Raw genomic sequence first — 54,168 nt, 5'->3', positions numbered from 1 at the left:
GCCAGCACCTCCCGCTTGTCGGGGAAGTACCGGAAGAAGGTGCTCTTGGTCAGGCCGACGTGTTGCGCGGCGATCTCGACGACCGCGAGAGCCTCAGCAAGGGGGCCGTGGACTGCGATGGCGTGATCCATCTCGCCTTCCTGCACTTCGACGACTTCGAGAAGGCGGTCGCCCAGGAGGCCCGCGCCGTCCACGCTTTCGGCGCCGCCCTCGCCGGGAGCGGCAAGCCGTTTGTCATGGCCTCGGGGACGCCGGTCATCCCGGGACGCCCCGCCACCGAACGCGATGCGGCGCCGACCGAGGGGCCCATCGGCGGACGTGGCCGCAATGCGCACACCGCCCTACGGCTGGCCGCCGAGGACGTCCGCTCGGCGGTGGTCCGCCTCCCGCGATCCGTGCACCGGGCCGCCGGCCCGTGCGGATTCGCGTCCCTGCTGGTCGAGGCCGCTCGGCGCGCGGGGGTCTCCGGTTACGTCGGCGACGGCAGTCAGCGCTGGCCGGCCGTGCACGTCCTCGACGCCGCCCGGCTGTTCCGCCTGGCCCTCGAGGGGGCGGAGCCCGGCACGGTGGCGCACGCCGTCGCCGACGAGGGTGATCCGATGCGTGCGCTCGCCGAGGTCATCGGCCGCCGGCTCGATCTCCCCACCGCATCGGTCCCCGCGGAGGATTTCGGTTTTCTCGGGGCAGTATTCGCCCTGGACCAGCCGGCCACCAGCGAGCTGACCCGGCAGCGGTTCGGCTGGCAGCCCACCCATCCGAGCCTGTTGGAGGACCTGGAGGCCGGCGGCTACCCGGGTTGACGCCGGTGTCCTTGCGACGCCCGGCGACGGTTACTAGGATATCCAAGTATCCGCCCCTCACGCGCGTAGGAACCCGAGGACACCATGACCACACAGATCCCCCACTTCATCGACGGGCAGCGCACCGCCGGCCGGTCCACCCGCACCGCCGACGTCTTCAACCCCAGCACCGGCGAGGTGCAGTCGCGGGTGCCGATGGCGGGCAAGGCCGACATCGACGCCGCGGTGGCCTCGGCCGCCGAGGCCCAAAAGGGTTGGGCGGCATGGAATCCGCAGCGCCGCGCCCGGGTGATGATGCGCTTCATCGAGCTGGTCAACGAGCACATGGACGAGCTCGCCGAGCTGCTGTCGCTCGAGCACGGCAAGACGGTGGCCGACTCGCGCGGCGACGTCCAACGCGGCATCGAGGTCATCGAGTTCGCCATCGGGATTCCCCACCTGCTCAAGGGCGAATACACCGAGGGCGCCGGGCCGGGGATCGACGTCTACTCGCTGCGCCAGCCGCTGGGCGTGGTAGCGGGCATCACCCCGTTCAACTTCCCGGCCATGATCCCGCTGTGGAAGGCCGGGCCCGCCCTGGCGTGCGGCAACGCGTTCGTCCTCAAGCCCAGCGAGCGCGACCCGTCGGTTCCGGTGCGGCTGGCCGAGCTCTTCGTGGAGGCCGGCCTGCCGCCCGGCGTGTTCCAGGTGGTGCACGGCGACAAGGAGGCCGTCGACACGATCCTGCATCACCCCGACATCCAGGCGGTCGGCTTCGTCGGCAGCTCCGACATCGCCCAGTACATCTACGCGACGGCCGCGGCCACCGGCAAGCGGTCGCAGTGCTTCGGCGGCGCCAAGAACCACATGATCGTGATGCCCGACGCGGACCTCGACCAGGCCGTCGACGCCTTGATCGGCGCCGGGTACGGCAGCGCCGGCGAACGCTGCATGGCGATCAGCGTCGCAGTGCCGGTCGGCGAGCAGACCGCAAATCGGCTGCGCGCCAGGCTCATCGACCGGATCAACAACCTGCGCGTGGGCCACAGCCTCGACCCGAAGGCCGACTACGGCCCGCTGGTCACCGAGGCCGCCCTGGCGCGGGTGCGCAACTACATCGGCCAGGGCGTCGAGGCCGGCGCCGAACTGGTGATCGACGGCCGCGAGCGCGCCAGCGACGACCTCACCTTCGGCGACGCCAACCTCGAAGGCGGATTCTTCATCGGCCCGACGCTGTTCGACCACGTCACCCCGGACATGTCGATCTACACCGACGAGATCTTCGGTCCGGTGCTGTGCATCGTGCGCGCCCACGATTACGAAGAGGCCCTGTCCCTGCCGTCGGAGCACGAGTACGGCAACGGCGTGGCGATCTTCACCCGCGACGGCGACGCCGCCCGCGACTTCGTCTCCCGGGTGCAGGTGGGCATGGTCGGCGTCAACGTTCCGATCCCGGTCCCGGTGTCCTACCACACGTTCGGCGGCTGGAAGCGCTCCGGCTTCGGCGACCTCAACCAGCACGGGCCGCACTCGATCCTGTTCTACACCAAGACCAAGACCGTCACGTCGCGGTGGCCCTCCGGCATCAAGGACGGTGCCGAATTCGTGATTCCCACAATGGATTAGGTAAATGTTCACCCTCAACGACGACGAGCGGGTCATCACCGAGACGGCGGCCGCCTTCGCGGCCAAGCGAATCGCCCCGCACAGCCTGGAATGGGACGCGGCCAAGCACTTCCCGACGGATGTGCTGCGCGAGTCCGCCGAGCTCGGCATGGCGGCGATCTACTGCCGGGAGGACGTCGGCGGCAGCGGGCTGCGCCGCCTCGACGGGGTCCGCATCTTCGAGCAGCTTGCCACCGCGTGCCCGACCATCGCGGCGTTTCTGTCCATCCACAACATGTGCGCGTGGATGATCGACACGTTCGGCACCGCCGAACAGCGCAAGGAGTGGGTGCCACGGCTGGCCGGGATGGACGTCATCGCCAGCTACTGCCTCACCGAGCCGGGTGCCGGTTCGGACGCCAGCGCCCTGAGCACCCGCGCCGTCCGGGAGGGCCCGGGAAAAAATGCAGACTACGTGCTCACCGGCGTCAAGCAGTTCATCTCCGGCGCCGGGGCCTCGGACGCGTACGTGGTGATGGCCCGGACCGGCGGCGACGGGCCGCGCGGCATCTCGGCCTTCGTCGTCGAAAAGGGTTCTGCCGGGCTCAGTTTCGGCGCGCCGGAGGAGAAGATGGGCTGGCACGCCCAGCCCACCGCGCAGGTCATCCTCGACGGCGTGCGGGTGCCCGCCGAGGCGATGCTGGGCGGCGCGGACGGCGAGGGCGCCGGTTTCGGCATCGCGATGAACGGCCTCAACGGCGGCCGGCTCAACATCGCGGCGTGCTCACTCGGCGGCGCCCAGTCCGCGTTCGACAAGGCGGGCGCCTACGTGCGGGAGCGCGAGGCCTTCGGCAAGCCCCTGCTCGACGAGCCCACCGTCCGGTTCACCCTCGCCGACATGGCGACCGGGCTGGAAACGTCGCGAATGATGTTGTGGCGGGCCGCGGATGCGCTGGACAACGACGACCCGGACAAGGTCGAGTTGTGCGCGATGGGCAAGCGCTACGTCACCGACACCTGCTTCGACGTCGCCGACAAGGCCCTGCAGTTGCACGGCGGTTACGGCTACCTGCGCGAGTATGGTCTCGAGAAGATCGTTCGCGATCTGCGGGTGCATCGCATCCTGGAAGGGACCAACGAGATCATGCGGGTGGTCATCGGGCGGGCCGAGGCCTCGCGGGCGCGCGCGAGCGCGTAGAAAGGCGACCATGACCGAGCACCTGACGGTGGCCTTCCTTGGGCTGGGCCACATGGGCGGGCCCATGGCAACGAATCTCGTCGCGGCGAAGCATGCTGTGCGCGGATTCGATCCCGTTCCGGCGGCGTTGTCCGCGGCGGTCGAGACCGGTGTCACCGGATTCGGCAGCGCCGCCGACGCGGTGGCCGGCGCCGACGTGGTGATCACCATGCTGCCCAACGGCGAGCTGGTGAAGCGCTGCTACGCCGACATCCTGCCGGCCGCCACGGCGGGCACGCTGTTCATCGACAGCTCGACGATCTCGGTCAACGACGCCCGCGAGGTGCACGCGCTGGCCAGCGGACACGGCATGGCCCAGCTGGACGCGCCGGTGTCCGGCGGGGTCAAGGGCGCCGTCGCCGGCACGCTGGCGTTCATGGTGGGCGGCGACGGCGACGCCCTGGAGCGCGCCCGCCCGGTGCTGGAACCCATGGCGGGCAAGGTGATTCACTGCGGCGCGGCCGGTGCCGGGCAGGCCGCCAAGGTGTGCAACAACATGGTGCTGGCCGTGCAGCAGATCGCGATCGGCGAGGCGTTCGTGCTGGCCGAGAAGCTCGGGCTGTCGGCGCAATCCCTCTTCGACGTCATCACCGGCGCGACCGGCAACTGCTGGGCGGTGCACACCAACTGCCCGGTGCCGGGCCCCGTGCCGACATCGCCGGCCAACAACGACTTCAAACCCGGTTTCGCGACCGCGCTGATGAACAAGGACCTGGGCCTGGCCATGGACGCGGTGGCCGCCACCGGTTCGGCGGCGCCGCTGGGCCGCCACGCCGCGGAGATCTACGCCGAGTTCGCCGAGGACCACGGCGCCCTGGACTTCAGCGCGGTCATCCAGATGCTGCGGGAAGGCTAAGCCTCAGAAATCGCCCGCGTCGCGGCGCAGCGTCTCGATCGACGAAACCAGTGCCCCCGCTTCGGCTTCCGACATCCCGATGTCGGCGAACACCTGCTCGTTGAGCGTGACCGTGGCGTCCTCGACCGTCGAGCGGCCCAGGTCGGTGATCTGCACCAGCGTGGTGCGCCCGTCGGTGGGGTGCGGCACCCGCTGCACCAGTCCGTCGGCCTCCAGCCGCCGGATCGCGTGGGTCACGCTGGTGACGTGGACCTGCAACCGGTCGGACGCCTTGGTGATGGGTAGCGCGCCCGTCCGGCTGAACGCCAGCAGCCGCAGCAACTCGTACCGCGAGAAACTCAGGTCGTAGGGGCGTAGCGCCGTCTCGACGCGGGCCAGCAGGATCTGATGCGCGCGCATCACCGACGTCACCGCGACCATGCCCTGCGCCACGTCGGACCAGCCGGAGCGCTCCCAGTTGGCGCGCGCCGCGGCGATCGGGTCACGCTTAGGCGGTCGTGAGGCGGGCACGCCCCTTCATACCGCACTCGGGACCCGGGGGCGAACCCCCTACATCGAGTGCTGCAGCAGAACCTGGCCGCTCTCGGCGGCGACCACCTGCACGGCGGCGATCTGGTCGACGGGTGTCGAGATGCTGCCCGCGGGCGTCGCGGTGCGGCCGGGTTCGGCGACCCAGGTCGCCAGCCGGGTCTGGCTGCCGTCGCGACCCACCACCACCATCGCCAACGTGTCGTGGTGCGCATTCAAGGGCGCCAGGCACACGCACCGCAGGTTGATGGAGGTCCCCCAGTGCTGGCTGGACAGCTGCACCGTCGACGTCAGCAGCGTGGTGCCCACCTGTGCCATCGGCGCCGCGGACGCGGTCACCTGCTGCGAGGAGGACGAGGACGAATACCCCTGCACCCCGACGAACACGCCGATCGCCAGCACCACCGCCGCGGCCGCCGACGCCACCCACGTGACGATCCGCGTGCGGCGCCGGCGCCAGCTCACCTTCGCCAGCAACGACGTCAGCAGCTCGGGCGAGAGCTCCGGCGTCACCGACCGGGGACCGGCGTCGTTGATCGCCGCCACTTCGTCCGGGCCGAGCTGGGACAGCAGGGCTGGCACGCCACTGAGGTCGGCGACCGCCTCGCGGCAGGCCGGGCAGTGCGCCAGGTGCGCCTCGAATTCGCGCCGCTCGGCGGCGGACAACGAGCCGAGCACATATGCGGCGTCCCACATCACGTAGGGATCGTCCGGGGGGCCGAGCCCCCGTAGCGGCGTCTTCATCTCATCCATTTCTCTGACCCTTCAAGCATTCGGAGGCCCTCAGCGGGTGACCCCGAGTTCCTGCAGAGTGAGCCGCAACGCCCGCACGGCGTAGTGTAATCGCGACTTCACCGTCCCCTCGGCGATCCCGAGGTCCGCGGCGATCTGCGCGGTGGTCCATCCGCGGTAGTAGGACCGCTCGATCACGGCCCGATGCTCCGCGGACAGTTGCACCATCGCGTCGGCGATCAGCAGCTTGTCCAGCGCCGCGTTGACCTCGTCCGGCGTCGACCGTTCGGGCGCGCCCGCCTCGTCCGTCGAACCGACGACGTTGCGGAACCGCGCGCTGCGCCGGTCGTCGATGATCATGTTGCGGGCAACGGTGAACAGCCACGCCCGCGCCGAGCGCTCCGTGTCCCCGACGACCTCGGGGTGTTGCCAGGCCCGTAGCAACGTCTCCTGCACGACGTCCTCGGACTGGCTCGCGTCCCCGGTCAACCGGAGCGCGTACCGCCACAACACCGCCGCGTGCTCGTCGTAGAGCGCCTTCATCAGAGCGGCTTCGGCAGCCGCGTTGCCAGCCACACGCGCCACTCGATCACCTCCGACTACTGAAACGAGGCGAACCGCGGCTCGGTTCAATTGCCAGTTCAGCTAGGCCAGCGTCAGGATGCGCGGCCCCGCGTCGGTGACCGCCACGGTGTGTTCCCAGTGTGCCGCGCGGGACCCGTCGGAGGTGGTCACGGTCCATTCGTCGTCGAGCACCACGGTCTTGCCCGTCCCCAGCGTCAGCATCGGTTCGATGGCCAGCACCGACCCGGGCGCCAGCAGCGGGCCGCGCCCGGGTGAGCCCTCGTTCGGCAGGAAGGGGTCCATGTGCATGTGCCGCCCGATGCCGTGGCCGCCGTAGCCCTCCACGATCCCGAACGCCCGCCCGTGCCGTTCCCCGGCCGCCCGCGTGCCCGTTTCGATGGCGTGCGAGACGTCGGTCAGCCGGTTGCCCGGCACCATCGCCGCGATCCCGGCCTCCAGCGATTCCCTGGTGGCGTCGCACAGCGCCTGATCGGCCGCGCCGAGGGTGCCGACGCCGAACGTGACGGCGGCGTCACCGTGCCAACCGTCCAGCACCGCCCCGCAGTCGATGGAGACCAGGTCGCCGGGCGCCAGGATCTCGGCGGCCGAAGGGATCCCGTGCACGACCCGCTCGTTGACCGACGCGCAGATCGACGCGGGATAGCCGTGGTAGCCGAGGAACGACGGTATCGCGCCCGCCTCCCGGATCACCGACTCGGCGATGTGGTCGAGGCCCAGGGTCGACACCCCGGCAACCGCGGCCGCCCGCACCGCCTGCAGCGCGGCCGCGACCACCGCCCCCGCCGCGGCCATCGCGTCGAGTTCGTCGCGGGTGCGCTGCGGCACGACCTTGCGACTCCGCAGCCGCGCCAGCGGTCTCACGGTTACTTGCCCAGCGCTTGCAGGGCGCGGGCGAACACCTCGTCCATCGTGCCGATGGCGTCGACCGTCTTGAGTTCGTCGCGGTAATACTCCAGCAGCGGCGCGGTCTCGTCCCGGTAGACCTTCATCCGGTTCAGGATGACGTCGTCGGTGTCGTCGGCGCGGCCACGGGACTTCAACCGTTGCAGCAACTCCTCCTGCGAGACGCGGAACTCCAGCACCGCGTCGATGTCGGTGCCGCGGCGTTCGAGCATGGCGTGCAGCGCCTTGGCCTGTTCGGTGGACCGCGGAAACCCGTCCAGGATGAAGCCGTTGGCCGCATCGGCATCGCTCAGCCGGTCGTCGACGAGCTGGTTGGTCAGCTCGGAGGGCACCAGGTCGCCGGCGTCCAGGTAGCGCTTGGCCTCCAGGCCGAGTTTGGTGCCGTTCTCGATATTGCTGCGGAACAGCTCTCCGGTGGAGATGTGCGGGATCCCGAGCTTTTCGGAGAGCTTCTGGGCCTGCGTCCCCTTGCCCGCCCCCGGCGGCCCCAGCAAAACGACTCTCACTTGAGGAACCCTTCATAGTTGCGCTGCATGAGCTGGCTCTCGATCTGCTTGACCGTATCCAAGCCGACGCCAATCATGATCAAAACCGCGGTACCGCCGAACGGCAAATTCTGGACCGCTCCGCCATTGCCGATTTGCAGGAACAGATTCGGCAGCACCGAAATGGCGCCGAGGTAGATCGAGCCCGGCAGGGTAATCCGGCTCAGCACATAACGCAGATAGTCGGCGGTGGGCTTGCCCGGCCGGATGCCGGGGATGAACCCGCCGAACTTCTTCATCTCGTCGGCACGCTCGTCGGGGTTGAACGTGATGGACACATAGAAGTACGTGAAGAAGATGATCAGCCCGAAGTAGATGCCGATGTAGATCGGGTCGCTGGGGTCGGACAGGTAACTGCCGACGAACTTGTCCCACCAGCTGTTGCCCACCCCGCCACTGCCGCTGCGGATCAGCTGCGTGATCAGGTGCGGGATGTAGATGAGCGACGACGCGAAGATGACCGGGATGACGCCGGCCTGGTTGACCTTGAGCGGTAGGTAGGTCGACGTTCCGCCGTACATGCGCCGGCCCACCATGCGCTTGGCGTACTGCACCGGGATGCGGCGCTGCCCCTGCTCGACGAACACCACGCCGACGATGATGACCAGGGCGGCGACGCAGACGGCGGCGAAGATGGCCCCGCCGCGGCTGTCCAGGATGGTCTTGCCCTCGGACGGGATTCGGGCCGCGATGCCGACGAAGATCAGCAGCGACATGCCGTTGCCGATGCCCCGCTCGGTGATCAGCTCACCCATCCACATCACCAGCGCCGCACCGGCCGTCATCACCATCACGATGACGACCAGCGTGAAGATGCTCTGGTCGGCGATGATGTCCAGCGAGCAGCCCTGCAGCAGCCCGCCGTTGGCCGCCAGCGCCACGATGCTGGTCGCCTGCAGGATCGCCAGCGCGATCGCCAGGTAGCGGGTGTACTGCGTCATCTTGGCCTGGCCGGACTGGCCCTCCTTGCGCAGTTCCTCGAACCGAGGGATGACCACGGTGAGCAGCTGCACGATGATGCTGGCGGTGATGTAGGGCATCACCCCGACCGCGAACACCGTCAGTTTCAGCAGGGCACCGCCGGAGAACAGGTTGATCAGCGAATAGATCTGCCCCGCGGCGCCGCCGCTGGCCTCCTTGATGCATTGCTGGACGTTGGGGAAATTGACGCCGGGGGACGGCAGAGCCGCGCCCAGCCGATAGAGAACGACGATGCCCAGCGTGAAGAGGATCTTCCGTCTCAGGTCGACTGTCCGCAGCGATGAGATGAAAGCCGAAAGCACTCTTCCTCCTGCGCAGCCCGGGGGGTCTCTTGCATCACGCGCCCAACACCCGCAGGCCAGGACGTACGGCCGACCCAATCTAAGCGCGTCAAACCGTGTACGAGACTAACAGCTGATCTGGGCAAGTCCGTCCACGGCCGTCGGCCCCAGCCCATTTGAGACCCGGGAAAGCACAGGAAGCGGCAAGCCGTGGAGCGTAGAGTGCTCTTGATTCGTTGCATTTGCTAAGTAAATGGGAGCACCATGACACGCACGGACCAAGACAGCTGGGACCTGGCCTCCAGCGTCGGCGCCACGGCAACGATGGTCGCCGCGGCGCGCGCCCTGGCCAGCGAGGGCGCCGACCCGATCATCGACGACCCGTTCGCGGCGCCGCTGGTGCGCGCCGTGGGGCTGGAATTCTTCCGCCGCCTGGTCGACGGCGAACTGGATCGAGCCGACGCCCAGGACGGCGAACGGGACCTACAGCTCGAGACCGATTCGATCGCGGTGCGCACCCGCTTCTTCGACGACTTCTTCCTCAACGCCGCCCGCGACGGCGTCCGCCAGTCGGTGATCCTCGCCGCCGGCCTGGACGCCCGCGCGTACCGGTTGAGCTGGCCGCCCGGCAGCGTCGTCTACGAGGTCGACCAGCCCAAGGTGGTCGACTTCAAGTCCGCCGCCATGGCGGGGCTCGGCGCCACGCCCACCGCGGACCGGCGGACGGTCAGCGTCGACCTGCGCGATGACTGGCCGGAAGCCTTGCGGCGCAGCGGCTTTGACCCCCGGCGGCCGACGTCCTGGAGCGCCGAGGGCCTGTTGATGTACCTGCCGCCGCAGGCCCAGGACCGGCTGTTCGACAACATCACCGAGCTCAGCGCGCCCGGGAGCAAGCTGGCCACCGAATTCCACGGTGACGCCGGCCGGACGATGAGCGAACGCGCGAAGCAGTTCAACCAGCGATGGGCCAACCTGGGTTGCGACATCGACCTGTCCGGACTGTTCTTCGACGGCGAGCGCAGCAATGTCGTGGACTACCTGACCGGCCGGGGCTGGCAGGTGACCACCCGGGAACGGCGGGAGTACTTCGCCGACTACGGCCTGGTCTTCCCGGACGACGAGACGTCCCAGTTGCGCAACATCGTCGCCGTGACCGCGACGCTGAGCTAGGCGTCCTCGTCGCGTTCGTCGCGATCCGTCGCCCGCACGGCGGGGCGGCGCCCCGTCATCATCGACATCAGCCCGCGCTCGAACCCGCGCGCCGAGGGCACGGCGAAGCTGGGGCCGGTGGCGACGCCGTCAGCCGGAGTCGGTTCGGGCTCACGAGGCCCCGACCAGTTGCGCGGAACCGACAACGACCCGAGCGAAGCCGCCTCGCCCAACCCGGCGGACGCCACCCGAACACTGGAAAAGTCGTGCAGCGATCGCGGCACCGGGGCGTTCGCCCCGCCCGCCGCCGCACCGCCCATCACGTTCGCTCCGTTCTCAGGGAGCCGCGACCAGGTCCGTAGCGAGTTCACCGCCGGACAAGGTGCGCGCCCATTCCGCCAGCGCCTCGGCGTTGAGTTGGGGTTGGATCCCCGCGTTGCCCGCCAGGCCCGGTGCGCTCGCCGCGGGCGCCGCCGCCAACGGGGTCGACGAGGTGGGCGTGACGGGGGTGACGACGGTTGGGCCGGTGGTGAAAAATGTCTGACTCCCGGAGGACAGGTTCAGGTCGGTGACGAGGCCGGCGGCGTTTTCGGTCACGTAGCCGCCGACGGTGCCGGGGGTGCCGGTGACAGAGCCGCCCGGGATGGACAGGTGGCCTCCCACGCCCGCGCCGGTGTATTGAAAAGTGCCACTGAGGATGCTGCCCGAGGTGTTCAGCGGAAGGGCATCGTGGCCCGCCTGGAGGGTGCCCACGGTGCCGTCGCTCAGCACGTACGTGGCGGTCCCGCTGGGGATGTAAACGGTGGTCTGGTTGGTGGCGCTGGTGCCGCTCACGAAGTCGACAGGATAGCCGTTGCTGACGGTGACGGTGACGCCCACGTGGACGGTGGCGCCGCCGGGTGCGATGTTGGCGCTGGTGCCGGGCGGCAGGGGCGGGTCGACCCCACCGGTGGTCGCCGCAGCGTGCTGGGTGGTGTTGGTCGAGGCCAGCTGAACCAAAGACTGGGTGCGGGCGCTGGTGGCGTTGCCGGCGGCCTGGGTCAGCGCGCGGGCCTGATCGGCCTGCGCGGAGGAGTTGGTGGTCTGCGGCGGTTCGGTGAAGGGGGCCAGTGCGCTCGCGGCCGAGGATGCGGCCGCGTAGCCGTACATCGCGGTGGCGTCTTGTGTCCACATCTCCGCGTACTGCGCCTCGGTCGCCATGATCGCCGGCGTGTTCTGCCCGAAGAAGTTGGTCGCGACCAACGCCATCAACTGTGCGCGGTTGGCCGCGATCACCGGCGGCGGCACCGTCATCGCGAACGCCGCCTCGTAAGCGGCCGCCGCGACATAGGCCTGTTCGGCGGTCTGCGCGGCCTGAGCGGCACCCGCCTGCAACCAGGCCACGTACGGGGTCACCGCGGCCGTCATCAGCATCGACGACGGGCCTGACCACACGAGGCCGCTCAGCCCCGCGACCGCCGACGAATAGCCCCCGGCGGCGGATTCCAGGCTGGCGGCCACCGCGTCCCATCCGGCTGCGGCGGCCAGCATCGGAGCGGCTCCGGGACCCGCATACATCAGAGCGGAATTGACCTCCGGCGGTAATAACGCAAAGTCCATGGAATCCTCGTTTTCCAGGTCAACGGACGCGTTCGCTCTCGGCCAGAGAGTACTGAGTATTCAACACGCGAGTAACGCGGATTTTATGAATGGATCGTTACAGTCAGCTTGAGATTTGCTGTGAAGCGCCGCGGCGCGGTTCGGGAGGCAGCCGCGGAAGATTCGTGCCGGTGGCCACCGGCCTTTTCCGGCTAGGCGGGCCTGGCGGCCGGCGCGCGCACCACCATCGGCACGGCGGGGAAGCACCAGGCCATCTCGGTGCGCGACTTGCGCAGCGCGGCCGTGCCGTAGCCCTTCTTGCGGTGCTCGGGGTGAATCCAGATCCGCACGTTCACCTCGCCGCCGAGCAGCTCACCGAACACCATGCCGACCTTCTCGCCCGAGTCGACGGCCACGAACCAGGCGGCCTCCTCGTCGTCGAGGCGCCCCAGCGCCGCGCCGATCTCGTCGTCGAGGTTGCCGGCCGGCCCGCCGGAGCCGTCGCCGGCGGCACCCATGTCCTCGGTGCGGGCGGCGAAGATGTCGCGGTCCCTCTCGGCGGAGAAGGGCCGCAGCTCCAGGGTCTCCCCCGAACTGGCCGGGCGCTCGCCCAGGGTGAAGCTGAGCTGCTTGTTGAGGTCCTCGAGTTCGGCGAGGATCTTGCGGCGCGAGTCGATGGTGAGCTGATCGAACGACATCCCCATCACGGCCTCGGCCGCCACGTGGGAGGTGTCGAGCAGGCGGACGATCGCCTCGACCGCGGCCGCCTTGTTCTCGGATTCCACCACGACATCGGCGATCTCGTGCCGCCGTTCAAGGGCTTTCAGCAGGGCATCGGCGATCTCGCGACGGGCGGCTTTGCGGTCGTGGTCGGTCATTGCACCAGCCTAGAACGCCGCCGGTGGTAGCGCGCCACATCGGCGGGTTCCCAATTCGAGGAACCGCCGGTAGCGGTCGTCGACCGCGGCGGCCCAGGCGGGGTCGGGTTCGACGACGCGTGCGGTGCGGGCCCAGCGGGCGGCGTCGGCGATCGACGTTTCCAGGCCGGCCGCCATGCGCGCGAGGAAGGCCGCGCCGAGCGCCGCGCCCTCGGGTACCGCGGACACCTCGACCGGCCGCCCGGTGGCATCGGCGATGGCCTGCATCCACGGCTCGACCCGGGTGCCGCCGCCGGTGGCGACGACGCGCGCGACCGGCGCCCCGCTCAGCTCGATGAGCTGGCGGACGACGAAGCCGGACGCCTCGTAGGCGGCCCGGCGCAGCGCGGCCGCGTCGTGGGTCAGGTCCAGGGCGTCGAGCACGGCCCGGCGACCCGGGTCGTGGAACGGGGTGCGCTCGCCACGGATGTAGGGCGACCAGACCGGCACCCCACCGGGCCGCGCGTCCGCGGGATCGCCGGGTGCGAGCACCCGGTCCACCCAGCCGAGGAACAGCCCGCCGGCGTTGCTGGCCCCGCCGATCTGGCTCTTGCCCGCGGCCGTGTGGGGGATGGTCCACAGGCCGGGCACCTGCCGGGCCTCGGGGATGGTCGTCCACACGATCAACGTGGTGCCGCACAGCACCAGCACGTCGCCGTCGCGGTCGGCACCGGCCACCATCTGCTCGCACAGCGCGTCGATCGCGCCGATCCCCAGCGCGGCGCCGCCGCCGTGCACCTGCCCCACCGCGGCCCCCATGCTCTCCACGCGCGGCATCTGATCGGGCCGCGCGCCGCGTTCGGCGCACGCCTCGGGGTCCCAGCCCGTCCCGTCGAACAGCGGGTACGCGGTCGCGGCGGTGGCGAAGTCGATCACCGCCTCGCCCGCCAGCGCGTGGTTGGCCACGGCCGGCGCCGGCCAGTACCCGGCCGCGTCCGGCGCCTGCGCCGCGGTCCAGCGCAGGAACTCGGCGGCCTCGCCGAGCGCCGGCAGCGGCTGGGCCTGCTGTTGGGGCGCGCGGCCACGTTCGTCGCCGTACAGCAACCCCGCCGTCATCGGCTCACCCGCGGCGTCGACGGCGGTCAGGGAGGGCACCATCGCCGAGACGGCCACCGCTTTCGCGTCTGGACGATCCAGCTCGTTCAGGGCCGCGACCGGCCCGCGCCGCCACGCCTCGCCGGCGTCGTGCTCGAGCCGGTTCGGGGCCGGCACCAGCAACCGGTGCGGGATGCGCGCCCGTGCGGTCACCCGGCCGTCGGCGTCCGCGGCCACCGCCTTGACCGCGGTGCTCCCGACGTCGATGCCGATTGTGACGTCATCACGTGACACGGGCGTCACCGTACGCCAGCATTGGGGTTCGTGACGTCAAGACCGCGCGCCTTGGTGACCGCCCCCTTGCGGGGGGCGGGCTTCGCCAAGCTCCGGGAACTGGTCGACGTGGTCTACGACCCATGGATCGAGCAGACCCCGCTGCGGATCTACAGCGCCGAACAACTGGCCGAGCGCATCTCGGCGGAGTCCGCCGATGTCGTTGTGGTGGAAAGCGATTCGGTGGCCGGGCCGGTGTTCGAGCGGGGGCTGCGGGTGGTCGCTTCCACCCGCGGGGACCCCAACAACGTCGACATCGCGGGGGCCACCGCGGCGGGTGTCCCGGTGCTCAACACCCCGGGCCGCAACGCCGACGCGGTCGCCGAGATGACGGTGGCGCTGCTGCTGGTGACCACCCGTCAACTGCTGCCCGCCGACGCGGATGTCCGCAGCGGCAACATCTTTCGCGACGGCAGCATCCCCTACCAACGGTTCCGCGGCTGGGAGGTCGCCGGGCTCACCGCCGGGCTGGTGGGCCTGGGCGCCGTCGGCCGCGCCACCCGCTGGCGGCTGGCCGGGCTGGGCCTGCGCGTCATCGCGCACGACCCCTACAACGACGACGCGCGGCATGGCCTGGACGAGCTGCTGGACGAGGCCGACGTCGTCTCCATGCATGCCCCCGTCACCGAGGACACCGTCGGCATGATCGGCGCCGAGCAGTTCGCCGCGATGCGCGACGGCGTGGTGTTCCTCAACACCGCCCGCGCGCAGCTGCACGACACCGACGCGCTCGTCGGCGCGCTGCGCGACGGCAAGGTGGCCGCCGCCGGCCTGGACCACTTCGTCGGCGAATGGCTGCCCACCGACCACCCCCTGGTCGGCATGCCCAACGTCGTCTTGACGCCCCACATCGGCGGCGCCACGTGGAACACTGAGGCACGGCAGGCGCAGATGGTGGCCGACGACCTGGAGGCGCTGCTGGCCGGCAACGCGCCCGCCCACATCGTCAACCCGGAGGTGCTGGGCCCATGAAATCGGTAGCCAACGCCGAGACCGCCGTGCTGGACTCGGCCAAGGACATGCTGCGCCGGGGGCTCGTCGAGGGGACCGCGGGCAACATCTCCGCGCGGCGCGACGACGGCAACATCGTGATCACGCCGTCGTCGGTCGACTACCGCGACATGCAGCTCGACGACCTGGTGCTGGTGGACCCGCAGGGCGCGGTGCTGCAGGCCGCCGACGGCCGCTCCCCGTCCTCGGAGATGCAGCTGCACCTGGCCTGCTACCGCGCCTTCGACGACATCGGCAGCGTCATCCACAGCCATCCGGTGTGGGCGACCATGTTCGCCATTGCGCACCAACCGATTCCGGCCTGCATCGACGAGTTCGCGGTGTACTGCGGCGGCGACGTCCGGTGCACCGACTACGCCGCGTCCGGCACGCCCGACGTCGGCGCCAACGCCGTCAAGGCGCTCGACGGCCGCGGCGCCGCGCTGATCGCCAACCACGGCCTGGTGGCCGTGGGCCCCCGGCCGGACAAGGCGCTGCACATCACCGCCCTGGTGGAGCGCACCGCCCAAATCGTCTGGGGGGCCAGGGCTCTCGGCGGTCCGGTGCCCATCCCCGAGGACGTGAACCGCAACTTCGCCAGCGTCTACGGCTACCTGCGCGCCAACGCCTGATGCGCCCGGTCCGGTTCGGCCACGCCCGCGTGGTGCGCGTACTCGAGCTTCAATTCGACCTGGGCACAAGGTTCTTCCCGCACACGCCGCCGGCCGGCTGGCGCGACAATGCCGACCTGCTGGTACCCGACTTCTTCGACCCCTCGACCGACCAGTGGCACATCGCGATCCAGAGCTGGGTCATCGAGGTCGACGGGTTGACGGTCGTGGTCGACACCGGCGTCGGCAACGACCGCCCCCGCCCCCACATGCCGCCCCTGGACCACCTGGACACCGCGTTCCCGGCCGCGCTGCGCTCCGCGGGCGTCGACCCCGACACCGTGGACGTCGTGGTCAATACCCACGTCCACTCCGACCACGTGGGGTGGAACACCACCCTCGCCGACGGCTCGTGGGTGCCGACGTTCCCCAACGCACGCTACCTGGTGCCCGCCGCCGACTACCGCCATTTCGCGCCCGACGGGCCAGCCGCGCGGCGCACGCCACGCAGCGACGAGGAGGCGGCGCAGCAGCGGGGCGACGAATTGGTGTTCGCCGACAGCGTTGCGCCCATCGATGCGGCGGGCCAGCTCGTCCAGTGGTCCGACGATTACCGGATCAGCGCCTCGCTGCGGCTGCGCCCCGCGCCCGGGCACACCCCGGGCTCCTCGGTGCTGTGGCTGGACGCGGGTCGGCCCGCGGTCTTCGTCGGCGACCTCACGCACAGCCCGCTGCAACTCCGCCGGCCCGCCGACGCCTGTGCCTTCGACGTCGACGCGCCCGCCGCCGCGGCGACCCGCCGCCGGATATTCACCGAGGCCGTCGGGGCGAAGGCCGCGGTGATCCCGGCGCACTACCCCGGTTGCGGCGGTGCGACGATCCGCGCCGTCGAGGACGCATTCGACGTCGACCGCTGGCTGGACTTCGAATCCCTCTGACGCCACTCGCGCGGCGAGGTGCCGTGCACGCGGGCGAACTGCCGGCTGAAATAACCGGGATCGGACACCCCGACGACCTCGAAGGGCTCCGGCCGCACGCCGTACACCAGCGCCCTCATTGCGGCGCCACCCGATCAGCCATCAGTCAAGGTTGCCGCGAACTGCGGGAGGCGTACAGTGGGAGAAGCTTGTTAAATCGGCTAAATATTAGCTTAACTACTTCTAAAACAGGGGCAAACATGACTTCCACCAGGTATGAGGGCGACACCTGGGACCTGGCGTCCAGCGTCGGGGTCACCGCGACGATGGTCGCCGCCGCCCGCGCCGTGGCCACCCGCGCCGACCGTCCGCTGATCAACGACCCGTTCGCCGAGCCGCTCGTCCGCGCCGTCGGCGTCGACCTGCTCACCAAGCTGGCGACCGGCGAGGTCAACCCGGACGAACTGAACGACGCGCACGACGGCGCGACCGGGTCCACCGGCGCCATGTCCCGCATGGCCGACAACATGGCGGTGCGCACCAAGTTCTTCGACGAGTTCTTCCTCAACGCGACGCGCGCGGGGATCAAGCAGGCGGTGATCCTGGCCTCGGGATTGGACGCCCGCGCCTACCGGCTGGCATGGCCCGCCGGGACCGTGGTCTACGAGGTCGACCAGCCGCAGGTCATCGACTTCAAGTCGCGCACCCTCGCCGCGCTCGACGCCGCCCCGACCGCCGAGCGGCGCGTGGTCGCCGTAGACCTACGCGACGACTGGCCCGCCGCGCTGCGGGCCGCCGGCTTCGACCCGGCCCAGCCGACCGCGTGGAGCGCCGAGGGGCTGCTCGGCTACCTGCCGCCGGAGGCGCAGGACCGCCTGCTGGACACGATCACCGAACTCAGCGCGCCGGGCAGCCAGGTGGCCGTCGAAAGCGCGCCCAACCCCGAACCCGGGGACGAGGACACGATGAAGGAACGCATGCGGCACATTTCGGAGCGCTGGCGTGCCCACGGTTTCGACCTGGACATGGCGGGGCTCGTCTACTTCGGGGACCGCAACGAGGCGGCGCCCTATCTGCGCGAGCGCGGTTGGGCGCTGGACGGCGCGACCATCCGGGAGTTGTTCTCGGCCAACGGGCTTCCGCCGCTCGAGGACGACGACATGCGCATGGGCGAAATGCTCTACGTCAGCGGCACTTTGGACAAGAAATAGGAGCCATTGCATGACCGTGGAATCGGGACGTACGGAAGGCGACAGCTGGGGACCCGGGCACAGCGTGGGTGCCACGGCCACCATGGTCGCGGCATCCCGCGCGGTGGCGTCGCAGGGGCCCGACGCGCTCCTCGACGATCCCCTCGCCGACCCGCTGGTGCGCGCGGTCGGCCTGGATCCCTTCATCCGCATCGTGGACGGGCAGGTCGATTTCGAGGATGACCCACTGTTCAATCGCAAGGCCCGGGCCGAGCAGATCACCGTTCGGACCCGGTTCTTCGACGACTTCTTCACCGGCGCAACCGAAGACGGTGTGCGGCAGGCGGTGATACTGGCTTCGGGCCTGGACACCCGCGCGTACCGCCTGCGGTGGCCGGCGGGCACCGTCGTCTACGAGATCGACCAGCCGCAGGTCATCGCGTTCAAGACCGACACGCTGGCGGGGCTCGGCGCCGCCCCCACCGCCGAGCGCCGCGCGATCGCCATCGACCTGCGCGACGACTGGCCGGCGGCCTTGCGCGAAGGCGGATTCGACGTGACCCGGCCGACCGCGTGGAGCGCCGAGGGTCTGCTGCCCTACCTGCCGCCCGAGGCGCAGGACCGGCTCTTCGACAACATCACGGCGCTCAGCGCGCCGGGCAGCCGGCTGGCCACCGAGCACGTGCCCGACCCGAACGCCTTCTCCGACGAGCGGCTGCAGCGCATCAGCGAACGCTGGCAGCGGTTCGGTTTCAACCTCAACGCTGCCGACCTGTTCTACCGGGGCGAGCGCAACGTCATCGTGGACTACCTGACCGCCCGGGGCTGGCGGGTGGCGGCCCACCCGGCCCGGGAGTTGTACGCGCAGAACGGGTTCGAATTTCCCGAGGACGAGATGTCGGCCACCTTCGGTGAGTTGAGCTACGTCGCCGCGACGCTCGCCCAGCGGATTGGCTAGGGTTTCGGCTATGTCACGCGCTCACGACGACGAGTGGGATCTGGCGTCCAGTGTGGGCGCGACCGCGACAATGGTGGCCGCCGGGCGCGCCATGGCGACCAAGGATCCCCGCGGCCTGATCCACGACCCGTTCGCCGAACCGCTGGTGCGCGCGGTGGGCGTGGACTTCTTCACCAAGATGATGGACGGCGACCTCGACCTCGACGCGATCGAGAACGCCTCGCAGGTGCGCATGCAGGCGATGGTCGACGGAATGGCGGTGCGGACCAAGTATTTCGACGACTACTTCGCCCAGAACATGGGAGCCACCGGCGGTGGGATCCGGCAGGCGGTGATCCTCGCCTCCGGCTTGGACTCGCGCGCCTACCGCCTGCCGTGGCCCGACGGCACGGTGGTCTACGAGATCGACCAGCCCCGCGTGATCGAGTTCAAGACGAGCACGCTGACGGGCATCGGCGCCGAGCCGACGGCGACGCGGCGTACCGTGCCGATCGACCTGCGCGCGGACTGGCCGGCCGCCCTGCGCGCGGCCGGGTTCGATCCGGCGGCACCGACCGCGTGGCTGGCCGAGGGGCTGCTGATCTACCTGCCGCCGGAGGCCCAGGACCGGCTGTTCGACAACATCACCGCCCTCAGCGCGCCCGGCAGCACCATCGCGACCGAATTCGTACCCGGCATCGTCGATTTCGATGCCGACAAGGTGCGGGAGATGTCCGGTTCCTTCCGCGAGCACGGCGTGGACATCGACATGGCGTCGCTGGTCTATGCCGGCGAGCGCAACCATGTCCTGGACTACCTGCGGTCCAAGAAGTGGGACGTCGACGGCACCACCCGAACGGAGCTCTTCCGCCGCCAGGGCATCGAGGTGCCGCCCCCGCAAAACGACGACCCGCTCGGCGAGATCATCTTCATCAGCGGCCGGCTCACCGGTTAGCCCTTAGAAGCGCGACGGCCCCGGCCACAGCACGCTGACACCGCTCATCGTCCGCTCGACGTTGTCCAGGAAACTGGTGACCGTGCGGCCGAGCAGGGCGCCCAGCGCATCCGGCAGCGACGCGGCGGCCGGTTGCGACGAGGCCCGGGGCCGCACCATGTCCAGCAGCGAGGAGCTCGGATAGGCGACGATGCGGACATCGCTGTCCTCGTCCAGGCCGGCGAGCACCTTGGCCCGGCGCACCGCGGCGCGGAAGCCGCCGAGCTCGTCGACCAGCCCGCGGTCCAGGGCGTCGGCGCCCGTCCAAATCCGACCCTGCGCAACGCTTTCGGCGGCTTCCGTGGTCAGGTTGCGCGCCTCGGCGACCCGCTGCACGAAGTCCGCGTAGAACAGGTCCGCCTCGGCCTCCCGGTGGGCCCGCTGTTCCGGCGTGAACGGGGCGTCGATCGACCACGCGTCGGCATTCGCGTTGGTGCGCACCGTATCCGAGCCGACCCCCAGCCGTTCCAGCAGATCGCGGATCACCAGCTTGCCGGTGATCACGCCGATCGAACCGGTGACCGTCGCCGGGTTGGCGACGATCGCGTCGGCCCCCATGGATACGTAGTAACCGCCGGACGCGGCGACCGCACCCATCGAGGCCACCACCGGCTTGCCGCGCTTGCGGGCCCTGGTCACCTCGCGCCAGATGCTCTCCGACGCCGTGATCGTGCCGCCGGGGCTGTTGACCCGCAGCACGATTGCCGACACCGAGTCGTCGGCGGCGGCCTCCCTCAGCGCCGCCCCGATGGTGTCACCGCCGGCCGTGGCCGCGCCGAACGGCAGGAACTGGGGCCCGCCGCGGCCGTCGACGATCATGCCGTCGAGCGTGATCACGGCCAGGGTGGGCTTGGGCTTGCGACCAGGAACCGGTGGTTTGGGTGCGGCCAGCCGAGGGCGCGAAGCACCGGCGTAGCGCGACAGGTATAGCCGCGGCGGGGCGGTGTCGTCCGAATCGTCCGCTGAATCAGCTGGGGCGCCAGCCATTTCCGCGATCCGGGCATACGCTTCGTCGCGGAATCCGATCCGGTCGAGCAGGCCCGCGGCCACCGCGTCGTCACGCAACAGCGGGGCCCGGTCGGCGAGCGTATCGAGCGCGCCGGGGTCGAGCTTGCGCGATTGCGCGATCGCCCGCCACGTCTGCTCCTGCAGACTTTCCAGCATCCGGGTGACGGCCTCGCGGTGCGCCGTGGTGAAGCCGTGCTCGGTGAAACGGTTTGCCCACGACTTGTATTGGCCGCGGGCGACGAACTGCGGCTCGATGCCCGCCTTGTCGAACGCGTCGCGCAGGAAGGTTTCGTTGCTGGCGAAGCCGATCAGCCCGACGCTGCCCGACGGCTGCATCCACACCTCGCGAAACGCCGAGGCCAGGTAGTAGGACAGCGTGCCCGGGTAGGTCTCGGCCCAGGCCAGCGACGGCTTGGCGGCGCTGAACGCGGCGATGGCCTCGCGCAGCTCCTGCACGGCCGCGGGCGGCGAGGCCGCCAGTTGCACGCGGGCGATCAGCCCGGCGACCCGCGGGTCCTCGGCCGCGCGGTGGACGGCGGCGACCGCGTCGCGCAGCGCCATCGGCCTGCCGCCGGTGAGGATTGCCAACGGATCGAACCCGGTCGTCTCCGGCGGCGCCGAACGCAGGTCCAGTTCGAGCACACACCCGTTGGGTACGCCGTGGTGGCGGGCGGTGTCGACGCGTTCGGCCAGCGCGCGGACATCGTCGACCCCGGGAATCGAGGGCAGGAAGGCGAACATGTTTGCAGCGTACCGACACCGCCGCCGTACGGTGGTGGGGTGAGGTTCTCCATCGCCATCCCCCAATTCGACTACGACCGGTTCGACGGCGACGGGCTGCGCGACTACCTGGTCCGGGCCGAGCAGCTCGGGTTCGAGGGCGGGTGGGTGCTCGAGCAGATCATCGGGGACGCACCGCTGCTGGCGCCGCTGGAACTGCTGGCCTACTGCGCGGCCTGCACGCAGCGACTGCGCCTGGGGGTCGCCGTCCTGGTGACGTCGCTGCACGATCCGCTGCAGCTGGCCTCGTCCGTCACCGCCGTCGACCGGCTCAGCCACGGGCGGCTGGACGTCGGCGTGGGGACCGGCGGCGGCTTTCGCCGGTTCGCGGCGTTCGGCGTCGAAAAGGACACGTACATCTCGTATTTCACCGAGGGCCTCCAGCTGATGAAGGCCGCCTGGTCCGACGACCCGCGGGTCACCTTCCACGGCCGGTTCCGCGACGTCGACGACGTGCCGATTGCGCCCAAGCCCGTGCAGCGGCCGCACCCGCCCATCTGGTTCGGCGGGCTGGCCCCCAAGGCCCTGGCCCGGGCGGTGCGCCTCGGCGACTCGTTTATGGGCGCCGGTTCGTCGACCACCGAGGCGTTCGCCGGGGCCGTCACCGTGGTGCGCCGCGAACTCGACGAACAGCGAAAGGACCCGGCGCACTTCACCATCGGCAAGCGTGTCTACCTGATGGTCGACGACGACGCGGCGCGCGCCCGCGAGCGTGTGCTCGCGGGGCTGCGGCGGATCTACGGCAAGATGCCGGGAGTCGACGACGTTCCGGTGTCCGGCACACCAGGCGACGTCGCGCGCGGGCTGCGCGAGGTGATCGACGCCGGCGCCGAGTACCTGCTGCTCAATCCCGTCGGCGTCGACGTGCCGGAGAACCGTGAGCAGATGGAACGCCTTGCCGCGGAAGTGATTCCGCGGCTGGGCTGATCAGAGCTCGGTGGCCGAGCCGCCCGCGGCGGTGATCTTCTCGCGGGCGCTGCCGCTGAACTTGTGCGCCGTCACGTCCACCTTGACGGTCAGCTTGCCGTCGCCGAGGACCTTGACCAGCGCGTTCTTGCGGACCGCGCCCTTGGCCACCAGGTCGTCGACGCCGATGGAACCGCCCTGCGGGAACAGCCGGCCGATGTCGCCGACGTTGACGATCTCGTACTCGGTGCGGAACCGGTTCCGGAACCCCTTGAGCTTGGGCAGCCGCATGTGAATCGGCATCTGCCCGCCCTCGAAGGTGGCCGGCACATTCTTGCGGGCCTTGGTGCCCTTGGTCCCGCGGCCGGCGGTCTTGCCCTTGGAGCCCTCACCGCGACCGACCCGGGTGCGGGCGGTCTTCGACCCGGGCGCGGGCTTCAGGTCGTGCAGTTTGATGGTCATTTGGCCTCCTCCACCACGACGAGGTGGTTGACCACCGCGATCAGGCCGCGGGTCTGTGGGTTGTCCTCACGGATCACCGAATGGCGGATCCGTCGCAGGCCCAGCGTGCGCAGGGTCTCGCGCTGCTTCCACCGGGCCCCGATGGTGCTGCGCACCTGGGTGATTTTCAGCTGGCTCATTGCGGTGCCGTTCCCTCTCGCGCCGCGCTGGCGGCCAGCGCGTCACTTTCCCGCCGCGCCTTCAGCATCCCGGCGGGGGCGACGTCCTCGATGGGCAGCCCGCGGCGTGCGGCCACCTCCTCGGGACGCTGCAGCAGCTTGAGCGCGGTGACGGTGGCGTGCACCACGTTGATTGCGTTGTCACTGCCCAACGACTTGGCCAGGATGTCGTGCACCCCAGCGCATTCCAGCACCGCGCGCACCGCACCGCCGGCGATCACACCGGTACCGGGGCTGGCCGGGCGCAGCAGCACCACGCCGGCGGCCGCCTCGCCCTGCACCGGGTGCGTGATGGTGCCGCCGATCAGCGGCACGCGGAAGAAGCCCTTGCGCGCCTCCTCCACGCCCTTGGCGATGGCGGCCGGGACCTCCTTGGCCTTCCCGTAGCCGACGCCGACCATGCCGTTGCCGTCGCCCACGATGACCAACGCGGTGAAGCTGAAGCGCCTACCGCCCTTGACCACCTTGGAGACACGGTTGATGGCGACGACCCGCTCCAGGTAGTTGCTCTTGTCGCCGTCGCGGTCGCGGCCACCACGGCCGCCGCCGTCGCGCCGACCGCGGCTGTCACGGTTGTCGCCGCGCGAGTCGCGGTTGTCGCCGCGGGCCTCGGGGCCGCCGGCTGACTGTTCCGCCATTATGCGGTCCTTCCGGTCTTGTTCTCGGTCATCAGAAGCTCAGTCCGTTCTCGCGGGCGGCATCGGCCAGGGCCGCGATCCGTCCGCCGTAGGTATATCCGCCGCGGTCGAACACCGCGGTGTCGATGCCGGCGGCCTTGGCGCGCTCGGCGATCAATTGGCCCACCCGAACGCTGCGGGCCTTCTTGTCGCCCTGCATGCCGCGCACGTCGTCCTCGATCGACGACGCGGCGGCCACCGTCGTGCCGTTCTCGTCGTTGACCAGCTGCACGTGGATGTGTCGCGTGGACCGGTTGACGACGAGCCGCGGCCGCTCCGGGGTGCCCGCGATCTTCTTGCGCAGCCGGGCGTGCCGGCGCAGCCGGGAGACCCGGCGAGTCGCGGATACGCTTTGCCCCACCGGCTTTCGCGCGGCGGTGTCAGCTTGTTTTTGCGCCATGACTACTTACCTGTCTTTCCGACCTTGCGGCGGATCTGCTCGCCCTCGTAGCGCACGCCCTTGCCCTTGTACGGGTCGGGGCGGCGCAGGCGGCGGATGTTCGCCGAGATCTGGCCGACCTTTTGCTTGTCGATCCCGGAGATCGAGAACTTCGTCGGTGACTGGACCGCGAACGTGATGCCCTCGGGCGCCTCGATCACCACGGGATGGCTGTAGCCCAACGCGAATTCGAGGTTGGCACCCTTGAGCTGCACGCGGTAGCCGACGCCGAAGATCTCCATCTTGGTGGTGTAACCCTCGGTCACGCCGGTGACCAGGTTGGACACCAGCGTGCGCGACAGCCCGTGCAGCGAGCGGTTGCGCCGCTCGTCGTTGGGCCGGGTGACCACGATGGCGCCGTCCTCGTTGCGCTCCACCGTGATCGGTTCGGCGACGGTCAGGTTCAGGCTGCCCTTGGGGCCCTTCACCGAGACGTTCTGACCCTCGATCGTGACGTCGACTCCGGCGGGAATCGGAACCGGCTGCTTACCAATGCGCGACATGTCTACTCCCTCACCACACGTACGCGAGGACTTCGCCGCCCACGCCCTGTCTGGCTGCCTGACGATCGGTCAGCAGGCCCGAGGAGGTCGAGATGATCGCCACGCCCAGGCCGCCGAGCACGCGCGGCAGGTTGGTGGATTTCGCGTACACCCGCAGACCGGGCTTGGACACGCGCCGCAATCCGGCGATGCTGCGCTCCCGGCTCGGTCCGTACTTGAGCTGGACGATCAGCGACTTGCCCACCCGAGCGTCTTCGGTCCGGTAATCGCTGATGTAGCCCTCGCTCTTGAGGATCTGGGCGATGTTGGCCTTGATCTTGGAGTGCGGCAACGTCACCTCGTCGTGATACGCCGAATTGGCGTTGCGCAGACGTGTCAAGAAGTCTGCGATCGGGTCCGTCATGGTCATCGAGCGCCACTCCTCTTCATCGCTGCGGCCCCCTCGCCGCTGCGCTGCTGGGGGTGCCCCCACTGCATCGTCGTTGTCGCAGTCATGACAGTGTCTGTCACCTTCCTCGCGGTGGTTCCCGGTCCGGGCCTGTCGCGCACCTGTTCTGGGTTGGTCTTCGGGGTTGGGGCTGTTACCAGCTGCTCTTCTGCACGCCGGGCAGCTCGCCCGCATGCGCCATCTCGCGCAGGCAGATCCTGCACAGGCCGAACTTGCGGAAGACCGCGCGCGGGCGGCCGCACCTGTTGCAGCGCGTGTAGCCGCGCACCGCGAATTTCGGCTTGCGCGCGGCCTTGTTGACCAGTGCCTTCTTTGCCATCTGCTCAGTTCTCCTTGAAGGGAAAGCCGAGGGCCCGCAACAGCGCTCGTCCTTCGTCGTCGGTCGTCGCCGAGGTGACGACGTTGATGTCCATGCCGCGGACCCGGTCGATCTTGTCCACGTCGATCTCGTGGAACACCGACTGCTCGGCCAGCCCGAACGTGTAGTTGCCGACACCGTCGAACTGCTTGGGCGAAAGCCCGCGGAAGTCGCGGATACGCGGCAGCGCGATCGAGGTGAGCCGGTCCAGGAATTCCCACATCCGGTCGCCGCGCAGGGTGACCCGGGCGCCGATCGGCATGCCCTCGCGCAGCTTGAACTGCGCGATCGACTTGCGCGCGCGACGGATTTCCGGCCGCTGCCCGGTGATCAGCGCCAGGTCGTTGACGGCGCCGTTGATCAACTTCGCGTCCCGCGCCGCGTCGCCGACACCCATGTTGACGACGACCTTGGTCACCGTCGGGATCTGCATGACGTTCCCGTAGCCGAACTGCTGCTGCAACGAATCACGAATCTCGTTGCGGTACCGCTCTTTCAGGCGCGGCTGCACCTTCTCTGTGCTTTCTACGGTGGTCATAGCCTCAGATGTCCTTGCCATTGCGCTTGGAGATGCGAACCCGCTTGCCGGTCTCCTCGTCGAGGCGGTAGCCGACGCGGGCGGGCTTACCGTCCGAGTCGACCACCATCACGTTGGAGACGTGGATCGGGGCTTCCTGGGTGACGATGCCACCGGACTGGGCCCCGCGCTGGTTGCTCGAGATGGCGGTGTGCTTCTTGATCCGGTTGACGCCCTCGACCAGCACCCGGTCGCGTTCGGGGTAGGCCTGCAAGACCTTGCCCTTGGCGCCCTTGTCCTTGCCGGCGATGACCAAGACGGTGTCGCCTTTGCGGACCTTCATCTACAACACCTCCGGGGCAAGCGAGATGATCTTCATGAACCGCTTCTCACGCAGCTCGCGGCCGACGGGGCCGAAAATGCGCGTGCCGCGCGGGTCGTTGTCGGGCTTGATGATCACCGCGGCGTTCTCGTCGAACTTGATGTAGCTGCCGTCCGGGCGGCGGCGCTCCTTGACCGTGCGGACCACGACGGCCTTGACGACATCCCCACGCTTGACGTTGCCGCCGGGGATGGCGTCCTTGACGGTGGCGACGATGACGTCACCGATGCCCGCGTAGCGTCGCGACGAACCGCCGAGCACCCGGATGCACAAGATCTCCTTGGCGCCGGTGTTGTCGGCGACCTTCAGCCGCGATTCCTGCTGAATCACTCGATCTCCTGACCTGGTTGCGTGTGCACGGCAGGAGGCAAGCCACAGCCCACCACATAACCTGACATGCGCGGTCTTTGTCACCGAAGGGCACGCGGGGCCGATTCGCACCGGCCGAGGTCTGCCCTAGGCAACCCCTAGAGTCTAGGGGACGACCAGCTCAGAGCCAAATTTGCGGCCGGACGGGGGTCACGGCGGGCTCAACGAGCGGTTTCCCCGATTGTCCGGATATCGCCGAGGTGGTGCACGCCTTCGTGCATCGCCTGGCGCACCAGCCAGCGGGCGGTGCGTTCCTCCCCCGGCAGCCGGGTCGCGGTGCGGTCCCAATCGTGGTCTTTGACGCGCGCGATCTCGTCGCGAAAGCCGGCCGCGGCGGCCGCGAGCTCGCCCAGCGTGGCGTCGATGTCGCAATCGTTGTACCGGAAGCGCCGGGCCCGCAGGTCGTTGAACATCGGTTCCAGGGCGGGCCGGTGCTCGGTGCGGACCCGGTAGAGCCGGATGGTGAAGCTGACGTACACGTCGCGCAGGTGGCAGAGGTATTCGGCGACCGACCACACCTCGGGGCCGGGCCGCATCCGTCGCGCCCCGGGCGGGATCGCGGACACCGCCGCCCGGACCGCGTCGGGCAGGCCGGCGATGACGCCGACCGCATCGTCGATTCGCGTGTCCGGGTAGCTCATCCCGCAGGCGACGCAGACGTGGTCCTCGCCGGCCAGCGGCGGCAGCGACGCGGGCATGGGCGCCATCTTGCGCCTAGAAGGGTGGTGGGTCGTGGTCGGGGTCGGCCGCGGTGACCGAGGCGGCCCGGCGCGCTTCGCGGTTGTGTCGGCGTTCGGTGGCCACCCGGTGGGCGCGGTCTTGGGCACGGGTGCGGCGGCGCCTGGGCATCATCGCGGTGCGCCGGCCGCAGTAGTCCTGGGAAGCATCGGCTTCAGGGGTCGCGATCGCCCCGGTGGCCCGGCACAGGCCGGGAAACAGCAGCGCACTGCCCGGGGTGGTGACATAGGTCTGCCCCGCGGGAGAGGTCAAGATCAGGGTGCCGTCGGCCAATTGCTTTTCGGTCCAGCCCCAAAAGGTCTTCACCAAATGATGGGTGCGGCATAAGCATTTGAGGTTGGAGGCGTGGGTGGGCCCACCGGCGCTGTAGGGGATGGTGTGGTCGATGTCGCAGGCCAGCGCGGGGCAATCACAGCCGGGCCAGCGGCAGGTCAGATCCCGGCACCGCACGAAGTCGGACAACGCCTGCGAGGGCACGTAACCCGGCTCGGGGGGCGCGTCGCCGGGGTGCACCAGCGGCAGTTGTTTCGCCGACGCGGCCAGCTCCCGAATCAGCTCGGGCGGGATGAGGCCGTCCGCGCGCAGTTCGCTGGCCGTCCCCGCGCCGCTATCGAGGGTGGCCTGCTCGGCGATCACGTGGATCACCACCGGGCCGGCCGCGGGCCGCTTGCCGGCCGTGCAGTCGGTCCGCCCGCAGCGGCAGCCCAGCCGCTCGGCTCCGGCGGCCAGCGCGCCCAGCGCGTCGGCGCGGCGCTGTTCGCGATTGCGCGGATCATGGGCACACACCGTGGCCGCCAACGCATTGAGCCGGTTGTCGAGGGCATGCGCGTCCGGGCTGACCAACACCCCCTCGATCCGGGCCAGGCCATCCCCCATGTCGCCGATCCACACCTCGCGGCCCGTCGCGCGGTCGCGGCGCCGCCGCACCGCGTCGGCATCGGCGTGAGCCACGATCCTGTCCACCCGCGCGGCCAACCGCGCCGGCGTCAGCGCCGGCCAGCGCGCCACGGTGGCCGCCAACTGCCCATCCACCGCGGCCAGCACGTCGGGGTCGGTGAGCAAATCGGTGCGAAACACCACCGTCTGCACCATCCGGTAGTCGATGTCGCCGGCGGCGAACACCGCGGCCACCTGGGGCAGCCGCTCACGCAGCGCCCGCGCATAGCGCACCCGGCCGGCCGCCAGCCCCTGGCTGATCCGCAACTCCGCGGCCACCTCGGCGGCCACCGCCGCCTCGGTGTCCACCGCCCAGTCCTCGGTCTCCCCACACCGCGACAACCGATAGGCGAACAACTCCCCGATCGCGGCCAACTGCGCGGCCACCGCCCGATTCTCCGCCCGCGCGCAGCCGGCGGCCGCCGCCAACAACCGCGCCGACTCGGGCGTCGTCGAGGGATACCGCCGCTCGAAATGCTCGTCGAACGCCGCGATCACCTCCGCCGACGACACCCTAGACTCGAACATAGGTTCGATTATGCCACCGGCGTACGACAAGGGCTGGCGAACTCCGCCAGCTGTGGATAACCGACCGGGGAAGCTCCAGGATTCGCCTCAGCCGTCGGCGGCGCCCCGGCGATCGCATTCCGATTGCTGCGCGACGCAGCGGAACCCGATGTGGGTCGTCGCGGTGTCCTGGGACTGCGGTGACCGCGCGGCCGGACGATAGCGATGGCAGTATTCCGGGGCGCACAGGTGCGAACCGCCCTTCAGCGTCTGGCTGACGGACGGATCCGCCGGCCCCGCCGGAGTACAGCAGGCCTTTGGCGGCTGATCGAGGCGGTGGTGCGCGGAGAATTCCGTGGCGGTCCACTCCCAGACGTTGCCGATCATGTCGAGCAGGCCAAACCCGTTGGGCGGGAACGTCCCCACTGGCGACGTGCCCGCCCAGCCGAGCGCGCCGTCGTTGCGGTACGGGAACCGGCCCTGCCAGGTGTTGGCCATCAGCCGGCCGCCGGGGCTGGGCTCGTCCCCCCACGCGTAGATCGCCGCGCTTCCACCGCGGGCCGCATACTCCCACTCGGCCTCGGTCGGCAGCCGCCGGCCGGCCCAGCGCGCGTATGCGGCGGCGTCGGGGTAGGCCACCTGTACCACCGGATGATCGGCCCGGTCGGTGAGGTCGCTGTGCGGCCCGAACGGATGCCGCCAGCACGCCCCCGGCACCCAGCGCCACCATTGCCGCCAGTCACCAAGGTCGACCGGGCCGGTCGTGGGCCGGAACACCATCGCGCCCGGGACGAGGTCCGCCGGGTCCGCGCCCGGGTAGAGCGCGGGGTCGATCGGCCGCTCGGCGATGGTCACATAGCCTGTGGCCGAGACGAATTCGGCGAACTGAGCATTGGTCACCGGGTGCCGCTCCACCGCGAAGGCGGGCAGCGTGACGGTATGGATCGGCGCCTCTTCGGGGTAAAAGCTGGTGCAGCCCATGCGGAACGATCCGCCCGGGATGTCGACCAGCTCGGTGAGCACCACCCAAGGGTATGACGACGATCCGGAGTGGCCCTCAGGCCCTCTTCGGAGTCTTTTTCTCGCGGGACCGCCACCAGGCGACGATGAACAGCGACATCGCCGTCACCAGCCCGATCAGCACCCACAACACGACGGCCTGGTCGATCCAGGAACCCGGCGGCGGAGAACCGGGCAGGAAATTGCGCAGCGGGACGACGGCGAACAGCAGCGCCGCGAACCACGTCCCCAACGGTGGCAGGAACGTCGTGCGCCCCAACGCCATTGGAATGGCCACCCACAGGGCCAGCACCGGCAGGGCGATCAGGACCAGGCAGATGCCGACGTCGAAGATCAACGCGCCCTTGGACCTTTGCAACGTGATGACGATGTCGTCCTGCACATCGGGGTTGGCGTCTTCGGGGTCGTGGATGCGGGTGACGGTGGCGTCCCAGCCGTCCAGCTTTCCGGTCGCCTCGACGCGCGCGGGTGCCTTCTCGCGGTTCGCGCCGGTACCGGTGAACACGTCGGCGGCGATCACCTCGGTCTTGTAGGTGTCGAACGGCCAGTTGGCTGGATCGCCGTGGGCCACGATGGTCGTGCTGACCTGGGCCGGCGCCTTGCCCACCGGGTATTGCAGGTCGCCGAGGTCGTTGTCGGGGTACAGCCGCACCGCGGCGTCGGTGGTCAGCACCCCAAAGTTCTTGTCGTACAACGAATCCTTGGGATAGACGGTCACGTTCACCGTGAGCCGGTTCGCGACGGTGTCCAGCTTCTCCAGGCGCACCTGAACGACGCTGTCGTCGGCCTCCACCTTGCTCAGGTCGACCGACGGAAGCGCCGGCGCCGACTTTGCCAGCAGGTGCACGGCGATCAGCGACAGGGCGTAGATGACGATCAGGGCCGCGACGATGCCGAAGGCGATGGCGATTTGCCGGCCGCGGTGGTTGGCGGGCGCCGGCGGCGCGGGGGGCGCCGGGGTCCCGGCGGTCATTGAGGCATCACGGGCCAGATGCTAGCAGGGGGAACGGCGAATTTCAGGGGATAATGACGGCGAATTGCTGCGTGACGGTCGATTTCGCCGCCTCGAAACCGGGTGATTTGCCGGGCGCCTCCAGATGGACGACCACCAGATACGCCTGGGTGTTCGTCCACACGTGGGTGATGCGGTCGGCGAAGTCGTTTGCTGCCGTTCCTCCGCCGGTGCCGCTGAGCAGCTGGCTGCTATAGCCGCAGAACTGGGCCGCCGTGACGGTGACCTTGACGCCGGGCCGCGCCGTTCGCACGTCGCTGGCATAACGCAGGAACGCCCCGCCGGGATCGAGGTCGGTGCGGGCGATGGTCACGCGCACCGACATGCCGTCGGGGCCTGCCGACGTCAACGCGACGTCACCGGTGCCCGGGGTGGACGGCCAGCCGTCCGGCAGCGCGACCGTGAGCACGGGCGCCGCCGGGTCCGCGACGGAGGCCTTGGTCATCGAGCCGCTGGCGGGCGGGGGCGGAAAGCACACCAGGGCGTTGGGTGGAATGTGGTCGGGTAACGTCGTTTCGACGCCGGGCACCGGCTCGGCCGGGTCGGATAGCCGCGTGGTCGATGTCGTCGCCGAACCGGTTCCACCGATGGCGGTGCCGGCGGTGGTCTTCTCGCAGCCCACCGCCGGGACCGCAAGCACGCACAGCGCCAAAACCTCAGTCGCGCGAAAAGGCAAGCGCAATTTCGGCTTCCACGTCCATGTAGGGCCGACCGGAAAGGTCGACGGTGACCTGTGCGATGGTGCCCCCGGTGAACGAGAACGGCGCCTTGTAGCGGTCGGACACCCCCGAGCCGCCGTTTCGCCCGACGGTGATGCCGGCGCCGGCGATCCCGAAAGTACCCGGGTGGGTCTGCACGCCCGCGAGCGAGCCGACCACGTCGTCGTCGATGAACAAGGTGACGTCGCCGAGCGGCGTGTGGCTGTCCGGCACGGTTCCGGTCCGCGCATAACTCACCCCGAGCAGGTGCCTGCCCAGTGGCACCGCGCCCGACGAGGAGACCGCCTGCTGACGCTCCCCCAGAAAGTTGTAGACGTAATGCAGGTGCCCGTCCTGGATGAACAGGACGTGTCCGCCGTGCGCGCCGCCCTGCTTGAACAGCACCCCCTCCGCGCCGGTGGTGTCCACGTTCACCTCGGCCAGCACGGAGAACGACCTGCCGCGGATTTCGGCCCCGGCGCCGATGCTCACGTCCGCGCAGTCGGGATAGTAGACGTAGCTGGACCTCTCACCGACGAGGTACGGGCGGAATCGCGTCATGGTCTCGATGATGTTCAGGTCCGAGAGCGGCAGCCCGTTGTACTTGGCCGCCTCGGAAAACCACAGCGCCTTGAGTTCTTCGAGTTTGTCCGGCTGCTCGGCGGCCAGGTCGTGGCATTGGCTGCGGTCGGCCTCGATGTGGAACAGCTCCCAGCGGTCGGTGTCGAAATGCGACCAGCCGGCCGGGGTCGCCGCGTGGACGGTGTTGGCGAACCAGCCCTCGTGCCATATCCCGCGGGTGCCGAGCATGGAGTAGAACTGGGTGCGCTTTCCGGTGTCGGCGCCCGGATCATCCAGGGCGGCCTTGAAACTCACGCCGTCCAAGGGTTTCTGGGCGATACCCCGGACCGTGTCGGGCGGTGTCATGCCCAGCAGGTCGTAAACCGTGGGCGTGATGTCGCAGACGTTGACGTAGTGGTCGCGGATCTCGCCGTGCGCGGCAACGCCATTGGGCCACGAGATGATCGCCGTGTCGGCGATGCCGCCCTCGTGCGAGGCGTACCGCTTGTACAGCTTGTAGGGCGTGTTGAAGGCCATCGCCCAGCCGATGGGGTAATGGTTGTAGGTCTGCGGGCCGCCGAGGTGGTCGAACAGCTTCATGCTCTCTTCGACGGTGTCGATGTAGCCGTTGAAGAACTTGCCCTCGTTCACCGAACCGTTCGGCCCGCCCTCGCCGCTGGCGCCGTTGTCGGAGATCACCACGATCAGGGTGTTGTCCAGCTGACCTGACTCCGCCAAATAGTCCAGGATCCGGCCGATCTGGGCATCGGTGTAGCTCAGGAAGCCCGCGAACACCTCCGCCATCCGGCAGAACAGCTTCTTCTCGTCATCGTCGAGGGAGTCCCACGGCCGCACGGTGTCCTGCAGCGGCCACGGCTCGCCCTGCGGGCCCGTGACGTCCGAGTACGGGTTGACCGGCGACAGTTCGGTGTCGGGCGGCACGAGGCCCATCGACTTCTGCTTCTCCAGCACGATCTCGCGGTAGGCCTCGTAGCCCATGTCGAACTTGCCGGCGTACTTGTCGGCCCACTCGGCGAAGACGTGGTGCGGCGCGTGCCCGGCGCCCGGGCACACGTAGCTGAACCACGGCTTGTCCGGTGCGATCACCTTGGCGTCGCGGATGAATTCGATGGTCTTGTCGGCGATGTCCTTCGAGAGGTGGTAGCCGTCTTCCGGTGTGCCCGGCGGGTTGACCGGGTGGTTGTCGTAAACCAGGTCCGGATACCACTGGTCGGTCTCGCCGCCCAGGAAACCGTAGAACCGCTCGAAGCCCCGCGAGGTCGGCCAATGCCGTTTGGTCGACGCCAGGTTGGACTCCTCGAGCGGCGTGAGGTGCCACTTGCCGACGCAGTACGTGTTGTACCCGCGCTCGGCGAGCACCTCGGACAGCAACGCCGTCTCGAACGGGATGCGGCCGTTGGCATTCGGGAACGCGTCGGTGAACTCCTCGATGGTGGCCATGCCGACCGTGGTGGCGTTGCCGCCGGTGAGCAGCGACGCGCGGGTCGGCGAGCACAGCGCGGTGGTGTGGAACTGCGACAGCCGCACACCGCGCTCGGCGATGCGGGTCATGGCGGGCATCTCGACGAGCCCGCCGAAGCAGTCCCACGTCGCGATGCCGGTGTCGTCCCACACCAGGTACAGGATGTTCGGCGAGTTCTCCGGCGCGGTCGGCGCGGCGTACGGCCCCCAATCCGGCTCGGAGTCCCGGATGTCCAGCTCGATCTTGCCTTGAAATGCTCGGGAGTCAGTCGACATCCGCCGAGCGTAACGCGGCCGCGAATGTTCCGATCGCTTTTCGCGGCCGCCTCATGCCAGGGTTACTTGGCCTTCTCCAGGATTTCGACGAGCCGCCACCGCTTGGTCGCCGACGTCGGACGCGTCTCCATCAGTGAGACGCGGTCGCCGATGCCCGCGGTGCTGTTCTCGTCGTGCGCCTTCACCTTCGTGGTGGTGCGGATGATCTTGCCGTACAGCGGGTGACGCACGCGGTCTTCCAGCTCGACCACGATGGTCTTCTGCATCTTGTCACTCACCACGTAGCCGATGCGCATCTTGCGCCGGCCACGCACCTTCGGGTTGGCGGGAGTGTGCTTGGGGCCCTTCTCTTTCGAGCCGGCGTCCTTCGCGGCCGCCTTCGGTGCCGCCTTCTTCGCTTCTGCCATCAGGATTCCTTACCGTCGGGCCCGCTGGCCAGGCCCAGTTCTCGTTCGCGCAGCACGGTGTAGACACGCGCGATCTCCTGCCGCACCGTGCGCAGCCGGCGGTTGTTGGACAGCTGCCCGGTCGCCATCTGGAAACGGAGGTTGAACAGCTCCTCTTTGGACTCACGCAGACGCTCGGCGAGCTCGTCGTCGGTGAGCTCCCGCAGTTCGCCAGGCGAAATTCCCACTGCCATCAGAACTGATCCTCTCGAGTCACGATGCGCGCCTTGATCGGCAACTTGTGGATTGCCCGGGTGAGCGCCGCCCGCGCCACCTGCTCGTTGGGGTAGCTCAGCTCGAACAGCACGCGGCCCGGCTTGACGTTGACCACCCACCATTCCGGCGAGCCCTTACCCGAACCCATCCGGGTTTCGGCCGGCTTCTTGGTCAGCGGGCGGTCCGGGAAGACGTTGATCCACACCTTGCCACCACGCTTGATGTGGCGGTTGATGGCGATACGCGCGGACTCGATCTGCCGGTTGGTGACGTAGGCGTGCTCGAGGGCCTGGATGCCGTAGTCACCGAAGTTCACCGCCGTGCCGCCGCTGGCGATGCCGCGCTGGCGGGGGTGGTGCTGCTTACGGTGTTTAACCCTGCGGGGAATCAACATGATTCAGCTCTCCGTGCTCTGCGGTTCTGCGGCCGGCGCGGCCTCGGCCGCGGGGGGCGCAGCGCTTTCTTCGGCGCCCGCGGCGGCTCGGCCGGCCTCGGTGCTGGTCGCCGTGGTGCCCGACGCACCGCTGCGCCGGGGACGCGTGCCCGACGGGCGCTCGCGGCGGGGACGGTCGGCGCCCGCCGGAGCGGCCGCGGCCAATTCGCGTTTCCCGCCGACGATGTCGCCCTTGTAGATCCACACCTTCACGCCGATCCGGCCGAAGGTGGTCTTGGCCTCGTACAGGCCGTAGTCGATGTCGGCGCGCAGCGTGTGCAGCGGCACCCGGCCCTCGCGGTAGAACTCCGAGCGGCTCATCTCCGCGCCGCCGAGGCGGCCCGAGCACTGCACGCGGATGCCCTTGACGTTGGGCTGGCGCATCGCCGACTGGATGGCCTTGCGCATGGCGCGGCGGAACGCCACGCGGTTGCTCAGCTGCTCCGCGACGCCCTGGGCGACCAGTTGCGCCTGGGACTCGGGGTTGCGGACCTCGAGGATGTTGAGCTGAACCTGCTTGCCGGTCAGCTTCTCCAGGTCGGCGCGGATGCGGTCGGCCTCGGTGCCGCGGCGGCCGATCACGATGCCGGGACGCGCGGTGTGGATGTCGACCCGCACCCGGTCGCGGGTGCGCTCGATCTCGACGTCGGCGATGCCGGCGCGCTCCAGACCGGTGGACAGCAGCCGCCGGATCGCGACGTCTTCCTTGACGTAGTCCGCGTACTGCTTGTCGGCGTACCAGCGCGACTTCCAGTCCGTGGTGATGCCCAGCCGGAAGCCGTGCGGATTGATCTTCTGGCCCACTAGTCTGAGCCTCCCTTCGCCTCAGAAGTCTCAGACGTAGTTTTCTTGGCCGGAGCGGACTTCGCCGCGGCTTTCTTGGCGGGTGCCTTCTTCGCAGGTGCCTTCGACGCCGCCTTCTTGGCGGGCGCCTTCGCGGCGGCCTTGCTGGCCTCGGCGCGGCGGGCCCGCGTCGACTTCGCCGAACGCTGGTCCTTGGCGGGCCGACTCTCCACCACGACGGTGATGTGGCTGGTGCGCTTGCGGATCCGGAACGCGCGACCCTGCGCGCGGGGGCGGATGCGCTTGGCGGTCGGGCCCTCGTCGGCGTAGACCGTGGCCACCACCAGGGTGGCCGGGTCCAGCCCGTTGTTGTTCTGCGCGTTCGCCGCGGCGCTGGCGATCACCTTGGCCACCGGCTCGCTGGCGGCCTGCGGCGCCCAGCGCAGGATGTCGAGCGCGTCGGACACGGACCGTCCGCGCACCAGGTCGATGACCCGGCGCGCCTTGGTCGGTGAGACCCGCACGAACCGCGCCTTGGCGACCGCCGACGGGAATTCAGTTGTGGTCATCGCCGTTTGGCCTTCCGGTCGTCCTTGATGTGTCCCTTGAAGGTGCGCGTCGGCGCGAATTCACCAAGCTTGTGACCGACCATCGCCTCGGTGACGAACACCGGGACGTGCTTGCGCCCGTCGTGGACGGCGAAGGTGTGGCCGATGAAGTCCGGGATGATCGTGGAACGCCGCGACCAGGTCTTGATGACCTGCTTGGTGTTCTTCTCGTTCTGCGCGTCCACCTTCTTCAGCAGGTGGTCGTCGACGAACGGGCCCTTCTTCAGGCTGCGTGGCATCTGTTACTCCCCAAGTTCCTAGCGACCGTGCTTCTTGCCGGTGCGCCGGCGCCGGACGATGAGTTTGTTGCTGGCCTTGTTCGGGTGGCGGGTGCGGCCCTCCGGCTTGCCCCACGGGCTGACCGGGTGCCGACCACCGGAGGTCTTGCCCTCACCACCACCGTGCGGGTGATCCACCGGGTTCATGACCACACCACGGACCGAGGGGCGCTTGCCCTTCCACCGCATCCGGCCGGCCTTGCCCCAGTTGATGTTCGCCTGCTCGGCGTTGCCCACCTCGCCGACCGTGGCGCGGCAGCGCACGTCGACGCGGCGGATCTCGCCGCTGGGCATGCGCAGCGACGCGTAGGTGCCCTCCTTGCCGAGCAGCTGGATGCTCGAGCCGGCGGACCGCGCCAGCTTGGCGCCACCGCCCGGGCGCAGCTCCACGGCGTGGATGACGGTACCGGCCGGGATGTTGCGCAGCGGCAGGTTGTTGCCCGGCTTGATGTCGGCGTTGGCGCCCGACTCCACCACGTCGCCCTGCGAAAGGCCGTACGGCGCGATGATGTATCGCTTCTCGCCGTCGAGGTAGTGCAGCAGCGCGATGTTGGCGGTCCGGTTCGGGTCGTACTCGATGTGCGCGACCTTGGCGTTGACCCCGTCCTTGTCGTTGCGGCGGAAGTCGATCACCCGGTAGGCGCGCTTGTGGCCGCCGCCCTTGTGGCGAGTGGTGATGCGGCCGTGTGCGTTACGGCCGCCGTGGCCATGCAGCGGGCGCACCAGCGACTTCTCCGGCTCCGACCGGGTGACCTCGGCGAAGTCGGACACGCTGGAGCCGCGGCGGCCGGGGCTCGTCGGCTTGTACTTACGAATTGCCATGTCTCATCAGGTCTTTCTCTCGCGCGGCTAGGCCGGGGCCCCGAACAGGTCGATCGGCTTGCTGCCCGGTGCCAGCGTGACGATGGCCCGCTTGGTGCTCTTGCGTTTTCCGTATCCGGTCCTGGTGCGCTTGCGCTTGCCCTGCCGGTTCGCGGTGTTCACCGACACGACCTTGACGGAGAAGATCTTCTCGATGGCGATCTTGATCTGCGTCTTGTTCGAATCGGGGTGCACCACAAAGGTGTACACGTTCTCATCCAGCAGCCCGTAGGACTTCTCCGAGATGACCGGAGCCAGGATGATGTCGCGGGGGTCGGTGATGGTCGCCATCTACGCCGTTACCTCCTCGGTGCTGGCCGTGTTGCCTGCGATGTAGGCGTTGAGCGCCTCGACGCTGAACACGACGTCGTCGGAGAGCAGCACATCGTAGGTGTTGAGCTGGTCGGGCGTCAGGATGTGCACACCCGGCAGGTTGCGCACGCTCTTGGCGCCGGCCTCGTCGCTGCGGCCGATCACGATCAGCACCTTCTTGCGGTCGGTGAGCGTGCCCAGGAACGCCCTGGCGTTTTTCGTCGAAGGGGTTTGGCCGGCGACGATTTCGGTGACCGCGTGGATGCGGCCGTTGCGCGCCCGGTCGGACAACGCGCCGCGCAACGCCGCGGCGATCATCTTCTTGGGCGTGCGCTGCGCGTAGTCGCGCGGCTTGGGGCCGTGCACCACACCACCGCCGGTGAACTGCGGGGCCCGCGTCGAACCCTGACGGGCGCGGCCGGTTCCCTTCTGCCGGTACGGCTTCCGTCCACCGCCGCTGACCTCGCCGCGGGTCTTGGTCGAGTGCGTGCCCTGACGCGCCGCCGCCCGCTGCGCGGTGACGACCTGGTGCATCAGCGCGATATTGGCCGGGGCGTCGAACAATTCGGCCGGCAACTCGATGGAGCCCTCGACCTTGCCATCCGGCGTCTTCACGTCAATCTTGAGCGCCATTACTTCTCACCTCGTTTGATCGCGCTGCGGACCATCACGAGCCCACCGGTGCGGCCGGGGACTGCACCCTTGATGAGCAGCACGCCGTTCTCGGTGTCGACCTTGTGCACCACCAGGTTCTGCACCGTCACCCGGTCGTTGCCCATCCGGCCGGCCATCCGCGTGCCCTTGAAGACGCGCGCGGGGGTGGCGCAGCCGCCGATGGAACCGGGGCGGCGGTGCACCGCCTGCGCACCGTGACTCGCGCCCTGGCCGCGGAAGCCGTGGCGCTTCATGGTGCCGGCGAAGCCCTTGCCCTTCGAGGTCCCGGTCACGTCGACGTAGCTGCCGTCGGCGAAGATCTCCGCCGTCAGCTCCTGGCCGACCTCGTATTCGCCGGCCGCGGCCTCGTCGTCCAGCCGCAACTCGGCCAGGTGCCGGCGCGGGTTGACCCCCGCGGCGCTGTACTGCCCGGTCACCGGCTTGTTCACCTTGCGGGGGCTGATCTCGCCGTAGGCCAGCTGCACGGCGCTGTAGCCGTCGCGCTCGGGCGTGCGGATGCGGGTGACCACGTTGGGCCCCGCCTTGACCACCGTCACCGGGACGATCCGGTTGTTCTCGTCGAACACCTGCGTCATGCCCAGCTTGGTACCCAGAATGCCTTTTCTTGCCATGAGTTCGCCGGTCCCCTACTGGATGTTGACGTCGACACTGGCCGGAAGGTCGATGCGCATCAGCGCGTCGACGGTCTTCGGCGTCGGGTCGAGGATGTCGATCAACCGCTTGTGCGTGCGCATCTCGAAGTGCTCCCGCGAGTCCTTGTACTTGTGCGGAGAGCGGATGACGCAATACACGTTCTTCTCAGTCGGCAGCGGCACCGGACCTACGACACTGGCACCCGTGCGGACGACGGTCTCGACGATTTTGCGCGCCGATGCGTCGATGGCCTCATGGTCGTAGGCCTTGAGCCTGATGCGGATCTTCTGTCCCGCCACGCTTCTCCTACCCTCGCTCCACTCTCAAAATCCGTGTCCGGACTTCGAATGTCTCAATCCTTAGGTGCCCCCAGCGCGCTGATCGGGCCCGGTTGTGGGCCGATCGAGCGTCGCGCCGGATACTGCGCCGCTGTTTACCTGTCGTGGTTCACCGGCCCCCGCGGTCGGGTGTGTCACCCTCACGCAGCCTGGACCGCGGCGAAAATTTGTCGCGCTCCAAGGATGGGACCGGACGCGCCCGTTTGGGCGCTGGTCGTATGCCCGACCAGGCGTGAACCCGGCCCAAGGCAACCTGAACAGTATGCCCTAGATCGTGGGTTTGGCCAAATCCCCGGGCAAGGCCGCCGACCTGCTTCTTTGGGGCCTCGAGAACCCGCGTGGCCTCAGGCCCCGGCCGATTCGACGCTCGCCGCGTCGGCCCGGTTATGGGCGCGCTGAACATGGAGGAAACCGTCGACCGCCGCCAGCGCGCACTCGCGGTAATCGAAGTCGGGAAGTGTGGACAGCTTCCCCAGCACGAGGGGGCCGATGAGCAGCGCGATGGCGCGGGAGCGGTCCACCTCGCCGAGCTCGGCGGCCTCCGGGCTGTCGAAGATGGCGTCGAACGGCGCCGAGTACTGCTGGGCGATGCGCTCGCGCAGCGTGGTGATCGCCGCGCTGTCGGCGGCCTGCCGGTCGCGCGGTTCGGGCCACTCGTCCAGGTCCCGGCCCAGCGCCAGCCACGACATGGCCGTCATGACCGCGGGCGCCTGGGCCACCGCCTCGGCCTGGTCCAGCACCACCGCGACCAGGCGCTCGCGCAGCGAACCCTCGGCCGGCGGGGTGGGCGACGGCGGGATGAGGCTGTTGAAAGCGGCTGCGAGCAGGTCGTTCCCGCTCGGGAAGTGGCGATACAGCGTGGCCCTGGCCACGTTGGCGGTACGGGTGACCGCGTCGACGGTCACCGCGCTGGGCCCGCCGGAACTCAGCAACGCGGCGGCGGCCTCGAGCAAACGGGCCCGCGAGCGTGCTGGACGCGGATCGGTGCTGCCGCCCGTAATCGTCACCCACCTCCGGCGTTTGAGAACGAGACTATCGGTCTACCTACAAGACTATTGGTCTCGAAACTTCCCTACGTCACCGTGAGGAGGCGCATTGATGATCGATACCCTGGTCCGGCCTGACCAGCGTACTGATGCAGTCAGCATCGGCGGTAGCCCCCGAGCGCGGAACTGGACGCTGGCCGTCGCCTGCATGGGTGTTGCGCTGGTGGTCGCGTCGATGACGGCGCTGAACACCGCGCTGGGCGACCTCGCGGTGGCCACGTCGGCCACGCAATCGCAGCTGAACTGGGTCGTCGACGGGTACACCGTGGCCCTGGCGTGCCTGCTGTTGCCCGCCGGCGCGATCGGCGACCGGTACGGGCGGCGCGGCGCCCTGCTGATCGGCCTGGTCGTCTTCTCGGCCGGCTCGATGGCGCCGGCGCTGCTGCACAGCCCGGCGCAGATCATCGCCGGGCGCGCGGTCGCGGGGATCGGCGCCGCCTTCGTGATGCCCGCGACGCTGTCGCTGCTGACCGTCGCCTATCCGAAAGAAGACCGGACCAAGGCGGTCGGCATCTGGGCCGGCACGGCCGGATCCGGCGGCGTGCTGGGCATGCTCGGTTCCGGCGTGCTGCTTCGCTTCTGGGACTGGCACGCGATCTTCTGGTCGCTGGGCGCCGCCGGGCTGGTGATCCTCGCGTTGGCGTGCACGGTCTCCTCGTCGCGTGACAGCGGCGCCCCGCGGATCGATGCGCCGGGCGCGGTCCTGATCGGCGCCGCGGTGGCGATCGCCGTGGCGGCGATCCTCGAGGCGCCGACCCGCGGGTGGAGCGACCCGCTGGTCTGGGGCGGGCTGGTCGCCGGCGCGGTGCTGGCCGCGGCGTTCGGCGCGGTGGAGCTGCGCCTCGCCCGGGCCCGCCGGCAGCCCCTGCTGGACGTCCGGCTGTTCGCCGACCCGAACTTCGCCACCGGCGTCGCCGCGATCGTCATCCTGTTCGGCGCGACGTTCGGGTTCTTCTACATCGGCATGCAGTACGTGCAGCAGATCATGGGCTACTCGGCCCTGACGACGGCGATCTCGTTCGGCCCGTTCATGGTGCCGCTGGGCATCTTCTCGGCGCTGTCGTTCTGGTACGTGCCCAAGCTGGGCCTGCGGCTCGTGCTGTCCGTCGGGACGCTGCTGATGGCGGTCGGCTTCGCGTGCATGTACCGGTTGAACCTGCACTCCTCGTACCTGGAATTCGCCTGGCCGACCTTGGTTTTGGCAACCGGCATCGGGATCTGCACGGCGCCGACCACCTCGGCGATCATGGGCGCGGTGCCCGACGAGAAGCAGGGCGTCGCGTCGGCGGTGAACGACACGTCCCGGGAGATGGGCGGCGCACTGGGGATCGCGGTGGCCGGTTCGATTCTGGCGGGCCGCTATTCGCACGAGCTGGCCCCGAAGCTGGCCGCCTTCCCCGCCCCCGTCCGCGGGCCGGCCACCGATTCGCTGGCCAAGGCCCTGGAAGTCGCCGGCCGGCTGGGGCCGCAGGGTCACCAGCTCGCGCAGCTCAGCAAGACCGCGTTCCTGGCGGCCCTGCACGCGTCGACCATCACGATGGCCGTCATCGTCGCCTTGGCCGCGGCGCTGATCGGTGTGTGGGCCCCCGGCCGCGACGGCCGGCAGTTACGGCCTGTGCGCGCACTGCTGTCCCGCCGCCGGCGCTGAATCACCCAGGAGCTCCAATAGTGTTGTCCGGCATCGGGTTCGACGGAACCAACTCCACCGGGAGTGCTTGAAAACGTCCGCCGGTTCTGGTATCACCGGAGATATATCGACAGATACAGGTCATCTCTTTCGTCAGCGCGAGGTGGATGTGGTGTTGATGGAGCTTACGAGCGTGCACCGGCGCCGATGGCCGGTCTCCCCGGTCTGGGCGCGGGAGCGTTCGCCTCCGGTGCTTGCGGGATAGCAAGCCTGCCAACGCTTCCGGAATCGGCGAAGGGAGGTGGCCGACAGAGACGACGAACGACGATCGAACAGGAAGACGGCGGTCGTGCCGTCCACGAATATTGCGACGCATTGTCCGCGCGACCCATGCCGGCGCGCACCGCCACTTGCCGTGGCCATCTACGTGGACCGCATGAACATCCGCCGCTCTCGGGGGCGGGCCGCAGGCCGCACCGGTGGCCCGCCCCGCACCCTCGGGCCGTCACCGCACGAAGTCGGCGGCGTGATGCCCGAGCATCACGATCGTGGCGTGCGGCCCGCGGCTGGTGATGGTCGGCAGGACGGAGCCGTCGATCACCCAAAGATTCTCGATGCCGTGGACGCGGCAGCGATGGTCCACGACCGCCCGCGGATCGGTCGCGGCGCCCATCGGCGCCGTGCCGCACAGGTGTTGGGAGGTGGACCAGGCCGGGTCGCCGACATACGTTGCGGTGCTGGCCAATTCGCGGGCCAGCTGCGCACCCGCGCGCAACGCGGCGAGGTCGTCCGGTTCGCTGTCGTAACGATGCTCGATCCTGGGCGCCACGTCGGGGTCCGCCGAAACCAGCGTGAGGCGCCCGCGGGCCCGCGGTTGCATCAACGCCACCCCGATGTGCGGCCAGTCGGCGTGTCCGGCGGTGCCGTCCCCGGTCATCGCGACGAATCCGCCTGTGTACGGCCTGATCTCGACATCGTCGGTGGTGCTCAGCACGACCTCGAGCACGGGCCGGCCGGGGGCCACGGTCCAGTCGGTGGGCAGCACCCACTCGGGATGATCGCTGAACGACGTCCCCACCGGCAGCGGCACGACCACCGGTACGCCGACGGCCTGCAGCCCGTCCTCCGCGCCGACGCCCGACAGCATCAGCAGCTGTGCCGTCTCGATGGCGCCCGCGCACAACACGATCCGGTCGGCGCTCAGCGTCACGCGCCCGCCCGGCCCGATCGCGTCGACGCCGACCACGGAGGTGCCGGCGAAGCGCAACCGCGCCACCCGTGTCCGCGCGTGCAGCGTCAGGTTCGGCCGGCCCAGGGCGGGCAACAGGAAACCCGTGCCGGAGCCGGTGCGCACACCGTCGACGATGTTGAGCGGGACGGCGCCCACTCCCGAAACCGGTTCGGGGCCCGCATCGTTGAGGTCGTCGATCCAGTCGAACCCGACGGACCGGGCGGCGGCGATGAAACGCTCCGTGGTTCCGGTCATTTCCCGGGTGCGGCGCACCCGGATGGGGCCGCTGTCGCCGTGGGCCGGGCCGCCGAAGTCGAGGTCGGTCTCGATGGCGCGGAAGCTGTCCAGGACGTCGGGCCACGCCCAGCCCGGCAGCGCGAGGCGATCGAAGTCGCGCGGCAGCCCGCGGCAGAAATAGCCGCCGTTGATCGCGCCCGACCCGCCGACCGTCGCCCCGCGCACCAGCGGATGCGTACGCGGGGGTCGTTCGGTCAGGCTGGTCTGGTAGCGCCGCACCAGGGGACTGCCCACCCCGATCGGCAGCTGCGTCCCGTTGGCGGTTTGGGCGAGCAATCCCGGATCGTCGAGGGCCGGCCCCGCCTCGAGGACGGTCACCGCGCGGCCGGGGTCTGCGGAAAGGCGTTCGGCGACAACCGATCCAGCGCTGCCGGCGCCGACGATCAGCACATCGCTGTGCGGGGCGGCCGTCATCAAAAGCGGGACTTCGTCAAGGGCGGGACAAGTGGCGGCTAGCTCCGGATCTGCGGCTTCAGCGCGCGCAGGTTACGCTCCCGCAGCACACCCCACCACAATCCGAGCCCGTACGCCAGGTCGTCGATCCGCTTGAGCAACAGATAGGTCAGCAGGCCGATCGGTTCGGCGTCGTCGCCGATGGCGTCCCGGCGGCGCAGCCAGTCCACCACGCCGTCCATGACGGCCGCGACCAGGACAACCCGGCGGAAGTGCCGTGACAGCGCGGCGGCGAGCAGGGCCACCGGCCAGTAGTGGCGGCACAGCGCCGACGCCAGCTGCAGCGCCGCCGACCACAGACCCCGCGACGCGATCGTCGCCACGTCCGTGATCGACGTCTCGGCGCCGCGCATCGCCCTGGCGATCCGCCGGCCGGTGAGGACGGCGACGACGACGGACGCCAACCGGGACAGGCAGGTCCCGAAGGCCATCAAAATCCAGGTCAGCAGGGCCCACCCGGAGATCACGACCGGCGCCGTCTTGTCCGGGTGCCGGATGGAGAGCGGGGCGGCCGAACCGCCGTAGAACGCCTTGCGCGCGAGCCAGTCCCGCAGTTCGGTGCGATGGTCGTGGGCGACCAGCGCGACGGGCTCGTAGCGCAGCCGGGCGCCGGCCTCGATAAGCCGCCAGCACAGGTCGACGTCCTCCCCGGACTGCAGGGTCTCGTCGAACCCGCCGATGCCGCGCAAAGCGGAGCAGCGGCAGATGATCGCCGCGCTGGGCACGTAGGACACCGTGCTGTGCGGCAGCACCGGCGCCTCGCGCTCGCCGAGGTCGAGTGAGGAGTGCACCGCCTCGTAGCGCGCGACGACGTTCTCGCTGTGCGACAAGCCGACGATGCGCGGCGCGACGAGGGCGACGGTGGGATCGCAGAAATGCCCGAGCAGCGCCTCCAGCCAGCCGCGGTGCGGCGCGACGTCGGAGTCCAGGAACGCGACGTAGTCGGTCCGGCAGGCGGTCAGCCCGGTGTTGCGGGCGGCGGCCGGGCCGCGGCTGCGCGAATGCCGCAACACCTCGACGTCGCAGTGCGCGCCGACGAAATCATCCGGCTCGACCGGCGGGAACGAACCGTCGTCCACCACGACGACCCGCAGGCCGCGCAGGGAGCTGACCAGGCGGTGCACCCCGGACAGGTTGTCCCGCACCGGGATTACCACGGTCACGTCGCGGTGCGACGGGCCACCCGCCGGCCGCGGATGCGCCACCGTGGCGTCCAGCAGCGTGCGGGCCAGCTGGGCGCTGAGGTCGTCGCGGACCTTCAGCCGGCCGTCGCACAGCATGTCCTGGGCGGCCGGGGCCAGCTTCAGCAGCCGCGTCGGCGAACCGCCGAGCAGCGCCGAGCCGTCCCCCAGCACCCGCACGCGGCGATCGACCTGGACGGCGAAGCCGTCCGGCAGCCGCGGTTGACTCATGTCAGCATCCCGTCGCGCCCGGGTGACCACCGCGACACCCGGCGGACGGAGCCGTCGACCATCTCGGCGAGGATGCGCCTGCCCTCCTCGGCGGTGGCGGTGGTCGGGTCCCCGAGGACGCCGACGGGGCTGACCGCCGCGACTCCCCCGCGACGCAGCGACGGCAGCAGTTCGGGCAGCGGCGAACGGTTGCCGGCGAGCCACCGGTCGGTCCGCACGTCGCCGGGCGAGATGTGCAGCAACAGCGAGGTTTCGGTGTGCCCGGCGTGGGCATCGCCGCCGGCGGCCTCACACGGGCACCAGCCGGCGTCGCGGCCCTCGTCGCGCAGCCGGGAAATCGCCGCGGCCAGCGCGGCGACGTTGCCGCCGTGGCCGTTGACGAAGACCAGGCGCCGGGCCCAGCCGGCGGCCGACCGGCCGTACTCCAGCAGCAGCAGGGTCAGGGCGTCGGTGCCGATGGAGATGGTCCCGGCGAAACTCTGGTGCTCGCCGCTGGCGCCGTAGGCGATGGCCGGGGCCACCGACCAGTCCCCGTCGAGGCGGGCGCGCGCCCCGCGGGCGACCGCGGTTGCGATCCGGGTGTCGGTGTCCAGGGGCAGGTGCGGACCGTGCTGTTCGGTCGAGCCCAGCGGGATCAATATTGACGGTGAGGTGCCCGAGAGCTGGCTTGACGTCGCCATTGCCAATTCGCCGAGTACGGGCACTCGGTGATGGTAGGACGAATTCACCTGGCGTGCACCGATTGTTGTCCGTCGAAAACAATTTTTTTCCGGGCGGTTCATTCAGGCGTTTCAAATCTGTGCTCGTTCGTCACGGACACCACGCGTGTATCACCATTCGCCCGTCCGCCGACGATTCCGGACAAATCCGCCCGGAATATCGTTGATTAGCCGGTCAGGCCTCCCCGGCGGGCGGGGCACCGAGCGTCCGGGTGAAGCCGGGCGGCACGAGGATGTCGTCGGGACCGAGGTCTGCGACCCCGGCGTGACCCAGACCCATCAGCGCGGAGTCGATGCCCCCGCGCAGGATGTCGAGCACGTTCTCCACGCCCGCCTGACCGGCGGCCGCCAGGCCCCACAGGTACGCGCGGCCGATCATCACCGCCCGCGCCCCGAGCGCGACGGCCTTCACGACGTCGCTGCCGCGCCGGATGCCACCGTCGAGCAGCACCTCGACCTGGTCACCGACCGCGGCGGCCACCGCGGGCAGGGCGCGGATCGACGCCGGCGTGCCGTCCAGGTTGTTGCCGCCGTGGTTGGACACCGAGATGGCCGAAACGCCCGCGTCCACAGCGCGTTTCGCGTCGTCGACGCGCATCACGCCCTTGAGCATGAACGGCCCGCCCCACAGTTCGCGCAGCCAGGCGATGTCTTCCCACGTGGGGGGCGGCGTCCCCATCCACTCCCCGTAGGCGGCGAAGAACGGCGGACCGGGCTCGCCGCGGCGCCCCTGGTTGGGGACCCGCAGCTCGGGCGGGTGCAGGGTCTTCGCCCACTGCAGGAACCATCGCGGCCTCGTGATGGCCTCCGGGCTCATCTTGACGATGGTCTTCAGATCCATCTTTTCCGGAATCGAGGGGCTGCCCCAATCGCGGCCGTGCGAGAAGCTCCAGTCGGTGGTGACGATGAGGCCCACCGCCCCAGCCGCCCGGGCGCGCTCCACCCGCGCGGCGATCGCGTCGCGGTCGCCCAGCCAGTACAGCTGGAAGAACAGCTTGGGGTTCGCCGCGATCACCTCTTCGATCGGCTTGCTGGCGAACGAGGACAGCCCCATGGCCGTGCCCCGGGCGGCGGCGGCCCGCGCCACGGCCACCTCACCGTCCGGATGCACCGCCTGCACGCCGGTGGGCGAAATCAGCACCGGCATCGAAATGTCTTGCCCCATAACGGTAGTCGACAGATCGCGCTTTTCCTGAACGCCGATGACATGGGGTGCGAAGCCGAGTTCGCTGAACGCGGCGACGTTGTCGGCGACGGTGATTCCCTTTTCGCTCGCCGAAATCAGCGAAGAATAGGCCGATTTGGGCAGCCGCCGTTTCGCGCGTTCCTGCGCGATGGCGACGGTCTCAAACCATTTCTCGGCCACGATCACACCGGGCTTTCGTTGCACAATCGCGCAGGCGGACGCGACAGCGTCAGCAGTACCGGCCCGCCGGTCTTTCGGGAGTGGTCGGCGCGCGGCCGCGGGGTTTCCCGGGTGCGGGCCAGCGCCGCCGCGCTGTGTCCCTGGACGCATTCGGGGTCCGGCCCGTCCATCGGCAGGCCGGTGAAGAACTTGGCCGCCATGCAGCCGCCCCGGCAGGCGTCGTAGTGCCCGCAGCTGCCGCACGCGCCGGGTGACTGCGGTTCGCGCAGCTCGCGGAACAGGGGCGCGTTCTTCCAGACGTTGTCGAACCCGCCGTCGGTCAGCACGTTCCCCGCCAGGAAGCGGTCGTGGATGGCGAACGGGCAGGCGTACACGTCGCCCACCGGGTCGATCAGGCACACCACCCGGCCGGCCCCGCACATGTTCAGGCCGGCCAGCGCGCCCGAGGAGCCCAGCGGCGACAGGTGGAAGAAGGAGTCACCGGTGAGCACCCGCTCGCCCTTGGCCACCAGCCAGTCGTAGAGCTGCACCTGCTGCTCGGCGGTGGGGTGCAGGTCCTCCCAGACGTCGGCGCCCCGCCCCGAGGGCCGCAGCCGGGTGATCCGCAGCGTGGCGCCGTAACGGCTTGCCAGCGCGGCGAATTCGTCGAGCTGGTCGACGTTGTGCCGGGTGACCACAACGGAGATCTTGGCGTCCGAGAAGCCGGCGTTGGCAAGGTTCTCCAGCGCCCGCACCGCCATGGCGAACGAGCCCGGACCGCGGACCGCGTCGTTGACCTCCGCGGTGGCGCCGTCGAGCGAAATCTGGACGTCGACGTAGTCGCTCGCCGCCAACCGCGCGGCCACCTCCTCGGTGATGCGCACCCCGTTGGTGGAGAACTTCACCCCGACGTGGTGCGCCGTGGCGTAGTCCACCAGCTCCCAGAAGTCAGGGCGCACGGTGGGCTCCCCGCCGCCGATGTTGACGTAGAACACCTGCATGCGTTCCAGCTCGTCGATGATGTCCATGCACTGACGGGTGGACAGTTCGCGCGGGTCCCGTTTGCCCGACGACGACAGGCAGTGCACGCACGCCAGGTTGCAGGCGTACGTCAGCTCCCACGTCAGGCAGATGGGCGCATCCAGCCCGCTCTCGAACTGCTCGATGAGCCGGGGCACGGTGGCGGTCACGGAACCTCCTGGGGTACCAACATCTTCGAATCGGCCAGCACGCCCAGCGCGTGCAGATACGGCGCCTCCCCGGCGCCGTCCACACCCGCCGCGCGGCAGGCGGAATGGACGTCGGGGTGCTCGGCCAGCGACCGCACCACCGTGAGGATGGTGCGGTTCTTCAGGAAGGACAGCTTGCGGGTGCCGAAGTGGTAGAGCAGCGCCCCGAACGGTTCGGGTCGAACCGCCACTTGCGGGTGCAACCGCCAGCCGCGGTCGGGGTCGAACACGCGGGTCAGTAGACCCCGCACATGCCGTCGATGGACACCTCTTCGACCAGGGTCTCGGCGACGAGCTGGGTCTCGGTCTCGGTTTCGTGGTCCACGGGTCATTGCCTTTCGTCGGTTCTTGACAACGATGGGGATCGAGTCACAAGCTTCGTCAGAATATGGCATCGAGTGCCGAAATGGAAGGGCGGGGTCCGATGATGCCGCAGCCGCGGGTGGGCCGTCGCCGCTCGACAACGCCGCACCACATCACCGACGTCGCGATCGAGCTGTTCGGCGCGCGCGGCTTCGCCGACGTCAGCGTCGACGACGTCGCGCAGGCCGCCGGCATCTCCCGGCGAACGCTGTTCCGCTACTACGCGTCCAAGAACGCGATCCCGTGGGGCGACTTCGACACCCACCTGGCGCACCTGCGCGACCTCCTCGACGACGTCGATCCGCGGGTGCCCCTGGGGCAGGCGCTGCGCGATGCGCTGTTGGCGTTCAACACCTTTGGCGAGTCCGAGACCGCCAGGCACCGCCAGCGCATGCGGGTCATCCTGCAGACCGCCGAGCTGCAGGCCTATTCGATGACGATGTACGCCGGCTGGCGCGAGGTGATCGCGGGCTTCGTGGCCCGCCGGCTGGACTGCAAGCCGACCGACCTGGTGCCGCAGACGGCCGCGTGGACCATGCTGGGGGTGGCGCTGTCCGCCTACGAGCACTGGCTTTCCGACGAGTCCGTCCCGTTGCCGACCGCGCTGGGCAACGCGTTCGACGTCGTGCGCACCGGGCTGGACAGGCTGGCCCGGTGAGCGTCGAGCACCTGCTGCACACCCTGCGGGCGCAAGGCCAGTTCTGCGCCCGCTCCGGCTCGCCGATGTATGGCGAGCTTTTCGAGCTGGTGGCCACCGACGTCGCGGCCGGCGGCGTCTTCGCGACCATCCTGGCCGGGCACGAGGACGACCCGTCGCGCCTGGCGGTGCCGCTGCGGCTGCTCGGCGGCCTGCACCGCTTGGTGCTCGACGGCCGGGCGCCGCAGTTGCGCCGGTGGTATCCCAGCACCGGGGGCAGCTGGGACGCCGGGCCGGCGTGGCCGGAGATCGAGGGTGTCGCGGCGGCCCACGCCGAGGCGCTGCGGGCGGCGTTGCGGCAACCGCCCCAGACCAACGAGGTCGGGCGGTCCGCCGCGCTGATCGGCGCCCTGTTGCGCGTCAACCACGAATCCCGTTTGCCGATCAGGCTTTTCGAGATCGGTTCGAGCGCCGGGCTGAATCTGCGCGCGGACCACTACCACTACCGCTTCGCTGGCGGCGAGTGGGGACCCGGCGACTCGCCGGTGATCATCGACGACGCCTGGCGCGGCGCGCTGCCGCCGGGCGGCGAGGTGCGGATCGTCGAGCGCCACGGCTGTGACATCGCGCCCATCGACGTCACCGGCGGCGACGGGGAGCTCACCGTGCTGAGCTACGTCTGGCCGGACCAGACCGCCCGGCTCGAGCGGCTGCGCGGCGCCATCGAGGTCGCCCGGCGGGTGCCGGCCCGGCTGCAGCGCGAGACGGCGGCCGGCGCCGTCGCCGGCCTGACGCTGGCCGCCGACGCGCTCACGGTGCTGTGGCATTCGATCACCTGGCAGTACCTGCCCGACGAGGAGCGCGACGCGGTGCGCTCCCGGGTGCGCGCGCTGGGCGCGCAGGCCGGACAGCGTTCGCCGTTCGTCCACCTGACGCTGGAGCCCTTCCGCGACGGGCCCGGCGGACCGATCCGGTTTCTGGTGCGCGCGCGCCGGTGGCCCGGCGGCGAACTGGAGATTCTCGCCGACTGCCACCCGCACGGACCGCCGGTGCGCTGGCTGTAGGACCCCTCAGCCCAGCACGTCGGAAATGGGTGCGCCGGCGGCGATCTTGGCGCGCACCTTCATCACCTTGCCGGGCATCCCGCCGCCGACCACCCCGACCAGCACGCCGTCGCGCTCGTAGTAGGCCAGGAACTTGCGGCCGTCGTCCTCGACCAGGTGGACGGTGTCGGTGGCCTCGGGCTCGCCGAGGCACTGGATCTTCACGTCGTACTGGTCGCTCCAGAAGTACGGGACGACCACGGCCGACGAGGTGTCCTGCCCCAGCATCGCGGGCACCACGACGCGGGTCTGGTCGGCGACATTGCTCCAATGCTCCACCCGCGCTTGGTGTCCCGTCGCGTCACGCCAGGACGCGACGTCGCCGAGCGCCCACACGTTCGGCGCGCTGGTCCGTCCGGCCTCGTCGCAGAGCACGCCGTTGTCGACCTCGATGCCGCTGCCCTCCAGCCAACCGGTCGCCGGGTGCGACCCGATGCCGACGACCACCAGGTCCGCCGCCAGCTCGGTGCCGTCGGTCAGCACCACGGTGTCCACCCGCCCCTCGCCGCGCACCTCGGCCACCCCGACCCCGAGGCGGACGTCGACGCCTTCCGCGCGGTGCAGGCGCGCGACCAGCCCGCCGATCCGCTCGCCCAGCACCGACGCCAGGGGTGTGGGCTGCGGCTCGACCAGCACCACGTCCACGCCGAGGCTGCGCAGGCTGGCCGCCACCTCGCAGCCGATGAAGCCGGCGCCGATGACAACGGCGCGCTGAGCGGCGGACGCGTGCTCCCGCAGCGCCATGCTCTCGTCGAACGTGCGCAGCACCCGGATGCCGTCGAGATCGGGCAGCGCCGGGATGCGCCGCGGCACCAGGCCCGTCGCGATGACGAGCTCGTCGTAACCGAGCACGGAGCCGTCGGCCAGCGTCACCGTCCGCGCCGCGGTGTCCAAGGCCGTGGCCGCCGCGCCCAGTCGCAGGGTGATGTCGTTCTCGTCGTACCACTCCCGCGGTTTGAGGGCCACGTCGTCGACCTCTTTGCGCAGCACCTCTTTTGACAGCGGCGGGCGGTCATACGGCAGGTGCACCTCGTCGCTGACGATCGTGACGCGCCCGGCGTACTCCGCACGACGCAGCTGCTCGGCGGTCCGGGCGGCGGCCAGACCGCCACCGACGATCACAATTCCGTTGCTAGCGGTCACGTGGAGTTCATACCACGGTCGCGGCTCAATACTTCAACGCGCCCTTGTCCACCGGAATCTGGGTCCCCGTCACCGTGCCCGACCCGTCGCCGGCAAGCCACGCCACCACGTCGGCCACCTCGTCGGGCGTCATGAAGCCGTTGGGCTGCAAGGGCATCGGGGGGAAGCTATGCACGAAGCCGGGATGGCGGGCAAAGATCTCCATCATCACCTCCGGCTCGATCATCGGGGTGTCCACCGAGTAGGGGTGGATGGAGTTGACCCGGATGTGGTATTCGCCGAGTTCGATGGCCAACGTGTTGGTCAGGGCGGTGAGCCCGTGCTTGCTGGCCGAGTAATGCCCGTTGCCGGGGGTGGCCTTCAGCCCCGCCGACGAGCTGACCACCACGATCGAGCCGCCGTTGCCGGCCTCGATCATCGGCGGCACGGTGGCCCGCAGCGTGCGCCAGGTGCCGGTCAGGTTGACCCCGATGACGGCGTCCCACTGCTCGTCGGTGAGCTCCCAGAGCCGGCCCCAGCTCAGGACGCCGGCGTTGGCCACCACGATGTCGAGCCGGCCGAATTGCTCCACGCCGTCGGCCACGAGCTGGCGCAGCGCGGCGTCGTCGCGGATGTCCAGCTCGCGGGCCAGCACCTTGCGGCCCTGCGCTTCCACCAGGCGGACGGTCTCGCTCAGGTCCTCCGGGGTGGCCGGCGGATAGGTCAGCGTGGGCGACGCCGGGGCGCAGATGTCGAGCGCGATGATGTCGGCGCCTTCGGCCGCCAGTCGCACCGCGTGCGATCGGCCCTGGGCGCGGGCCGCGCCGGTGATGAACGCCACCCGGCCCTGCAGTGATCCAGCCACGAGGCAAGGCTAGCAGCGAAACTGAAACCTGTTCTAACTCGCCCGGCTCAGATCTCGGCGATGATCTGGGCCCGCCGGCTGTTGTACTCCTGGTCGGTCAGCGCGCCGCTGGCGCGCAAGGTCTCGAGTTCCTGCAGTCGCTGCGCGATCGACGGTTGCGGGGGCGTGACCACCGGCGCCGGCCCCCCTGCGCTGGCCGGCTGGGCGGCCGGCGCCTGCTGGGCCGCGCGGCGCACCACCGCCTGGATCTGCTGGCGCAGCACCGGGTTCGACCGGATGTCGACCATCCGGTCGAGCGGAACGTTGTTGGCCTTGAGGATCTGCAGGATCTCCATCAACGGGCCGGCCTGACCGCTCAGGTCGTAGGTCTGGTTGTCCTCGGCCACGGTGAACTGCGCAGGCACCAGGCCGTTGACCAAAGCGCTTCGCTCCCAGTCGATTCGGTATTCGTTGGTGGTCGGGTTGACCAGCACCACCACCTTGCGGGCGCTGAGGTTGCCGAGCCGGGTCACACTCGCGATCACCCGGTCTTCGCTGTCGAACGGCAGGAACCCGGGCCCGGAGATGTGCAGCTGCACCTTGACGACCTGCTGGTTGTTGATCCAGGTCCCGGTCTCGGTGACGCCCGTGATCTGGGCCAGCGCCAGCACCCCGCTCTGTTCGAGCGCCGCGTTCTTGGCCGACGAGTTCGCGCCGTAGTTGGCCAACGCGAGCGCGATCAGCACGTCGGCCACGGTGACGAGCAGACCGACGTAGAACATCCATTGCAGCAGGCTGCCGAGCCCGAGGGTGAAGTAGACGATCAGGAAGATCGGCCCGACCAGGCCGCCGCACAGCAAAACCACCAACTGGGCCTTCAGGTAGCGCGCCAACACGAGTGTCTCCTTACCCTTGCTGGGATTTTCGTGTCAGGTTAGCGCCCGCGCTGCCACCGCGCGCGCCATACGCGCAAACCGACCGGCGCGCTAGTCCACCCTGGGGATGATGGTGGGCGCCGGGCGTTCCGACGAGCCCGCCGGCGACGGCGTGGCGGGCGAATGCGCCGAGACCATCTTCACCGGCGTGCCGGTCGACACCGGCATCGCCGGGGCGGCGGCGGCCTGCGGCGTCTCGACCTGTGCGGGCGTCGACGCGAGCGGGCTCAGCGGCGCCGGAG

General features: G+C 69.8%; 65 protein-coding genes (1 of these 65 cut by a window edge). 15 read left to right on the top strand and 50 right to left on the bottom strand.

Annotation, left to right across the window (positions count from 1 at the left end; translation table 11 throughout):
- A protein-coding gene (locus HMPREF0591_RS07580; protein ID WP_007167881.1) for a hypothetical protein crosses the window boundary here: on the bottom strand, positions 1-131 show its start. Its footprint begins 406 nt before the window's first position; the window shows 131 of its 537 coding nt (coding positions 1-131); its start codon is at positions 129-131; its stop codon lies off the left edge, out of view.
- Here HMPREF0591_RS07580 and HMPREF0591_RS07575 point away from each other — a divergent pair.
- The 4 genes from HMPREF0591_RS07575 (at position 123) to mmsB (ending at position 4,477) form a co-directional block, all read left to right on the top strand.
- Positions 123-800, top strand: a complete 678-nt coding sequence (locus tag HMPREF0591_RS07575; protein WP_007167880.1) for a Rossmann-fold NAD(P)-binding domain-containing protein — start codon at positions 123-125, stop codon at positions 798-800. The genes HMPREF0591_RS07580 and HMPREF0591_RS07575 overlap by 9 nt on opposite strands.
- 84 nt (positions 801-884) lie before the next feature.
- Positions 885-2,405: a CoA-acylating methylmalonate-semialdehyde dehydrogenase gene (locus tag HMPREF0591_RS07570; protein ID WP_007167879.1), complete on the top strand. Its 1,521-nt coding sequence runs from the start codon at positions 885-887 to the stop codon at positions 2,403-2,405.
- Positions 2,406-2,409: 4 nt separating this feature from the next.
- Complete coding sequence (locus tag HMPREF0591_RS07565) at positions 2,410-3,582, top strand: acyl-CoA dehydrogenase family protein (protein WP_007167878.1); 1,173 nt, start codon at positions 2,410-2,412, stop codon at positions 3,580-3,582.
- Between the two features lie 10 nt (positions 3,583-3,592).
- Positions 3,593-4,477 (top strand): 3-hydroxyisobutyrate dehydrogenase, encoded by an 885-nt coding sequence (gene mmsB / locus HMPREF0591_RS07560; RefSeq protein ID WP_007167877.1) that lies wholly within the window; start codon positions 3,593-3,595, stop codon positions 4,475-4,477.
- A gap of 3 nt (positions 4,478-4,480) precedes the next feature.
- On the opposite strand, the gene HMPREF0591_RS07555 is transcribed toward mmsB, so the two are convergent.
- The 6 genes from HMPREF0591_RS07555 to secY are packed head-to-tail and all read right to left on the bottom strand — an operon-like array spanning position 4,481 to position 9,053.
- Entirely contained in the window at positions 4,481-4,987 is a 507-nt protein-coding gene (locus HMPREF0591_RS07555) for a MarR family transcriptional regulator (protein WP_007167876.1), read from the bottom strand.
- A 39-nt stretch (positions 4,988-5,026) separates the two neighbouring features.
- Positions 5,027-5,749, bottom strand: a complete 723-nt coding sequence (locus HMPREF0591_RS07550) for an anti-sigma factor family protein (protein ID WP_085981579.1) — start codon at positions 5,747-5,749, stop codon at positions 5,027-5,029.
- Positions 5,750-5,788: 39 nt separating this feature from the next.
- The gene (locus HMPREF0591_RS07545; protein WP_007167874.1) at positions 5,789-6,322 is read right to left on the bottom strand and encodes a sigma-70 family RNA polymerase sigma factor; all 534 of its coding nucleotides are present in this window, start codon (positions 6,320-6,322) and stop codon (positions 5,789-5,791) included.
- A gap of 60 nt (positions 6,323-6,382) precedes the next feature.
- Positions 6,383-7,183: a type I methionyl aminopeptidase gene (gene map, locus HMPREF0591_RS07540; RefSeq protein WP_007167873.1), complete on the bottom strand. Its 801-nt coding sequence runs from the start codon at positions 7,181-7,183 to the stop codon at positions 6,383-6,385.
- A gap of 2 nt (positions 7,184-7,185) precedes the next feature.
- On the bottom strand, positions 7,186-7,731 hold the full coding sequence (locus HMPREF0591_RS07535; protein ID WP_007167872.1) for an adenylate kinase: 546 nt from the start codon (positions 7,729-7,731) through the stop codon (positions 7,186-7,188).
- Positions 7,728-9,053, bottom strand: a complete 1,326-nt coding sequence (gene secY / locus HMPREF0591_RS07530; protein ID WP_007167871.1) for a preprotein translocase subunit SecY — start codon at positions 9,051-9,053, stop codon at positions 7,728-7,730. Before secY ends, HMPREF0591_RS07535 begins: the two co-directional genes overlap by 4 nt.
- A 243-nt stretch (positions 9,054-9,296) precedes the next feature.
- Between secY and HMPREF0591_RS07525 the strand changes: the two genes are divergently transcribed.
- Positions 9,297-10,202 (top strand): class I SAM-dependent methyltransferase, encoded by a 906-nt coding sequence (locus tag HMPREF0591_RS07525; RefSeq protein ID WP_007167870.1) that lies wholly within the window; start codon positions 9,297-9,299, stop codon positions 10,200-10,202.
- Here HMPREF0591_RS07525 and HMPREF0591_RS07520 read toward each other — a convergent pair.
- The 4 genes from HMPREF0591_RS07520 to HMPREF0591_RS07505 all read right to left on the bottom strand — a co-directional run bounded on the left by HMPREF0591_RS07520 (position 10,199) and on the right by HMPREF0591_RS07505 (position 14,005).
- Entirely contained in the window at positions 10,199-10,501 is a 303-nt protein-coding gene (locus HMPREF0591_RS07520; RefSeq protein ID WP_007167869.1) for a PPE family protein, SVP subgroup, read from the bottom strand. The genes HMPREF0591_RS07525 and HMPREF0591_RS07520 overlap by 4 nt on opposite strands.
- A gap of 16 nt (positions 10,502-10,517) precedes the next feature.
- On the bottom strand, positions 10,518-11,780 hold the full coding sequence (locus tag HMPREF0591_RS34385; protein ID WP_007167868.1) for a PPE family protein: 1,263 nt from the start codon (positions 11,778-11,780) through the stop codon (positions 10,518-10,520).
- Positions 11,781-11,971: 191 nt separating this feature from the next.
- Entirely contained in the window at positions 11,972-12,637 is a 666-nt protein-coding gene (locus tag HMPREF0591_RS07510; RefSeq protein WP_007167867.1) for a GNAT family N-acetyltransferase, read from the bottom strand.
- A gap of 9 nt (positions 12,638-12,646) precedes the next feature.
- On the bottom strand, positions 12,647-14,005 hold the full coding sequence (locus tag HMPREF0591_RS07505) for a xylulokinase (RefSeq protein WP_007167866.1): 1,359 nt from the start codon (positions 14,003-14,005) through the stop codon (positions 12,647-12,649).
- A 30-nt stretch (positions 14,006-14,035) separates the two neighbouring features.
- On the opposite strand from HMPREF0591_RS07505, the gene HMPREF0591_RS07500 reads away from it, so the two are divergent.
- The 6 genes from HMPREF0591_RS07500 (at position 14,036) to HMPREF0591_RS07475 (ending at position 19,644) form a co-directional block, all read left to right on the top strand.
- The gene (locus HMPREF0591_RS07500; RefSeq protein ID WP_040622031.1) at positions 14,036-15,016 is read left to right on the top strand and encodes an NAD(P)-dependent oxidoreductase; all 981 of its coding nucleotides are present in this window, start codon (positions 14,036-14,038) and stop codon (positions 15,014-15,016) included.
- Positions 15,013-15,666, top strand: coding sequence for an L-fuculose-phosphate aldolase (locus HMPREF0591_RS07495; RefSeq protein WP_007167864.1), 654 nt, complete (start codon positions 15,013-15,015; stop codon positions 15,664-15,666). The genes HMPREF0591_RS07500 and HMPREF0591_RS07495 overlap by 4 nt, the downstream gene beginning before the upstream one ends.
- Entirely contained in the window at positions 15,666-16,583 is a 918-nt protein-coding gene (locus HMPREF0591_RS07490) for an MBL fold metallo-hydrolase (RefSeq protein ID WP_007167863.1), read from the top strand. The genes HMPREF0591_RS07495 and HMPREF0591_RS07490 overlap by 1 nt, the downstream gene beginning before the upstream one ends.
- A 239-nt stretch (positions 16,584-16,822) precedes the next feature.
- Positions 16,823-17,773: a class I SAM-dependent methyltransferase gene (locus HMPREF0591_RS07485; RefSeq protein ID WP_007167862.1), complete on the top strand. Its 951-nt coding sequence runs from the start codon at positions 16,823-16,825 to the stop codon at positions 17,771-17,773.
- A gap of 10 nt (positions 17,774-17,783) precedes the next feature.
- Positions 17,784-18,710: a class I SAM-dependent methyltransferase gene (locus HMPREF0591_RS07480; RefSeq protein ID WP_040621358.1), complete on the top strand. Its 927-nt coding sequence runs from the start codon at positions 17,784-17,786 to the stop codon at positions 18,708-18,710.
- 10 nt (positions 18,711-18,720) lie between these two features.
- Positions 18,721-19,644 (top strand): class I SAM-dependent methyltransferase, encoded by a 924-nt coding sequence (locus HMPREF0591_RS07475; protein ID WP_007167860.1) that lies wholly within the window; start codon positions 18,721-18,723, stop codon positions 19,642-19,644.
- Between the two features lie 3 nt (positions 19,645-19,647).
- Here HMPREF0591_RS07475 and sppA read toward each other — a convergent pair whose 3' ends face one another.
- Positions 19,648-21,432 carry a signal peptide peptidase SppA gene (gene sppA / locus HMPREF0591_RS07470; protein WP_007167859.1) on the bottom strand — a complete coding sequence of 595 codons (1,785 nt, stop codon included), beginning with the start codon at positions 21,430-21,432 and terminating at the stop codon, positions 19,648-19,650.
- Positions 21,433-21,471: 39 nt separating this feature from the next.
- On the opposite strand from sppA, the gene HMPREF0591_RS07465 reads away from it, so the two are divergent.
- Complete coding sequence (locus HMPREF0591_RS07465) at positions 21,472-22,398, top strand: LLM class flavin-dependent oxidoreductase (protein WP_007167858.1); 927 nt, start codon at positions 21,472-21,474, stop codon at positions 22,396-22,398.
- Here the strand turns inward: HMPREF0591_RS07465 and rplO are convergent, their stop codons facing one another.
- The 28 genes from rplO to HMPREF0591_RS07325 form a co-directional block, all read right to left on the bottom strand.
- Positions 22,399-22,839, bottom strand: a complete 441-nt coding sequence (rplO, locus tag HMPREF0591_RS07460; RefSeq protein WP_007167857.1) for a 50S ribosomal protein L15 — start codon at positions 22,837-22,839, stop codon at positions 22,399-22,401.
- Positions 22,836-23,018: a 50S ribosomal protein L30 gene (gene rpmD, locus HMPREF0591_RS07455; protein ID WP_007167856.1), complete on the bottom strand. Its 183-nt coding sequence runs from the start codon at positions 23,016-23,018 to the stop codon at positions 22,836-22,838. The genes rplO and rpmD overlap by 4 nt, the downstream gene beginning before the upstream one ends.
- The gene (gene rpsE / locus HMPREF0591_RS07450) at positions 23,015-23,695 is read right to left on the bottom strand and encodes a 30S ribosomal protein S5 (RefSeq protein WP_007167855.1); all 681 of its coding nucleotides are present in this window, start codon (positions 23,693-23,695) and stop codon (positions 23,015-23,017) included. The genes rpmD and rpsE overlap by 4 nt, the downstream gene beginning before the upstream one ends.
- Before the next feature lie 31 nt (positions 23,696-23,726).
- On the bottom strand, positions 23,727-24,095 hold the full coding sequence (gene rplR, locus HMPREF0591_RS07445; RefSeq protein ID WP_040622028.1) for a 50S ribosomal protein L18: 369 nt from the start codon (positions 24,093-24,095) through the stop codon (positions 23,727-23,729).
- Positions 24,096-24,136: 41 nt separating this feature from the next.
- Entirely contained in the window at positions 24,137-24,676 is a 540-nt protein-coding gene (gene rplF / locus HMPREF0591_RS07440; protein ID WP_007167853.1) for a 50S ribosomal protein L6, read from the bottom strand.
- A gap of 10 nt (positions 24,677-24,686) precedes the next feature.
- Positions 24,687-25,085, bottom strand: coding sequence for a 30S ribosomal protein S8 (gene rpsH / locus HMPREF0591_RS07435; protein ID WP_007167852.1), 399 nt, complete (start codon positions 25,083-25,085; stop codon positions 24,687-24,689).
- 172 nt (positions 25,086-25,257) lie between these two features.
- Positions 25,258-25,443: a type Z 30S ribosomal protein S14 gene (locus HMPREF0591_RS07430; RefSeq protein WP_007167851.1), complete on the bottom strand. Its 186-nt coding sequence runs from the start codon at positions 25,441-25,443 to the stop codon at positions 25,258-25,260.
- Between the two features lie 4 nt (positions 25,444-25,447).
- Complete coding sequence (rplE, locus tag HMPREF0591_RS07425) at positions 25,448-26,020, bottom strand: 50S ribosomal protein L5 (RefSeq protein WP_007167850.1); 573 nt, start codon at positions 26,018-26,020, stop codon at positions 25,448-25,450.
- 4 nt (positions 26,021-26,024) lie between these two features.
- Entirely contained in the window at positions 26,025-26,342 is a 318-nt protein-coding gene (rplX, locus tag HMPREF0591_RS07420; protein WP_007167849.1) for a 50S ribosomal protein L24, read from the bottom strand.
- Positions 26,343-26,711, bottom strand: a complete 369-nt coding sequence (gene rplN / locus HMPREF0591_RS07415) for a 50S ribosomal protein L14 (protein WP_003403649.1) — start codon at positions 26,709-26,711, stop codon at positions 26,343-26,345. It abuts the gene before it with no gap.
- 200 nt (positions 26,712-26,911) lie between these two features.
- Positions 26,912-27,448 carry a DinB family protein gene (locus tag HMPREF0591_RS07410; protein WP_139093902.1) on the bottom strand — a complete coding sequence of 179 codons (537 nt, stop codon included), beginning with the start codon at positions 27,446-27,448 and terminating at the stop codon, positions 26,912-26,914.
- A gap of 16 nt (positions 27,449-27,464) precedes the next feature.
- Positions 27,465-28,952, bottom strand: coding sequence for an HNH endonuclease signature motif containing protein (locus tag HMPREF0591_RS07405; RefSeq protein WP_007167847.1), 1,488 nt, complete (start codon positions 28,950-28,952; stop codon positions 27,465-27,467).
- 87 nt (positions 28,953-29,039) lie between these two features.
- Positions 29,040-29,954, bottom strand: coding sequence for a formylglycine-generating enzyme family protein (locus HMPREF0591_RS07400; RefSeq protein ID WP_050790016.1), 915 nt, complete (start codon positions 29,952-29,954; stop codon positions 29,040-29,042).
- A 34-nt stretch (positions 29,955-29,988) separates the two neighbouring features.
- On the bottom strand, positions 29,989-30,924 hold the full coding sequence (locus HMPREF0591_RS07395) for a DUF4436 domain-containing protein (protein ID WP_007167845.1): 936 nt from the start codon (positions 30,922-30,924) through the stop codon (positions 29,989-29,991).
- A 43-nt stretch (positions 30,925-30,967) separates the two neighbouring features.
- Complete coding sequence (locus HMPREF0591_RS33750; RefSeq protein ID WP_244268793.1) at positions 30,968-31,603, bottom strand: hypothetical protein; 636 nt, start codon at positions 31,601-31,603, stop codon at positions 30,968-30,970.
- Between the two features lie 16 nt (positions 31,604-31,619).
- A complete protein-coding gene (locus HMPREF0591_RS07385) occupies positions 31,620-33,980 on the bottom strand; it encodes an arylsulfatase (RefSeq protein WP_007167843.1) in 2,361 nt (786 codons plus the stop codon).
- A 62-nt stretch (positions 33,981-34,042) separates the two neighbouring features.
- Positions 34,043-34,387 carry a 30S ribosomal protein S17 gene (rpsQ, locus tag HMPREF0591_RS07380; RefSeq protein WP_007167842.1) on the bottom strand — a complete coding sequence of 115 codons (345 nt, stop codon included), beginning with the start codon at positions 34,385-34,387 and terminating at the stop codon, positions 34,043-34,045.
- Positions 34,387-34,620: a 50S ribosomal protein L29 gene (rpmC, locus tag HMPREF0591_RS07375; RefSeq protein ID WP_007167841.1), complete on the bottom strand. Its 234-nt coding sequence runs from the start codon at positions 34,618-34,620 to the stop codon at positions 34,387-34,389. The genes rpsQ and rpmC overlap by 1 nt, the downstream gene beginning before the upstream one ends.
- Entirely contained in the window at positions 34,620-35,036 is a 417-nt protein-coding gene (gene rplP / locus HMPREF0591_RS07370) for a 50S ribosomal protein L16 (protein WP_007167840.1), read from the bottom strand. Before rplP ends, rpmC begins: the two co-directional genes overlap by 1 nt.
- Positions 35,037-35,039: 3 nt before the next feature.
- On the bottom strand, positions 35,040-35,879 hold the full coding sequence (gene rpsC, locus HMPREF0591_RS07365; protein ID WP_007167839.1) for a 30S ribosomal protein S3: 840 nt from the start codon (positions 35,877-35,879) through the stop codon (positions 35,040-35,042).
- The gene (rplV, locus tag HMPREF0591_RS07360) at positions 35,879-36,427 is read right to left on the bottom strand and encodes a 50S ribosomal protein L22 (RefSeq protein WP_007167838.1); all 549 of its coding nucleotides are present in this window, start codon (positions 36,425-36,427) and stop codon (positions 35,879-35,881) included. Before rplV ends, rpsC begins: the two co-directional genes overlap by 1 nt.
- A complete protein-coding gene (gene rpsS, locus HMPREF0591_RS07355) occupies positions 36,424-36,705 on the bottom strand; it encodes a 30S ribosomal protein S19 (RefSeq protein ID WP_007167837.1) in 282 nt (93 codons plus the stop codon). The genes rplV and rpsS overlap by 4 nt, the downstream gene beginning before the upstream one ends.
- Before the next feature lie 18 nt (positions 36,706-36,723).
- Complete coding sequence (gene rplB / locus HMPREF0591_RS07350; RefSeq protein WP_007167836.1) at positions 36,724-37,566, bottom strand: 50S ribosomal protein L2; 843 nt, start codon at positions 37,564-37,566, stop codon at positions 36,724-36,726.
- Between the two features lie 27 nt (positions 37,567-37,593).
- A complete protein-coding gene (gene rplW / locus HMPREF0591_RS07345) occupies positions 37,594-37,896 on the bottom strand; it encodes a 50S ribosomal protein L23 (protein ID WP_007167835.1) in 303 nt (100 codons plus the stop codon).
- On the bottom strand, positions 37,897-38,550 hold the full coding sequence (gene rplD / locus HMPREF0591_RS07340) for a 50S ribosomal protein L4 (protein WP_007167834.1): 654 nt from the start codon (positions 38,548-38,550) through the stop codon (positions 37,897-37,899).
- Entirely contained in the window at positions 38,550-39,203 is a 654-nt protein-coding gene (gene rplC, locus HMPREF0591_RS07335; RefSeq protein ID WP_007167833.1) for a 50S ribosomal protein L3, read from the bottom strand. Before rplC ends, rplD begins: the two co-directional genes overlap by 1 nt.
- A 15-nt stretch (positions 39,204-39,218) precedes the next feature.
- Positions 39,219-39,524, bottom strand: a complete 306-nt coding sequence (gene rpsJ, locus HMPREF0591_RS07330; protein ID WP_003873519.1) for a 30S ribosomal protein S10 — start codon at positions 39,522-39,524, stop codon at positions 39,219-39,221.
- A 383-nt stretch (positions 39,525-39,907) separates the two neighbouring features.
- Positions 39,908-40,516 (bottom strand): TetR/AcrR family transcriptional regulator, encoded by a 609-nt coding sequence (locus HMPREF0591_RS07325; protein WP_083212331.1) that lies wholly within the window; start codon positions 40,514-40,516, stop codon positions 39,908-39,910.
- A 145-nt stretch (positions 40,517-40,661) separates the two neighbouring features.
- Here HMPREF0591_RS07325 and HMPREF0591_RS07320 point away from each other — a divergent pair, with 145 nt between their 5' ends.
- Positions 40,662-42,257, top strand: coding sequence for an MFS transporter (locus HMPREF0591_RS07320; RefSeq protein WP_007167830.1), 1,596 nt, complete (start codon positions 40,662-40,664; stop codon positions 42,255-42,257).
- Positions 42,258-42,741: 484 nt separating this feature from the next.
- On the opposite strand, the gene mftG is transcribed toward HMPREF0591_RS07320, so the two are convergent.
- The 7 genes from mftG to mftA all read right to left on the bottom strand — a co-directional run bounded on the left by mftG (position 42,742) and on the right by mftA (position 49,247).
- Positions 42,742-44,178, bottom strand: coding sequence for a mycofactocin dehydrogenase MftG (mftG, locus tag HMPREF0591_RS07315; RefSeq protein WP_007167828.1), 1,437 nt, complete (start codon positions 44,176-44,178; stop codon positions 42,742-42,744).
- A 38-nt stretch (positions 44,179-44,216) separates the two neighbouring features.
- Positions 44,217-45,629 carry a mycofactocin biosynthesis glycosyltransferase MftF gene (gene mftF, locus HMPREF0591_RS07310; RefSeq protein WP_007167827.1) on the bottom strand — a complete coding sequence of 471 codons (1,413 nt, stop codon included), beginning with the start codon at positions 45,627-45,629 and terminating at the stop codon, positions 44,217-44,219.
- Positions 45,626-46,357, bottom strand: coding sequence for a mycofactocin biosynthesis peptidyl-dipeptidase MftE (mftE, locus tag HMPREF0591_RS07305; protein ID WP_040621353.1), 732 nt, complete (start codon positions 46,355-46,357; stop codon positions 45,626-45,628). The genes mftF and mftE overlap by 4 nt, the downstream gene beginning before the upstream one ends.
- A 166-nt stretch (positions 46,358-46,523) precedes the next feature.
- Complete coding sequence (gene mftD, locus HMPREF0591_RS07300; RefSeq protein WP_040622019.1) at positions 46,524-47,714, bottom strand: pre-mycofactocin synthase MftD; 1,191 nt, start codon at positions 47,712-47,714, stop codon at positions 46,524-46,526.
- 2 nt (positions 47,715-47,716) lie between these two features.
- On the bottom strand, positions 47,717-48,883 hold the full coding sequence (mftC, locus tag HMPREF0591_RS07295; protein ID WP_007167824.1) for a mycofactocin radical SAM maturase: 1,167 nt from the start codon (positions 48,881-48,883) through the stop codon (positions 47,717-47,719).
- Positions 48,880-49,173, bottom strand: a complete 294-nt coding sequence (gene mftB / locus HMPREF0591_RS07290) for a mycofactocin biosynthesis chaperone MftB (protein ID WP_040621350.1) — start codon at positions 49,171-49,173, stop codon at positions 48,880-48,882. The genes mftC and mftB overlap by 4 nt, the downstream gene beginning before the upstream one ends.
- Positions 49,158-49,247: a mycofactocin precursor MftA gene (mftA, locus tag HMPREF0591_RS33000; protein WP_040621348.1), complete on the bottom strand. Its 90-nt coding sequence runs from the start codon at positions 49,245-49,247 to the stop codon at positions 49,158-49,160. Before mftA ends, mftB begins: the two co-directional genes overlap by 16 nt.
- A 99-nt stretch (positions 49,248-49,346) precedes the next feature.
- On the opposite strand from mftA, the gene mftR reads away from it, so the two are divergent.
- Positions 49,347-49,943: a mycofactocin system transcriptional regulator gene (gene mftR / locus HMPREF0591_RS07280; RefSeq protein WP_007167822.1), complete on the top strand. Its 597-nt coding sequence runs from the start codon at positions 49,347-49,349 to the stop codon at positions 49,941-49,943.
- Positions 49,940-50,986 (top strand): DUF2332 domain-containing protein, encoded by a 1,047-nt coding sequence (locus tag HMPREF0591_RS07275; protein WP_007167821.1) that lies wholly within the window; start codon positions 49,940-49,942, stop codon positions 50,984-50,986. The genes mftR and HMPREF0591_RS07275 overlap by 4 nt, the downstream gene beginning before the upstream one ends.
- A 6-nt stretch (positions 50,987-50,992) precedes the next feature.
- Here HMPREF0591_RS07275 and HMPREF0591_RS07270 read toward each other — a convergent pair whose 3' ends face one another.
- Genes HMPREF0591_RS07270 through HMPREF0591_RS07260 form a run of 3 tightly spaced genes read right to left on the bottom strand, consistent with a single transcriptional unit; the run spans position 50,993 to position 53,887 of the window.
- Entirely contained in the window at positions 50,993-52,198 is a 1,206-nt protein-coding gene (locus tag HMPREF0591_RS07270; protein WP_085981527.1) for an NAD(P)/FAD-dependent oxidoreductase, read from the bottom strand.
- Positions 52,194-53,012 (bottom strand): mycofactocin-coupled SDR family oxidoreductase, encoded by an 819-nt coding sequence (locus HMPREF0591_RS07265; RefSeq protein ID WP_083212302.1) that lies wholly within the window; start codon positions 53,010-53,012, stop codon positions 52,194-52,196. Before HMPREF0591_RS07265 ends, HMPREF0591_RS07270 begins: the two co-directional genes overlap by 5 nt.
- Positions 53,013-53,059: 47 nt before the next feature.
- A complete protein-coding gene (locus HMPREF0591_RS07260) occupies positions 53,060-53,887 on the bottom strand; it encodes an SHOCT domain-containing protein (RefSeq protein ID WP_007167818.1) in 828 nt (275 codons plus the stop codon).
- Positions 53,888-54,168: the final 281 nt, after the last annotated feature.

Source organism: Mycobacterium parascrofulaceum ATCC BAA-614 (assembly GCF_000164135.1).
In the GTDB taxonomy this organism is placed as follows: Bacteria; Actinomycetota; Actinomycetes; order Mycobacteriales; family Mycobacteriaceae; genus Mycobacterium; species Mycobacterium parascrofulaceum.
The sequence above is the reverse complement of the archived record's forward strand: the minus strand, read 5'-3'. Positions and strand labels throughout refer to the sequence as shown.

Excerpts from the sequence above, each read along its gene's own strand:
- mftR (WP_007167822.1), top strand. The coding sequence starts at position 49,347 with ATGATGCCGCAGCCGCGGGTGGGCCGTCGCCGCTCGACAACGCCGCAC.
- HMPREF0591_RS07485 (WP_007167862.1), top strand. The coding sequence starts at position 16,823 with ATGACTTCCACCAGGTATGAGGGCGACACCTGGGACCTGGCGTCCAGC.
- rpsE (WP_007167855.1), bottom strand. The coding sequence starts at position 23,695 with ATGGCGGAACAGTCAGCCGGCGGCCCCGAGGCCCGCGGCGACAACCGC.
- HMPREF0591_RS07480 (WP_040621358.1), top strand. The coding sequence starts at position 17,784 with ATGACCGTGGAATCGGGACGTACGGAAGGCGACAGCTGGGGACCCGGG.
- rplV (WP_007167838.1), bottom strand. The coding sequence starts at position 36,427 with ATGACCACAACTGAATTCCCGTCGGCGGTCGCCAAGGCGCGGTTCGTG.
- HMPREF0591_RS07385 (WP_007167843.1), bottom strand. The coding sequence starts at position 33,980 with ATGTCGACTGACTCCCGAGCATTTCAAGGCAAGATCGAGCTGGACATC.
- HMPREF0591_RS07570 (WP_007167879.1), top strand. The coding sequence starts at position 885 with ATGACCACACAGATCCCCCACTTCATCGACGGGCAGCGCACCGCCGGC.
- HMPREF0591_RS07510 (WP_007167867.1), bottom strand. The coding sequence starts at position 12,637 with ATGACCGACCACGACCGCAAAGCCGCCCGTCGCGAGATCGCCGATGCC.
- HMPREF0591_RS07525 (WP_007167870.1), top strand. The coding sequence starts at position 9,297 with ATGACACGCACGGACCAAGACAGCTGGGACCTGGCCTCCAGCGTCGGC.
- rpsQ (WP_007167842.1), bottom strand. The coding sequence starts at position 34,387 with ATGGCAGAAGCGAAGAAGGCGGCACCGAAGGCGGCCGCGAAGGACGCC.
- HMPREF0591_RS07430 (WP_007167851.1), bottom strand. The coding sequence starts at position 25,443 with ATGGCAAAGAAGGCACTGGTCAACAAGGCCGCGCGCAAGCCGAAATTC.
- HMPREF0591_RS07405 (WP_007167847.1), bottom strand. The coding sequence starts at position 28,952 with ATGTTCGAGTCTAGGGTGTCGTCGGCGGAGGTGATCGCGGCGTTCGAC.
- mftF (WP_007167827.1), bottom strand. The coding sequence starts at position 45,629 with ATGAGTCAACCGCGGCTGCCGGACGGCTTCGCCGTCCAGGTCGATCGC.
- rplO (WP_007167857.1), bottom strand. The coding sequence starts at position 22,839 with ATGACCATCAAACTGCACGACCTGAAGCCCGCGCCCGGGTCGAAGACC.
- rpsH (WP_007167852.1), bottom strand. The coding sequence starts at position 25,085 with ATGACCATGACGGACCCGATCGCAGACTTCTTGACACGTCTGCGCAAC.
- rplE (WP_007167850.1), bottom strand. The coding sequence starts at position 26,020 with ATGACCACCGTAGAAAGCACAGAGAAGGTGCAGCCGCGCCTGAAAGAG.
- rpsS (WP_007167837.1), bottom strand. The coding sequence starts at position 36,705 with ATGCCACGCAGCCTGAAGAAGGGCCCGTTCGTCGACGACCACCTGCTG.
- HMPREF0591_RS07495 (WP_007167864.1), top strand. The coding sequence starts at position 15,013 with ATGAAATCGGTAGCCAACGCCGAGACCGCCGTGCTGGACTCGGCCAAG.
- rplP (WP_007167840.1), bottom strand. The coding sequence starts at position 35,036 with ATGTTGATTCCCCGCAGGGTTAAACACCGTAAGCAGCACCACCCCCGC.
- rplD (WP_007167834.1), bottom strand. The coding sequence starts at position 38,550 with ATGGCGCTCAAGATTGACGTGAAGACGCCGGATGGCAAGGTCGAGGGC.
- HMPREF0591_RS07395 (WP_007167845.1), bottom strand. The coding sequence starts at position 30,924 with ATGACCGCCGGGACCCCGGCGCCCCCCGCGCCGCCGGCGCCCGCCAAC.
- HMPREF0591_RS07490 (WP_007167863.1), top strand. The coding sequence starts at position 15,666 with ATGCGCCCGGTCCGGTTCGGCCACGCCCGCGTGGTGCGCGTACTCGAG.
- HMPREF0591_RS07475 (WP_007167860.1), top strand. The coding sequence starts at position 18,721 with ATGTCACGCGCTCACGACGACGAGTGGGATCTGGCGTCCAGTGTGGGC.
- sppA (WP_007167859.1), bottom strand. The coding sequence starts at position 21,432 with ATGTTCGCCTTCCTGCCCTCGATTCCCGGGGTCGACGATGTCCGCGCG.
- rplX (WP_007167849.1), bottom strand. The coding sequence starts at position 26,342 with ATGAAGGTCCGCAAAGGCGACACCGTCTTGGTCATCGCCGGCAAGGAC.
- HMPREF0591_RS07410 (WP_139093902.1), bottom strand. The coding sequence starts at position 27,448 with ATGCCCGCGTCGCTGCCGCCGCTGGCCGGCGAGGACCACGTCTGCGTC.
- rplF (WP_007167853.1), bottom strand. The coding sequence starts at position 24,676 with ATGTCGCGCATTGGTAAGCAGCCGGTTCCGATTCCCGCCGGAGTCGAC.
- rpmC (WP_007167841.1), bottom strand. The coding sequence starts at position 34,620 with ATGGCAGTGGGAATTTCGCCTGGCGAACTGCGGGAGCTCACCGACGAC.
- rplB (WP_007167836.1), bottom strand. The coding sequence starts at position 37,566 with ATGGCAATTCGTAAGTACAAGCCGACGAGCCCCGGCCGCCGCGGCTCC.
- rpmD (WP_007167856.1), bottom strand. The coding sequence starts at position 23,018 with ATGAGCCAGCTGAAAATCACCCAGGTGCGCAGCACCATCGGGGCCCGG.
- HMPREF0591_RS34385 (WP_007167868.1), bottom strand. The coding sequence starts at position 11,780 with ATGGACTTTGCGTTATTACCGCCGGAGGTCAATTCCGCTCTGATGTAT.
- mmsB (WP_007167877.1), top strand. The coding sequence starts at position 3,593 with ATGACCGAGCACCTGACGGTGGCCTTCCTTGGGCTGGGCCACATGGGC.
- HMPREF0591_RS07550 (WP_085981579.1), bottom strand. The coding sequence starts at position 5,749 with ATGAAGACGCCGCTACGGGGGCTCGGCCCCCCGGACGATCCCTACGTG.
- HMPREF0591_RS07565 (WP_007167878.1), top strand. The coding sequence starts at position 2,410 with ATGTTCACCCTCAACGACGACGAGCGGGTCATCACCGAGACGGCGGCC.
- HMPREF0591_RS07320 (WP_007167830.1), top strand. The coding sequence starts at position 40,662 with ATGATCGATACCCTGGTCCGGCCTGACCAGCGTACTGATGCAGTCAGC.
- HMPREF0591_RS07520 (WP_007167869.1), bottom strand. The coding sequence starts at position 10,501 with ATGGGCGGTGCGGCGGCGGGCGGGGCGAACGCCCCGGTGCCGCGATCG.
- rplC (WP_007167833.1), bottom strand. The coding sequence starts at position 39,203 with ATGGCAAGAAAAGGCATTCTGGGTACCAAGCTGGGCATGACGCAGGTG.
- mftG (WP_007167828.1), bottom strand. The coding sequence starts at position 44,178 with ATGACGGCCGCCCCGCACAGCGATGTGCTGATCGTCGGCGCCGGCAGC.
- rplW (WP_007167835.1), bottom strand. The coding sequence starts at position 37,896 with ATGGCGACCATCACCGACCCCCGCGACATCATCCTGGCTCCGGTCATC.